Raw genomic sequence first — 57,671 nt, 5'->3', positions numbered from 1 at the left:
AACAAAGCCCGCAGTCAGCGGGCTTTGTTGTTGGAGAGAGAAGGCTTTTCGCTCAGCGAAAGCTCGACTGTCGCACCACCTGCAAATCGCCTTCCACACCACCCAGGTAGTTGGACAAGGCCTTCAGCTCGGCGTTGGTGAACTGCTTGGCCACGCCCGCCATGATGGCGTTGCTGCGACCGAGGTTGTTGTTCTTTTCGACCTTGTACGACTTGAGCGCAACAAACAGGTAGTCCGCGTGCTGGCCAGCAATCTTGGGGTACGACGGGTCGATGGGCTTGGCGAAGTTGTCGCCATGGCAGGACACACAAGCGCCCTTCTTCAGCAACTCGGCCACTTGCACGCTGGGTTCGCGTTTGGGCTTGGCGGGCAGCTCGGCGCCGGTCTTGCCGTGTTGTTCGTAGTAGGCCGACACATCGGCGATGTCTTGCTCAGACAACGAGGCGGCAATGCCGCGCATGGTGGGGTGCTTGCGCTCGCCCTTTTGGTAGGCGACCAGCGCTGCGGCAATGTACTTGCCGCTTTGGCCCGAGATCATGGGGACCTTGTGCACCTCAGGAAAGCTGGCCTGGTAGCCAACAATGCCATGGCAACCAATGCACATGGCAATCTTTTGCTTGCCGGCTTCCACGTCGCCTTTGGCTTCCTGGGCGTGGGACAAGGCGGTCACGGAAGCGACAGCCAGGGCAAATAGCGTGGTCAACGTTTTGTTCATTTTGCGCGCACAATCTCGTGGAAGTTCAGCTCTGGGCTCTGATCAACCGCCGATTATAGCCAGCGCCTGTCAAGCTCATTCATCAACGATCCGGTGATTCGCCCCCATGAAATTCCAAGGCTCCCAGAACTACGTCGCTACCCAAGACCTGATGCTCGCCGTGAACGCGGCCATTACCCTGCAACGCCCGCTGCTCATCAAAGGCGAGCCAGGCACCGGCAAGACGATGCTGGCCGAGGAAGTGGCCCAGGCGCTGGACATGCCCCTGCTGCAGTGGCACATCAAGTCCACCACCAAGGCCCAACAGGGCCTGTATGAATATGACGCAGTCAGTCGCTTGCGGGACAGTCAGCTTGAAGGCGGCAGCGAAAAGGTCAAGGACATCCGCAACTACATCATCCAGGGTGTGCTGTGGCAGGCCTTCACGGCCGATCGGCCTGTGGCGCTGCTGATTGACGAGATCGACAAGGCCGACATCGAGTTTCCAAACGACCTGCTGCGCGAGATCGACCGCATGGAGTTCTACTGCTACGAAACGCGCGAACTCATCAAGGCCAAACACCGCCCGCTGGTGTTCATCACCTCCAACAACGAAAAAGAGCTGCCCGACGCGTTCTTGCGCCGCTGCTTCTTCCACTACATCAAGTTCCCCGAAGCCGACACCATGCGCCAGATCGTGGCCGTGCACTTCCCCACGCTCAAGGCCGACCTGCTGGGCGTGGCGATGAAGACGTTTTACGACGTGCGCAACCTGCCGGGCCTGAAGAAAAAGCCATCGACCAGCGAACTGCTCGACTGGCTCAAGCTGCTGGTGGCCGAAGACATCCCACTGTCAGCCTTGCAAAGTGCCGACAACAAGGTGGCCGTGCCGCCCCTGGTGGGCGCCCTGCTGAAAAACGAACAGGACGTGAGCCTGTTCGAAAAGCTGGTGTTCATGAACCAAAGAAACCGGTAAGAGGCCCGCCGCCTCTACGCCCCTTTCCGACAGCCCCACCGGAGCGCGCCGTGCCTTTTGTTGAGCCCATTACCCTGACAGACCGAGGCGTGCGCCTGGAACCCTTGGCGCTTTCGCACGAAGCGGGCCTGCGCACCGCTGCAGCCGACGGACAGCTGTGGACCTTGCGCGTGACCTCGGTGCCCGAGCCCGAAAACACGCGCAAGTACATCGAAGACGCACTGCGGATGCGCGACGACGGCAACCGTTTTGCGTTTGCGGTGGTCGACGACGCCACCGGCGAGGTGCTGGGCACCACCAGCTACCACGACATCCTGTCCACCGTAAAACGCGTGGAGATTGGCTACACCTGGTACCGCAAAAGCGTGCAGCGCAGCCATGTCAACACCACCTGCAAGCTACTGATGATGGGCCATGCCTTTGACACCCTGGGCTGCCACGTTGTGGGCTGGCGCACCGACAACTTCAACTTTGCCTCACAACAAGCCATCGAGCGCCTGGGCGCCAAGAAGGACGGCGTGATCCGCGGCCACGCGCTGCGCCGCGACGGCACCATCCGCGACACGGTGATGTACAGCATGCGGGCGGGCGAATGGCCGGAGGCCAAAGCGCAATTGCTATATCTTTTAGAGCGCCGAACGCTTACTGAATAAGCGCTGGAGGCCAATTTCATGCTCATCGACTTCTTCTACACCCTGCGCTCGGCCAAGTTGCCGGTATCGGTCAAGGAATACCTCACCCTGCTCGAAGCCCTGCAGGCGGGTGTGGTGGGCCCCAAGTCGGATGACGGCTGGGCACTGGACGACTTCTACAACCTCTCGCGCCTGACCCTGGTCAAGGACGAGAAGCACTACGACAAGTTCGACCGGGCCTTCGGCGCCTACTTCAAGGGCGTGGAGATGGTGGCCGACTTCACCAAGGAGATCCCGGCCGACTGGCTGCGCAAGATCCTGGAGAACGAACTCACGCCCGAGCAGAAGGCCGCCATCGAGAAGATGGGCTGGGACGAGTTGATGGAGACGTTGAAAAAGCGCCTCGAAGAACAGAAAGAGCGCCACGAGGGCGGCAGCAAGTGGATCGGCACCGGCGGCACCAGCCCCTTTGGCCACGGCGGCTACAACCCGCAGGGCGTGCGCATTGGCGGCGCGGGCAAGAACAAGAGCGCCGTGAAGGTGTGGGAGCAGCGCGCCTACAAGGACTACGACGACCAGCAGGAGCTGGGCACGCGCAACATCAAGGTGGCGCTGCGCCGCCTGCGCAAATTTGCGCGCGAAGGGCATGAACTGGAGCTGGACCTGCCCGACACCATCCGCAGCACGGCGGCCAACGCCGGATATCTGGACATCAAGATGGTGCCCGAGCGGCACAACAACGTGAAGGTGCTGCTGCTGATGGACGTGGGCGGCACCATGGACGAACACATCCAGCGCGTGGAAGAACTTTTCAGCGCGGTCAAGACCGAGTTCAAGCACCTGGAGTTTTATTACTTCCACAACTGCGTGTACGACTTCATGTGGAAGAACAACCGCCGCCGCTTTGCCGAGAAGTTCCCCACCTGGGACATCATCCGCAAGTACAACAAGGACTACAAACTGATCTTTGTGGGCGACGCCACCATGAGCCCGTACGAGATCCTCCAGCCCGGCGGCAGTGTCGAATACAACAACGAAGAGCCGGGCGCCGAATGGATCCAGCGCCTGACGCATGCCTTCCCCAAGCATGCGTGGATCAACCCCGAGCCCCAGGGTGTCTGGCAGTACCGCCAGAGCATCAGCATCATCCAGCAGCTAGTGGGCAACCGCATGCACCCGCTGTCGCTCAAGGGGCTGGAAGAGACGATGCGGTTGTTGTCTAAGTAATGGGTGGAGGCGGCAGCAACGCTTCTTTCTGCTAGAAAAGAGGACCACGAAGTGCGCAGACTAGGCAGTGCTTACGGGTAGATGTTGCTTACTGATTTAAAGGACACTCCATTTCGAGTCCAAGCCCTCCCGCACAAGTGACCAAGCGGTGTCATTGGGTACCGCAGGCCTACCTTCGCGCCTTTGCGGCCGACACGCAGCGTCGCAAGATCTGGCGATTCAGCAAAGACGCAGGGGAGCCCGAGCTCAAGCCGATTGATAAGGTCGCCGTCAGCTTCTATCTCTATGTGCCCCGCGATCCGAACACAGGGGTCCGAGACGACAGCTTTGAGAAAAAGCTCAGCGATCTGGAGCAGTGGTTCGCAGATCCGGTGTGGCGCGCCCTCCAGGCGGAAATGCTCGATCTCAGCTGGGAACCACTTCGTCAGATGGTGAGCTTGCTGGCGGCCACGATGATGCTGCGAAACCCTAGGCATTTTGAGATGTACAAGCAGTTGCATCGACGGATTTGCGACGAAATCGAACGCCTTGGTGAAGTTCCGCATTCGTTCCTGCACAAGGATCGGACCTTTCGTGTCGACACAGCGAGCTGGCCAGCCTATCGAGATGCCACGGAGGACGATCTCAAGCGCAACTGGATCCAGGACATGCACGGCGCGGCGGAATACTCGAGCCAGTTCATGCGCATGCGCTGGTCGATGCTCTGTACAGAGGAGCCCGTGTTCATCACCAGTGATGCGCCAGTGACTTTCGTCCATCCGTCGCTGCGCTTCCGTGGCATCGCCAATCCGCAGACCTCAATCCTTTTCCCCATCAGTCCCACGCGCTTGCTTTGCATGGACCATCTCATGCAAGAGCCCCACAATCAGTACTACCCTCTGCAGGGAAGTGGTGCCGCTCAGAACCTGCTGCTATGGCGAAATTCGCTTGAGCACATGTTCAGCCACCGGCATACCGATGAGGTCTGCATGGCCATGGTCGCCGAAGAAGACGCCCTCAGGGCCGCCGGTGAACGTGCGTGATCAGTCAGCACACTGGCACGGCGTGAGCAAACATTTCGAACAAGCGGCGGACTGACCTCCCATGGACAACACCGCATGGATCATCGACGCCCTCACCCACCCCTTGGCCTGGGCCACCGTGCGCGCCCAGGCCCTGGACGCATGGGACTGGCTGGTGCTAGCAGCCATCCTCGTCTTCCAGCGCCTGTGCGTGCACATCGGCATGTGGTCTTACTGCCTGGCGGTGCTGCCGGGCACGGTGCTGCACGAGGCCATGCACTGGACAGTTGCTGCGCTGCTGGGCGCACGGCCCACTATGCCCAACCTGGTGCCTGTGCGCACGCCCATGGGCTGGCGGCTGGGGTCGGTCCGGTTCCAGGCGGGGTACTTGCGCTCGCTGCCCATTGCGCTGGCACCGGTTGCCCTGGCGCCCTTGAGCTTTTGGTGGGCCACCACCTTCATGCCCGGGGCCGGGTCTGGGGTCATCTACTGGCTGCACGCCTGGCTGGCCGCATCGGCCTTCGGGGCGAGTGTGCCGTCCACTCAGGACTGGTCGGTGGCCGCACCGGCCCTGCTGGTGGGCGCGGTGGTGGCCGCGACCTTGTGGGTGGTGTTCTGATCGAGCTGCCTGCCTGCCTGCCAATCATTGATCGCTTTCGCCAAAGGCTGCGGGTACCATGCCCGCCATGTCGAGCCAACCAGTCTCCCTCAAAGTCAACTCACTCGGTGCGGGTGTCTTCACCATCGATGGTTTCCTGTCGCCCCAGGAGTGCGCCCAGTACATCGCCGACAGCGAGGGCCTGGGGTACGAAGAGGCAGCGATACGCACGGACGATGGCGAGCTGCTGTACAAGGATGCGCGCAACAACGACCGCGTGATCTTCGAACGGCATGAACTCGCGACGAAGCTGTTCGAGCGCGCACGCCCGCTGCTGCCTGCAGAGCTGAAGGGCTTGCTGCTCAGCGGGCTCAACGAGCGGTTTCGCTACTACCGGTATGAGAAGGAGCAGAAGTTCACCTGGCACCAGGACGGCACGGTGCGCGTTGGGCCGGACCAGGAGAGCCTGCTCACCTTCATGGTCTACCTGAACGCCGACTTCGAGGGCGGCAGCACGGACTTCGGCTGGGAGCGCGTGCAGCCCGCGCAGGGCACGGCGCTGGTGTTTCCGCACCGACTGCGGCACCAGGGCTCGGTGGTGACGAGTGGGGTGAAATATGTACTGCGCACGGACGTGATGTACCGCAACCACCAGAGCTGAGCGGTGTGCCCCCGGGGCGCCTGCACACAGCAGCCCGGCCCCGACGCACCCGGATACGCTGCGGGACTCTGTCTTACAAGGAACCTCACTTTTTGCGGCGATAGTGTGGCATCGCTGGCAGGCCCTCTGGCACTGCACTCGCCCCCCTGGTGCCGCTGCGCCTGCCGTGTCTGCGCCGTGCCGTACCATGCCCCCGTCCATCCCAACCGAAGCACCCGCCGTGTCCCGCAGCCTCCTCTCGCACACTGCACTTTTTTCAACGCCGACCCCATGGTCGGCGTTGCTGCTTTTTGGCGCCTTGTGCCTGCCCGGTTGCAGTCTGCTGCCCAGCAAAGACAAAGCCGAGGGTGCAGACGCCGCGTCGGCCCCTGTGATCGCCGAATCGGACACTCCCTCGTTTGCCGTGGAGGTGCGCGCGCCCGACGCCGTGCGCGAGACGCTGGAGCGCCACCTGGAGCTGCAGCGCTTTCGCAACCTGCCCGATCTGCATGCCAATGAACTGCAGCGTCTGCTGGGCGCGGCAGACGCCAATGCCCGCGAGTTGCTGGGCACGCTGGGCTACTTTGCGCCCACCATCACGGTGGAGCTGACCGAAACCCGCGACAGCAAGAGCACCCCGCGCACCGTGGTCGTCACCGTGCAGCCCGGTCCGCAGACGCGCATTGCCAGCGCCGACATTGACTTTGCCAACACCGCAGGCAATAACACCGAAGGCCGCGCCCGCCAGCAGCAGCGCGTGCAGCGCGACTGGTCGCTGCCTCCAGGCCAACCCTTTACCCAGTCTGCGTGGGATTCGGCCAAAACCGGCGGCCTGCGCCAGCTGCAGGTGCGCCGTTACCCCACCGCGCGCATTGCCAACAGCCGCGCCGAGGTGGATGCCGACACGCACGAGGCCAAGCTCAGCGTCACCTACGACCCGGGCCCGACCTACCGATTTGGCCCGCTGCGCGTGCAGGGCAGCGAGCGCTACGACCCCGATGCCGCGCGGCGCCTGGCACGCCTGCCCACGGGGGCGGTGTATGACGAGGCCGAGATGCTGGACGCGCAACTGCGCCTGGCCAGCAGCGGCTATTACGACGCGGTGTTTTTGACGCTGGACACCGAGGGCACCGACCCCGAGGCTGCGCCCGTGGTGGCCCAGGTGCGCGAAGCCCCGCTGCAAAAGCTGGTGTTTGGTCCCGGGTTTTCGACCGACAGCGGCGCCCGCCTGTCGCTGGAGCACATCCATAACCAGCTGCCCGTGATTGGCTGGCGCGCGGTGAGCAAGCTGTCGCTGGACCGTGAAACCAAACACGCCAGCAGCGAATGGACCGACCTGCCCAACAACAACGGCTGGCGCTGGTTTGCAGGCGCGCAACTGCAGCGCGAGGCCACAGGCGACTACGACGTCAACAGCGGGCGTGTGCGATCCGGCCGCAGCAAAAGCACCAAACACATCGACCGCAACTACTTTTTGCAGTACGACTACGCCAACAGCCAGGGGTTGACCGCCAATGCGCTGTCGCCTGCCGAATCCAGCACCGCCCTCAGCATCAACTACGGCTGGACGGGCCGTTACTTCAACAGCACGACGGCGCCCACCCGCGGCCACGGCATTGCGGTGGAACTGGGCCTGGGCACCACGCTGCGGCCCGAGCGCGACCCGTTTGTGCGCACCCTGGTGCGCTGGCAGTCGTTCATACCGGCCGGGCATGTCACCGACGACGCGGGCCTGGGGCGCAATGCCCGCGTGGCCCTGCGCGCCGAAGCGGGTGCGGTGCTGGCCAGCGACAGCGCCCAGGTGCCTGTGACCCAGCTCTTTTTGACGGGGGGCGACACCACCGTGCGCGGTTACGGCTACCGCAGCATCGGGGCGCGCACCGACAACGGCCAGCTCTATGGCGGCCGCTACATGGCGGCGGGCAGTGTCGAATGGCAGCGCCCCATCGTCTACAACGGCAGCATGACGGACTGGGAAAGCACGCTTTTCATTGACGCGGGCGCCGTGGCCGACCGCTCGGGCGACCTGGACCCGCGCGTCGGCGTAGGTGCGGGCGTGCGCTGGCGCAGCCCGGTGGGGCCGCTGCAGGCTGACCTGGCTTATGGCGTCAAAACCAAAGAGGTGCGGCTGCACCTGCGCCTGGGGTTCAGCTTTTGATGGCGACCAGCAACCAGACACCCCACACGCCGCGCACCCGCGCATCCGATTTCAGCGCCGGGTCGTCATCGGCCAAACGCCCGCCACCGCGGCGCGCGCCGCGTGCCATGCGAGCGCTGGGCTGGTTGCTGCTAACCCTGGTGGCGCTGGTGCTTGCGGTGGCTGCTGGCGTGTGGCTGTGGGCGGGCAGCAGCACATCGCTGGCCGCTGCGCTGGCGCGTGCGGCGCAGTATTTGCCTGCCGAGCAAAAGCTGGAAAGCCGCGAAGTCTCTGGCGCGCTGCGCAGCGGTGGGCGCATTGGCTGGCTGCGCTGGAGCAGCCCCACCCTCACCGTCGAGGTGACCGACATCCGCCTGGGCTGGCAACTGGCCCCCTTGCTGCAGCGCCGCCTGGAACTGGGCGAGGTGCATGCGGCCCGCGTGCTGATCACGCCCCAGACGCCCCCGGTTCCGGCGCCCGACACCCCCCTTACCCCGATGACAGAGCTGGTGCTGCCGCTGCAGATCGGCGTGCCGTTTCGGGTGGATGAAATCCAGTGGGCTGGGTCGCCCGCTGTGCAGGCGCTGGGGCTGCAAGGCGACTACCGGTTTGACGGCAGCCAGCACCGGCTGAACATTGATCAGGTGGAACTGGCGCAAGGCCGCTACAGCGCGCGCGTCACCCTGCAGGCCCAGGCGCCCATGGAGCTAAATCTCACGGTGGACGGCAATGTGCAAACCACCGTGCCGGGCAGCACGTCCACCATACCCATCCAGCTGGGCGCCCACGCCACGCTGCAGGGCACGCTGGCCACCGCGGCGGCGCGGCTGGAACTGCAGGCACGGGTCAGCCCTGTGGCGGATAGGGCGACGACGGGCACCACACCTTTGCAGCCATCTCAGCCTGCATCAACGACCACGTCCACCACATCCCCCGAAAAGTCTGGCCCCAAAACCACAACAAAACCCACTGCCAAAGCGACCGCACCAGTCCCTGCGGAGCCCATGCAAGCCGATGTGCGAGCCACGCTGGCGCCGTGGGCGCTACAACCTCTGCTGGCAGCCACCGCCACCCTGCGCGCTGTGAACCTGGCCGCGCTGTGGCCCCAGGCCCCTGTCACCCAACTGCACGGCACGCTGCAAGCCGGGCCGACAACAACGGACGCGGCGCCCGGTGGCACCGCACCAACGTCCAGCGGCTGGTCCATCAAAACGCAGCTGCGCAACGACCTGCCCGGCCCGTGGGACAAGGCCCGCCTTCCCCTCACCGCCCTGCAAGCCAGCGCCACCTATGACGGCACCCGGTGGGATGTACCCAGCGCTACGCTCAGCGCAGGCACTGGCAACGCCACCGTGCAAGGCCACTACACCCCCGCCACCGGCGCGCTGGAAGGTCAGGCCGATTTGCGCGCCCTGCGGCCCGACGCCTTGCACACCGCGCTGGCCGCCGCGCCCTTGTCAGGCCGCATCCGCGCCGAAACGCAAGGCACCGCCGTGCGCTTCAACGCCGACATCCGCGCCACGCCGGGCCCGGCGGCGCGCAGCACATCAACGGCACGCGCTACACGCACCACCGGCCCCGCCCCGCTGCGCATCAACACCCTCACCGCGCAAGGCAGCTGGCAGCCGTCCACCACCGCACAAGGCGCAGACACCGGCGGCACCCTTCAGATCGACCGCCTGGTGCTCGATGCCCTGCAGGCCCGCGCAGAGGCCACCAACCTGCGCATCGCGCTGGGCGCGCAATCTGCCCAAGGACAACTGTCGCTGACAGTGCCCGGCGCTATCGCTCGCGCCAACGGGCAGATCGCCCCGCAAACCGGCGCGGGCGATCTGCAAGTGCAGTGGGTCGACGCCGACCGCACCGTGCAATGGCTGACCACCCTGCCCTTTGTAGGCGCCGATCTGCAGCAGGCACTGCAGGGCGCCACCGCCAAAGGCGCCGCACAAATCACAGCGCGGTGGAAGGGTGGCTGGCAAACCGCCGCCCAACAACTGCAAGCCGCCAGCACCGGCAAGGCACTGCCCACCGGCAAAGAGCCATTCGAGCTGCAAGCCACCCTCAATGCACCCCAGCTAGACCTGACGCTACCAGCCGCCGCAACCGGCGCAGAACCCGGAGCCGCTGCCCTGCAACCCATTCAGCTGCGCGCGCTGACGGCCACGTTGTCGGGCAGCCTGGCGCAGGCCTCGCTGGTGCTCAACGGCGAGGCGCGCACCACGGCCCCGCAGTCCCTGCGTGCCACCCTGCAAACACGCCTGACGGGTGGGCTCACCGCTGCCGGGCAATGGCAGGCACAGATCAGCGAGCTGCGCCTGCAAGCGCAAGACGCGCAGCGCCCCGGCCCCTGGGCATTGCAACTGGCAGAACCGCTCTCTATCAATGGCACCCGCACGGCCTCTGCACTCACTCTGCAAACCTCGGCAGGGCAGGCCCGCCTGACCGGCCCTGCGCCCGGCACCGTCACCCTGCGCTGGCAGCCCGTGCGCGTGGTGACCAGCGCAAGCGCGGGCACACCCGCCACGCTACAAACCCAGGGCACGCTGCAAGGCTTGCCCACGGCGTGGGTGGATGCGCTGGGTCTGGGCGACAAACCGGGCAGCGCGGGCGCGCCGGGCGTCGCCGCCCAGCCGCTCTTGGCGCGCATGGGCCTTTCCTCCAGTCTGGTGCTGGATGGGCAATGGAACGTGGACACCGCCAGCACCCTGCGCGCCAGCGCCAGTCTGCGCCGGGCGAGTGGCGACCTGCGCATCCTGGCGGGCGATGCCACCGCCGTCACCGCCGTGCAAAGCAGCGGCCAGGGTACCGGCGCCGGCGCGGTCACCGCCATTGCCACAGAAGCGTCCGCCAGCGCAGCAACCGCCACCCCTACTACGGGCACCCCGGCAGGCGTGCGCCAGGCAGAAATTTCCATCGAAGCCGAAGGCGACGCCCTGCGCGCCCGCCTGTTGTGGGCCAGCGACCGCGCAGGCGAGGTCGACGCCACCTTCAACACCCGCCTGGCCCCTGCCACCGCAGACAGCCCCATCAACTGGGCCGCCGACGCCCCGCTTGCCGGCACCCTGCGCGCCCGCCTGCCCGACGTGGGCGTGTGGTCGGCCCTGGCCCCACCCGGCTGGCGCGTGCGCGGGACGCTCGATGCCAGCGCCACCTTGTCGGGCACCCGCAATGCGCCACGCTGGGCGGGCACGCTGGGGGCCGACGACATGGCCGTGCGCTCGGTGGTCGACGGCGTGGACCTGCAAGGCGGCCGCCTGCGCGCCACGCTGCAGGGCAACCAGCTCAACATCACCGAGTTCCGCCTACAGGGCGGGCGCGGCAGCAGCGCACGCATTGCGGGCTTCAGCGGCAACCGCACCGCGGCGTCGCAAGACGGCGGCACGCTGACCGCCACCGGCCGCGTCACCTGGGGCGACAGCGCCACCGCAGCCACCGGCCTGTCAGGCATTGCCATGTCGCTGCAGGCCGAGGCCAAGGCGCTGCAGGTGCTGGTGCGGGCCGACCGGCAGGTCAGCGTGTCGGGCACCTTGCAGGCGCAGTTGCAGCAAGGCCAGATCAGCCTGCGCGGCAAGCTCACCACCGACCGCGCCACCATCATCCTGCCCGACGAATCCGCGCCCACCCTGGGCTCGGACGTGGTCGTGCGGTCTGCCGCCAAAGACCGCGCCGACCAGGCCAAGGCCCAAGCCGCCGCCAAGGCCAACCAGGTAGCGGCCCAGGCCGAAACCGCCAAGCCGCCCGACATTGCCATCACCCTCAACCTGGGCCGCGACTTTGCACTGAGCGGCCACGGCATCACCACGCGCCTGACGGGCGAGGTAGACATCCGCAGCAGCGCGGTGCCCGGCGCCCCCCCCCGCGTGACCGGCGAAGTGCGCACCGACGAAGGCCGCTACCGCGCCTGGGGCCAGTCGCTGAACGTGGAAACGGGCTTGATCCGCTTCAACGGCCCCTACGACAACCCCTCGCTCGACATCCTGGCGCTGCGCCCCAACATCAGCGTGCGGGCGGGCGTGCAGGTCACCGGCAGCGCCAAGGCGCCGCGCGTCAAGCTGTATTCCGACCCCGAACTGCCCGACGCCGAAAAACTCTCGTGGGTGGTACTGGGCCGCGACGCCGCCGCGGGCGGCGCCGAAGCCGCCGTGCTGCAGCAAGCCGCCCTGGCCCTGCTGGGCCGCGGTAACAACCCCGGCGGCGGCATCGCCAGCCGCCTGGGCCTCGATGAAATCGGCGTCAAAGGCCCCGGCTCCGGCGAAGACGCCAGCGCCGCCGCCCTCACCTTCGGCAAGCGCCTGTCCCAGGATTTGTACGTGACGTACGAGCGCAGCCTGTCGGGCACGCTGGGCACGCTGTACATCTTTTACGACCTCACCCGCAGCCTCACCCTGCGCGGGCAAACGGGCGAGAAGAGCGCGGTGGACATCATCTACACGGTGAAGTACGACTGAGGCTGCGCACCCCAGAGGGCGTGCGTGCGCCCACTACAATGCGCGGCTGTCTTGCTCCTCGTAGTTCAATGGATAGAACGAGTGCCTCCTAAGCGCTAGATACAGGTTCGATTCCTGTCGAGGGGACCAGATTTATGGTCAAAACGGCCTCTAGCGCTTATTGGATAAGCGCTAGCAGCTATCAAAATAGTAGTATTTGAAGAAGCAACCCCGTGGCAGGGTCTTCGCAGTGTGTGCGGCGGGCCTGCCCGCTTGACGGCCCTTACCGGCAACACACCGCAGCCACATGCTCCAAGACATCCAGAAAACCCTGTGGGCCACCGCCGACAAGCTGCGCGCCAACATGGACGCCGCCGAATACAAGCACCTGGTGCTCGGCCTCATCTTCGTCAAATACATCTCTGACACCTTTGCCGCCCACCACGCCACGCTGGTGCTGCGCCTGGCCGACCCCGACGACGAATACTTCTACGGCGACGCCGACCCCGCCGACATTGCGGCCGAGCTGGAAGACCGCGACTATTACAAGGAAGCCAACGTCTTCTGGGTGCCCGAAGCCGCCCGGTGGGAGGCATTGCGCAGCAGCGCCAAGCAGCCCGACATTGGCAAACGCATCGACGACGCCCTCACGCTGATCGAGGCCGAGAACCCCACGCTCAAAGGCATCCTGGACAAACGTTATGCCCGTGCGCAGTTGCCCGACGGCAAACTGGGCGAGTTGGTCGATTTGGTGTCCACCATCGGCTTTGGCGACACCCCCGACGTGGCGCGCGATACCCTGGGCCAGGTGTACGAATACTTTCTGGGCATGTTCGCCAGCGCCGAAGGCAAACGCGGCGGGCAGTTCTACACCCCCGCCAGCATCGTCAAAACCCTGGTGGCCGTGCTCAACCCGCACACCGGCAAGGTGTACGACCCGTGCTGCGGCAGCGGCGGCATGTTTGTGCAGAGTGAAAAGTTCATCGAAGCCCACGGCGGCAAAAAGGGCGATGTGTCCATCTACGGGCAAGAAAGCAACCCCACCACCTGGCGCCTGGCCGCCATGAACCTGGCCATTCGCGGCATCGACTTCAACCTGGGCCGCGAACCCGCCGACACCTTTGTGCGCAACCAGCACCCCGACCTGCGCGCCGACTTCATCCTGGCCAACCCGCCCTTCAACATCAGCGACTGGTGGCACCCCAGTTTGGAGGGCGACGCCCGCTGGGTATACGGCGACCCACCCCACGGCAACGCCAACACCGCCTGGCTGCAGCACATGCTGCACCACCTCAAAGCCACGGGTCGCGCAGGCATCGTGCTTGCTAACGGCAGCATGAGCAGCAGCCAGAACAACGAAGGCCAGATCCGCGCCGCCATGGTCGACGCCGACGTGGTGGAAGTGATGATCGCCCTGCCCGGCCAGCTGTTCTTCAACACGCAAATCCCGGCGTGCCTGTGGTTTTTGGCCAAGAGCAAAAAGCGCAAGGGCGAAGTGCTGTTCATCGACGCCCGCAAACTCGCCACCATGATCAGCCGCGTGCAGGGCGAGCTGACCGACGAGGTCATCGACCGCATCGCCGCCACCGTGGCCGCCTGGCGCGGCGAGCCCGCGCCAACTGCTATTGCGCCCTCGCCCACCCCCACCCCCGTTCGGGCTGAGCCTGTCGAAGCCAGCACCCCAAAAACCGTTCAGGCTGAGCGTGTCGAAGCCAGAGCGCCACCTCAATCCGTTCAGGCTGAGCCCGTCGAAGCCCACCCCCACTACCCCATCACCCCCTACCAAGACATCCCCGGCTTCTGCCGCAGCGTGCCCCTGGCCGAGATCGCCCAGCACGGCCACGTGCTCACCCCCGGCCGCTACGTGGGCGCCGAGGCGGTGGAGGACGACGACGATGCCTTTGCAGACAAGATGGTCAAGCTGACGGAGAAGCTGGGCGAGCAGATGGCTAAGGGCGCGGAGTTGGATTTGGTGATTCGGCAGAAGCTGGGGGGGTTGGGGTATGAGTTCTGAGTGGCCTCTCGTCCCGCTTGAAGCGCTCGCGGATGAGGTGACTGTCGGATTCGTTGGCACGATGGCGGATCAGTACGTCGATGCTGGAATTCCATTTCTTCGCTCACTCAACATTGAGCCATTCGCTGTAAAAAAGACAGATTTAAAGTTCATCTCACCAGAGTTCCACGCAAAGTTGAAGAAATCCGCTTTGCGGTCTGGCGACGTTGCCATCGTGCGGACAGGCAAGCCAGGCACATGCGCCGTCATCCCTGAATCGCTGGGGGAGGCAAACTGTTCAGACTTGGTTCTTGTTAGATGTGGGCCTCGGTTGCGCCCGGAATTTTTTTCCTATTGGGTAAACGCTGCTGCTGTAAATCACATTGCGGCCAATTTGGTAGGCGCTGTTCAACAGCACTTCAACGTAAGCGCTGCAAAGAGGATGTTGGTCGCTTGCCCGACCTTGGCAGAGCAAGACAACCTAGTCGAACTCATCGGCGGCATGAATGACCGCATCAACCTTCTGCGCGAAACCAACGCCACGCTCGAAGCCATCGCCCAGGCGCTGTTCAAGTCGTGGTTTGTCGATTTCGACCCCGTGCGCGCCAAGATGGAAGGCCGCGCCCCCGAAGGCATGGACGAAGCCACCGCCGCGCTGTTTCCGGATGCGCTGGAGGAAGCGGAGTTGGGGTGGGTGCCGAAGGGTTGGCGGGTGTTGCCGATTGGTGATGCCGTTGAAGCAACCGGTGGCGCAACACCAGACACCAAAAATGCGGCGTATTGGACCCCTGCAATTCACTGCTGGACCACGCCCAAAGATCTTTCTGGCATTGCTGCGCCAGTGCTGCTGGACACCGAACGCAAGCTCAGTGACCAAGGTTTGGCCAAGATCGGTTCAGGCTTGCTGCCGGTAGGCACATTGCTTTTGTCATCTCGGGCACCCATTGGCTACTTGGCTATTGCTCATGTTCCCTTGGCTATCAACCAAGGCTACATCGCCATCCCACCGGGAGGTTTGCTCCCACCGCTGTACATGCTGTACTGGTGCCGCCAAAACATGGACTTCATCAAGGCAAGGGCCAACGGATCGACCTTCATGGAAATCAGCAAGAAAGCGTTTCGACCCATTCCTGCGCTGATTCCACCAGCTCAGATCGTGAATTCATTTGCAGAGGCTGCAGGCGCTTTGTTTGACAGGCTGGTCGAAAACGAAAAGCAAGCCCAAACCCTCTCCACCCTCCGCGACACCCTGCTCCCCCGCCTGATCTCCGGCCAGTTGCGGCTGACGGGAGCTATGGCAGAAATCGAGAAGGCCGCAGCATGATCACCTTGGAAGCACTGGGCCGCTGGCTTGCGTCGGCCCCAGAAAGTGAGCACCTGGAGTTCAAAGAGGCCAGGCAACACTACGACATTGTGAAATTGCTGCGCTATTGCGTGGCCCTGGCCAACGAAGGTGGTGGACACCTTGTGCTGGGTGTGGATGACAAGCGACCACGCCGGGTGGTGGGCACGCAGGCGTTCTTGAACACAGGCGAGGTGACTGCCCAAATTTTGCGGGCGCTGCGCATGCGGGTGGAGGTGCAAGAGCTGGCGCACCCGGATGGGCGTGTTTTGGTGTTTACCGTGCCACCGCGCCCCGTGGGAACGCCTTTGCACCACGAGGGCGCCTACCTGATGCGCGCAGGGGAAGAGCTGGTGCCCATGACGGTCGATCAGCTCAAACGCATCGTGGCGGAGGGGAGCCCCGGTTGGTTTGAGCAGCCAGCCCGCGATGCAGCCCGCCCCGACGAGGTGGTGGCGCTGCTGGACACCCAGTCGTTCTTCGAGTTGTTGGGCCTGCCATACCCCACCACCCGCGAGGGCGTGCTGGCCCGCTTGGCGCAAGAGCGGCTGATACAGGAAGAGTCTGAGGGCTGGCGCATCACCAATCTGGCCGCCATCTTGTTGGCCAAGCGGCTGGATGCGTTTTCGCCTGAGCTGGCACGCAAGGCGGCCAGGGTCGTGATTTATGAAGGTGTGAACAAGCTGGTCACCCGTGATGACAAGCCCGGCGGGCGAGGGTATGCCGTGGGTTTTGAAAGCCTGGTGGATTTCGTGCATTCGTCGGCGCCTCTCAACCACTTTGTGGAACAAGTGGTGCGCGAAGAGGTCAAGATGTTCCCCCGCCAAGCCATTCGTGAACTGGTGGCCAACGCGCTGGTGCACCAGGACTTTGAGGCCACGGGGCAATCGGTGATGGTCGAGATGTATGCCGACCGACTGGAAGTCTCCAACCCCGGACTGCCCCCTATCAAGGTCGAGCGTTTCATTGACGAGTTCCGCTCGCGCAACGAGCGACTGGCCGAGTTGATGCGCCGCCTGGGTGTGTGCGAAGAAAAAGGCAGCGGAATCGACAAGGTCGTGCATTTGGCCGAAGTCTTCCAGTTGCCCGCACCGGACTTTCGCATCAGCGAAACGCGCACCACGGCGGTTCTGTTTGCACACCAGGACTTTGCCGACATGAGCAAAGCAGACCGCATACGAGCCTGCTACCAACATTGCTGCCTGAAATACGTCAGCAATGAGCGGATGTCCAACCAAAGCCTGCGGGAGCGGTTCAAACTCCCAGAAGCCAAGGCGGTGACGGCGTCGCAGGTGATTGGGGCCGCGAAGGATGCAGGATTGATCAAGGCGGACGAGTCCGAAACCACTTCGACCCGGTATGCCCGGTACCTGCCTTTCTGGGCGTAAATAGTGCTTAAACGCAAATCCATTTAGCGTCGGAATTTTCAAAAAATTCCAATTAAATCAATGATTTAAGTGGTTAATTGCAATTCCATTCGATCTTCTTACCAGCGCGAGTCTGGCCCTGACACCATGGCCGAGGACCAACTCAACCAACAAACCCACTGGGCGCCGCAACAGTGCATGTGACCTTGTTCTATGAAAGAGGTCTTTCATAGCAGCAGAGCACATTAAAGGATGCTTTAACAGAGCAGTCAGACATGTCTAAAAACTCGTTTTTCTATGCATGTCGCACCGCACATGGTTAAAAAATGGTGTTTTCTATACAGATGCTGGCTAACATGTATAGAAATTCAGTTTTTCTATACACGTTGAAGTCCGCCGCAGGCCCGTCATGCCCATGCTCCACCCACTCGAACAATTGGACGCCGCCCGCTTCGACACGCCTGCCATCCTCAAAAAGCTGGCCAGCAGCAGCCGCAGGCTGGCCGAACTCAAGGGCATTGCGGCGTCGATTCCTAACCAAGGCATCCTGATCAACACCCTGGGCCTGCAAGAGGCCAAGGACAGCTCCGAGATTGAGAACATCGTCACCACGCACGACGAGTTGTTCAAGGACGACGTGCTGCCCGAGGCGTTTGCCAACCCCGCCGCCAAAGAGGTGCTGCGCTACCGCCAGGCGCTACGGGTCGGGTTTGAGCAGGTGCGCGCCAGCGGGCTGCTCACGGCCAACCACATCATCCAGACTCAGAGCGAGTTGGAGCGCAACAACGCAGGTTTTCGCAAACTGCCGGGCACGGCACTGAAAGACGGTGCAGGGCGCACGGTGTACACGCCACCGCAAGATCCGGCCGAAATTGTGTCGTTGATGGGGGATTTGGAGCGGTTTCTGAACGACCCCGATGTGTTCGCGGTAGACCCCCTTATCAAGATGGCGCTGGCGCACCACCAGTTTGAAAGCATTCACCCGTTTTACGACGGCAATGGCCGCACTGGGCGCATCGTGAATGTGCTTTATCTGGTGAAAGAGGGGCTGCTGGACATTCCGGTGCTGTACCTGAGCAAGCACATCGTGCGAACCAAGGCCGACTATTACCGCTTGCTGCAAACCGTGCGCGACGACGACAACTGGGAGGACTGGGTGCTCTACATGCTGGGCGCCGTGGAGCAGACAGCCGCACAGACACTGGCCACCATCCATGCCATCAAGACGGCGCTGTTTGACTACAAGCACCGCATCCGGGCGCAGCACAAGTTTTACAGCCAGGATTTGATCAACAACCTGTTCACGCACCCGTATACCAAGATTGATTTTTTGCAACGCGATTTACAGGTGTCGCGGCTGACGGCCACCAAGTACCTCGATGCCCTGGCGGCCAGCGGCTTTGTGCAAAAGCAGAAGGTAGGGCGCAGCAACTACTACGTGAACCAGGCGCTGAACCAGATTTTGCTGGACAAGCATGAGAGCGCTGCACCATGACCGAAGACCAGCTCGAACGCGAAACCCTGGCCTGGCTGCAAGACGTGGGCTACACCCCCATTTCAGGCCCCGACATCGCCCCCGACGGCCCCGCGCCCGAGCGCAGCGACTACCGCCAGGTGCTGCTGGCGGGGCGGCTGCGGGCGGCGCTGATGCGGCTGAACCCTGGCGTGCCCGTGGTGGCCATCGATGACGCACTGGCGCAGGTGCAGGACCTGGGTGTGCCGGCGCTGCTGGCGGCCAACCGGCGGTTTCACCGGCTGCTGGTGGCGGGCGTGCCGGTGCAGTACCAGCGCGGCAACGAACCGGTGGGCGACTTTGTGCGCCTGGTGGACTGGGCCGCGCCCGAGCGCAACGACTGGCTGGCGGTCAACCAGTTCAGCGTGCGCGGGCCGCGCCACACGCGTCGGCCCGACGTGGTGTTGTTTGTGAACGGCCTGCCGCTGGCGCTGCTGGAGCTGAAGAACCCTGCCGACCAGGCCGCCAGCGTGTGGAAGGCTTACGACCAGATCCAGACGTACAAAGAGCAGATCCCGGACCTGTTTCACACCAACGAGGTGCTGGTGATTTCGGACGGCACCGAGGCGCTGCTGGGGTCGCTGAGCGCAAGCGCCGAGCGCTTCATGGCGTGGCGCACGATAGACGGCGCCACGCTGGACCCGCTGGGCCAGTTCAACGAACTGCAGACCCTGGTGCGCGGCGTGCTGGCACCGCAGTACCTGCTCGATTACCTGCGCTACTTTGTGCTGTTTGAGGACGATGGCCAGCTGGTGAAAAAGATCGCGGGCTACCACCAGTTTCATGCGGTGCGCGCCGCCATTGCGCAGGTGGTGGCTGCTGCCATGCCGGGTGGTGGCGTAGACCCAGGAAACCCGGCCATCAAAGGAAAAGGCGGCGTGGTGTGGCACACGCAGGGCAGCGGCAAGAGCATCACCATGACCTGCTTTGCCGCCCGCGTGATGCAGGAGCCCGCGCTGCAAAACCCGACCATCGTCGTCATCACCGACCGCAACGACCTGGACGGCCAGCTGCTGGGCGTGTTTGGCCTGGCGCAAGACCTGCTGCGCGAGCAGCCCGTGCAGGCCCGCACCCGGCAAGAGCTGCGCACACTGCTGGCCAACCGGCCCTCGGGCGGCATTGTGTTTGCCACCATCCAGAAGTTCATGCCCGGCGAGGACGAGGACAGCTACCCGATGCTGTCTGACCGCCACAACATCGTGGTGATTGCCGACGAAGCGCACCGCACGCAGTACGGGTTTGAGGCGCGGCTGAAGGTGCGCAAGGCCGATGGAAAGGAAAAATTCAAGCCAAATCAGGCTCTAGCGCTTGATACACAAGCGCTACCAGCTACTAATAGAGTAGCAAACCCCATCACCACAGGCAGCGGCACCGCACCCGCACACCGCGCCGAGTTTGCGCCGCCCACCTACCGAGCAGGCACCGAAGCGAACACGGTAGAACGCCCTCGGGAGCACTACCAGGTGGGTTACGCCCAGCACCTGCGCGATGCCCTGCCCAACGCCACCTTTGTCGCGTTTACCGGCACGCCAGTAAGCGGCACCGACCGCGACACGCGCGCGGTGTTTGGCGACTACATCCACGTGTACGACATGCAGCAGGCCAAGGAAGACGGCGCCACCGTGGCCATCTACTACGAAAGCCGCATGGTCAAGCTGGGCCTGAAGGCCGACGAACTGCCCAGCATCGACGCCGAGGTGGACGAGCTGGCCGAGGACGAGGAAGAAAGCGTGCAGTCGCGCCTGAAAAGCCGCTGGGCCGCGCTGGAACAAGTGGTGGGCGCCGAGCCCCGGGTGGCCCGCGTGGCGCAAGACCTGGTGGCGCATTTTGAAGAGCGCAACACCGCCCAGCGCGGCAAGGCCATGGTGGTGGCCATGAGCCGCGACATCTGCGCGCACCTGTACAACGAGATCGTGCGCCTGCGCCCCGAGTGGCACCACGCCGACCCGGAGCTGGGCGCCATCAAGATCGTGATGACCGGGAGTGCCAGCGACAAAGCCCTGCTGCGCCCCCATATTTACAGCGCGCAGGTCAAAAAGCGGCTGGCAAAGCGCTTCAAAGACCCGGCCGACCCGCTGCGCATCGTGATCGTGCGCGACATGTGGCTGACCGGCTTTGACGCGCCCTGCGTGCACACGCTGTATGTGGACAAACCCATGAAGGGCCACAACCTGATGCAGGCCATTGCCCGCGTGAACCGCGTGTTCCAGAACAAGCAGGGCGGCCTGGTGGTGGACTACATCGGCATCGGCAATGAGCTCAAAGCCGCCATGAAGGAATACACCGCCGCCCACGGCCGGGGCCGCCCCACGGTGGACGCGCACGAGGCGTTCAGCGTGGTGCTGGAAAAGCTGGATGTGCTGCGCACGCTGCTGCACGGGTTTGACTACAGCGGCTTTTTGACGGGAGGCCACCGCGTGCTGGCGGGTGCTGCCAACCACGTGCTGGGGCTGCCACGCCAGGCTGGGCAAGACGGCAAAAAACGGTTTGCCGACACGGCCTTGGCAATGAGCCACGCCTTCACGTTGAGCTGCACGCTGGACGAGGCCAAGGCGGTGCGCGAGGAAGTGGCTTTTATGCAGGCGGTGAAGGTGATCTTGACCAAGCGCGACATCACCGCCAAACAACGCACCGACGAACAGCGCGAGCTGGCCGTGCGCCAGATCATCAGCCAGGCGGTGGTGTCTGAAAGCGTGGTGGACATTTTTGACGCCGTGGGGCTGGAGAAGCCGAACATTGGCCTGCTGGACGAAGGCTTTCTGGCCCAGGTGCGCGCGCTGCCCGAACGCAACCTGGCGGTGGAGCTGCTGGAGCGCCTGCTGGAGGGCGAAATCAAAAGCCGCTTTGCCAGCAATGTGGTGCAGAGCAAAAAGTTCTCGGACCTGCTGGGTGGGGTGATCGTGCGCTACCAGAACCGCAGCATTGAAACCGCCCAGGTGATGGAAGAGCTGCTGGACATGGCCCGCCAATTCCGCGAGGCGCATGGCCTGGCCGACAAGCTGGGGCTGACCGAAGACGAGGTGCGGTTTTACTCCGCGCTGGCCGACAACGAATCTGCCGTGCGCGAGCTGAGCGACGACACACTGAAAAAAATCGCCCACGAACTGACCGGCAACCTGCGCAAGAACCTGACGGTGGACTGGACCGAGCGCGAGAGCGTGCAAGCCAAGCTGCGCCTGATGGTCAAACGCATCCTGCGCAAATACAAATACCCGCCCGACCTGGAAGCCGCCGCCGTGGAGCTGGTGCTGCAGCAGGCACAGGCGCTGGGGGATGCGTGGAGCGAGCTGGCCGCAACGGCGTGAAAGGGACGCAGCGCGAAAGCTAGCGCGATGTTGCTTCCCGTCACACCGCCTGTGGCCGCTGTTCCCCCGCCACCGCAGCAGGCCGCCCCGCCGTCACGGCCGTCCCCATCGACGCCGATACGATCAAGCCAATCGCCAACCACTGAATGGCGCTCAGGTGCTCGCCCAGCAGCATCAAGGCCAGCACGGCCGCCACCGCGGGCTCCATGCTGATCATGATGCCGAAGGCTTCCTTGGGCAGGCGCTTCAGGGCCATCATCTCCAGCGAGATCGGAATGGCGCTGGAGACCGCCGCCACCGCCACGCCGATGAGCAGCACGGTGGGCGACAGTAGCGCAGCGCCCGCATGCACCACGCCCACCGGCACCACCACCAGCGCCGCCACCAGCAGACCCAGCGACACCGTATGCCCTGCATGCAGGTGCCCGGCGCGTTTGCCGAACACGATGTACAGCGCCCACGCCACGGCTGCTCCCAGCGCATACATCACACCCACCGGGTCCAGCGCGCTGCTGTTCAGCCCCAGGGGCAGCAGCAGGGCCAGCCCGGCCATGGCCAGGGCCACCCACACAAAATCCACCGCCCGCCGCGACGACCAGATGGCCACCGCCAGCGGCCCCGAGAACTCAATCGCCACGGCCAGGCCAAACGGCAGGGTGCGCAGTGACATATAGAACATGAGGTTCATCGCGCCCAGCGCGGCGCCATACAAAATCACCGCACGCGCGTCGGTGCGCGAAAGGTGCCAGCGCCAGGGCCGCCACAGCAGCAGCACCAGCAAAGCCGAAAACCCCACCCGCACTGCCGTGGTGCCCTGCGCCCCCACCATAGGGAACAGCCAGTGTTTGGCCCACGACGTGCCAATGCCCAAGGCCGTGACAGAGCCCAGAACGGCGAGAAAAGGAACAAAACGTTGAAGGGGTGAAGCACTCATGCCTGAAAATGTAGTGCGACCTGGGCGTGCTTTTTGCTCGAATTTCAGGGTCTGCATGCAACTTTCGCTCACCCCACCGGAGCATTCCATGGCCGCCCCCGCTGCGTTTGATCGTTTTGACCTCGCCATCCTGGAGATTCTGCAAACCGACAACACCACGCCCCAGCGCGTGATTGCCCAAGCGGTGAACCTGTCGGCCCCCGCTGTGCAGCGCCGCATACAGCGGCTGAAAGACAGCGGCGTGATCCGCGCCAACGTGGCGGTGCTCGACCCTGCCAAGGTCGGCATGCCGCTGACCATCGTGCTGGAAGTGCACCTGGAAAACGAACGCCCCGACCGCACCGCCCCGCTGCGCGCCCGCATCGCCGCCGAAGACGCCGTGCAGCAGTGCTACGGCGTGACGGGCGAGGCGGACTATCTGCTGGTGGTGAATGTCGCGTCGATGGCCGACTATGAAGCGCTGACGCGGCGACTGTTCGAGGGGGACGACAACATCAAGCGGTTCAGAACCTCGGTCGCGCTGGCGAGCCTGAAGACTGGGCTGCGCGTGCCGCTGGACGTAGCGCTTGCAACCAGTAGCACGTAGGTCGGGTTAGCCCGCAGGGCGTAACCCGACGGTCACGCCAAGGGAGGCAGCAAGCGTCGGGCTACGCTGCGCTAACCCGACCTACGCAAACGAGGCGACACCTCCCAAGAAGCAAGACACTCGCCCATCAAACCCCATGCAATACCGACGCGCCTTCACCCCCGGGGCCACCTTGTTTTTTACGGTGGTTACGCATGAACGGCGCCCCATCCTCCAATCAGAAGAAGCCCTGGAGACCTTGCGCGCAGCCTTCCGGACAGTTCGCCAGTCGCGCCCGTTTCACATCGACGCCATGGTGGTTCTGCCGGACCACTTGCACTGCATCTGGACGCTGCCGCCCGAAGACGCCGACTTTGCAACCCGCTGGCGATTGATCAAAACCTGGTTCACCAAACACAGCCCCGCTGCTCTGCGCGCTCCGCCAGACGCTGCCAGAGCCGCCAAGCATGAACAGGCCGTCTGGCAACACCGGTATTGGGAGCACATGGTGCGCGATGAACAGGATTTCGCGCGCCACGTGGACTACATCCACGACAACCCTGTGAAGCATGGGCTGGTGACCGCAGCGGTGGACTGGCCCTATTCCAGCTTTCACCGCTACGTTGCTGCGGGCGTTTACCCTGCGGACTGGGGCCATGCTCCACAGCCTTTCGAAGGCATCGGTGGTGAGTGACAAGCGTCGGGTTACGCTGCGCTAACCCGACCTACGAGATGGCCGCGGAGCAGGCTCTTGGTAGCTAGGTAGATGGGTAGGTCGGGCTAGCCCGCAGGGCGTAACCCGACAGTGCCGCATCACAGCCCCAGCGCCCTGCGCATCTGCGCACCCGTGAGGCGCTGGCGCGGCCCGCCCAGCAGCTCACACATGCGCGCATTCAGCGGTGCCCGCGCGCCATGCTGCGCCGCCAGCCGCACCACCGCGCCGCTGAGCGCATCGATTTCCGTCACGCGTCCAGCCTCCAGGTCGTCCCACATCGACGAGCGGGCCGTGGCGTCGATCTGCAGCATGCGCTTGGCCAGCCGGGTGAACAGCCAGTTGGGCAGCCGCAGCACATGGGGCATGAGGGTGGGCGACACGGCGGTGACCTGAGCGGGTGTGATGCCCGCGCGCGCCATCACGTGCAGGGCCTCGGTTTGCAAGGCGGCAAAGACGCGGCGGCAGTCGCGGTCGAGCAGCTCTTGCCGCAGGGGCAGATCGGACAGCGCGTTGACCGGGTTGTTCAGGTTGAGCAGCAGCTTGCCCCACTGCACGGCACGGATGTCCGCGGGCAGCACGGTGGCCAGGCCTGCGGCGTTGAAGACCTGCGCGATGCGCTCGGTGACGGCATCGCGCTGCAGCTGCAGGTGGCCTGCCGTAGCGCGGTGCACCTGGGCGCCGCGCAGCACGACGTTGTAGGGCACCATGCCGGCCAGCATGTTCAGGCCGGGCGCCACGGCCGTGGCGCCGGCCACCTTGTCCACGCCGGTTTTCAGGGAGATGAAGGGGGCGCAGGCAGCGGCCAACTCGCGCGCGGCGGATTCGGTGGCGCCGCTTTTGACACACAGCAGGATGATGCTGTCGGCGCTGGGCGCAGCGTCTGCCAGCGTGTGGGCCAGTTGCAGCGCAGACACGGGCACGGTGCGGTCAAAGCCGTCGAGGTCGGTCACCTTCAAGCCGTGCTGGGCGATGGGCTCCAGCGCATGCGGGCGGCCTACCAGGCACACCGGCTGGCCGTGCGCTGCCAGGCGCCCACCCACATAACAACCAATGGCGCCTGCGCCGAGAACGATGAAGTGCATGCGGGTGCTTTCTGGGTCAACGGAAGACGGGACATTAGGTGTGCAGCGCCTGCGCATTGTGCGGGGCTGCGCTGGCGGGGAGTGGCGCAGAGGCGACGATGGGGCCGCTCGTCATCCAGATCAAAAAAATTGAGTCTTTTTGGCCTCTAGCGCTTATCTATCAAGCGCTAATAGCTATCGAAAATATAGCATCACAGACTGACTACACCGCCTCCGACGCATTGCGCCCCCACGCATCAGCCCCACCGCACCGTGACCCGCAGACCCCCCAGGCGCGGCGAGGCGTCGAGCGCTATGGTGGCGCCATGGGCCTGCGCAATGGCCTGCACGATGGCCAGGCCCAGGCCGCTGCCGGGGGCGCCTTCGGACGTTTCGCGCACAAAACGCTGCATCACGCGCCCGCGGTGTTCGGGGGCAATGCCGGGGCCGCTGTCTTCCACCGTGAGCACGGCGTGGCCACCGTCGCTGCGCACCTGCAGGTCCACCTGGCCGCCCGGTGGGGTGTATTTGGTGGCGTTGTCGAGCAGATTGCGCGCCAGCATGCGCAGGGCCTCGGCACTACCACGCACGATCACGGGCACGGTGGCAGTGTCGGATTCGAGCAAGCCGGTATCGATGTTGCGCGCCTGGGCAGCGGGGGCCACGTCGGCCAGGGCGAGTTGCGCTGCAGAGCGCAGGTCCACCGGGTCGGTGGTGGCGGTGCTGGCCTCTTGCCGGGCCAGCGTCAGCAACTGTTCGACCAAGCGCGTGGCGCGGTCAATGCCAGCCGAAAGGCGTTCGATGGCGGCAGCACGCGCCGCGTCGTCGCCCGCGCGCTGCAGGCCCTGCAATTGCAGGCGCAGCGCGGCCAAGGGCGAGCGCAGTTCGTGGGCGGCGTCGGCCACGAAATGTTCCTGCGCGTCGAAGGCGCGCTGCACGCGCTCAAACAGCAGGTTGAGTTCACTGACCAGCGGCTGCACTTCGTCGGGCAGCTCTGCATCGCTCACGGGCGACAGGTCGTCGGCCTGGCGCTGGGCCAGTTGGCGGCGCACGCGTTCCACCGGGGCGAGCGACCGGCTCACGCCCCACCACACCGCCAGAATCAGCAGCGGCGCCATGAAAGCCAAAGGTGCCAAGGTGCGCAGCGCCAGCGTGCGCGCCATCTCGCGGCGCTTGGCCATGTTCTGTGCCACCTGGATCACCTGCGCACGCGTTTGCAGCGAAAACACGCGGTAGGTGCCACCGCGGGCCTGCACGTTGGCAAACCCGAGCACTGCCAACTGCGGCAAGGCCACGTCCAGCGCCGACTCAAAAATGCGCAAGCCTTCGTTGGTCCAGACCTGCACGATGAACTCCTGGTTCTCGTCGCCAGGGTCAAGGCCCAGGGCGTTGTCCTGCGCATCCACCGGCAGGCCGGAACGCAGGGCCAGCGCGGTTTGCTGCATGTGGTAGTCGAACAGCGCATCGGCCTCGGCCAGCGCGCCGCGGTAGGCCAGCGCGCCCTGCACTGCGCCCGCCAGCACGATGGCTGCGAGCAGGAACACCAACAGCCGCATGCGCAGTGATCGGGGCAGCAACCCACGCAGGCCTTGGGCGAGCTTGTCGGTCATGCTTTCGGTACCAAGTAGCCGACGCCGCGCACGTTGAGCAGCACCTCGGCCCCCAGCTTCTTGCGCAGGCCGTGGATGTAGACCTCCACCGCGTTGCTGCTCACCTCGTCGCCCCAGCCGTAGAGCTTGTCTTCGAGCTGCTGGCGCGACAGCACCATGCCGGGCCGGGCGAGCAGCGGCTCCAGCACCGCCCATTCGCGCGCCGACAGCACCACAGGCACGCCCTGCACCGTGGCCTCGCGCGTGGCGGGGTTGATGCACACGCCCTTGTGTTCGTACACCGGCTCGGCTCGCCCGGCGGCGCGGCGCAGGAGCGCGCGGATGCGGGCCAGCAGCTCGTCCAGGTCGTAGGGTTTGAGCACGTAGTCGTCGGCCCCGGCGTCGAGCCCTTCAATGCGCTGGGCCACGGCGTCGCGGGCCGTGGCGACCAAAACCGGGGTGCGGTTCTTGCGGGTGCGCAAGTCGCGCAGCACGGTGATGCCGTCGCGCTTGGGCAGGCCCAGGTCCAGCAGCACGAGGTCGTAGGGCTGGGTGCGCAATGCCGTGTCGGCGGCGTCGCCGTCACGCGCCCAGTCCACAGCGTAGTGTTCGGCGCGCAGCAGGTCTTGCACGGCTTCGCCGATCATGGGGTCGTCTTCAACTAGCAAGAGGCGCATGGTGGGCAAGCATAGCCAATGGCGGTGGGGTGGTGCTCCGGCTTCGACGGGCTCAGCCCGAACGGGTGGGGGGATGGGCAAAGACTGCGGAACCGCCTTCCGTGCCACCCCAACCGTTCACACTGAGCCTGTCGAAGTGCTGGCACGGCTGCGACAGACTCAGGACCGCTTATCGAAGTGCCGAGCCAGGCTTCGACAAGCTCAGCCCGAACGGATCGTTCAAGTTCAAAGATGCCGACTCAAAGATAGGCACGGCCGCCTCCCGCAGGTACTACTTCACCCCAAACGCACGGGCACAAAGATCTTGTTGCCATCGCGCTCGATCAGCAACGCCACCGACTTGCCGTTGCCTGCCTTGGCCATGGCCGCGCGCACCTGCTCGATGCTCTTGGCAGGTGCGCCGTTGATGGCCAGCAGCACATCGCCCGGCTGCACGCCGGCAGCTGCCGCGGGGCCGCGCGCCTGTTCGATCACGAGGCCCTCGCTCACTCCCACCTCGCGGCGCTCTTCGGGGTCCAGCGGGCGCAGCGACAGGCCCAGCTGGCCCTTGCCCACGGCATCGTCGTTGCGCGCCTGCTTGCTCGTCTTGTCGCTGGCGTCGCCCAGCGTCGCGGTCAGCTCCACGGGCTTGCCCTGGCGCCACACCGACAGCTTGGCCTGCTGGCCGGGCTGCGCCTGGCCCACCCAGGCGGGCAAGTCGCCCGAGGCCACGATGGGCTGGCCGTCCACCTGGCGGATCACGTCACCGGCTTGCAGGCCCGCCTTGTCGGCCGGGCTGCCTTTGCTGACGCTGGCGACCAACGCGCCCTCGGGCTTGTCCAGCTGGAAGGATTCGGCAAACGCCTGGTTCACCTCCTGCACGGCCACGCCCAGCTGCGCGTGGCGCACCTTGCCGGTGGCCACAATCTGGTCCTTGATCTTGGCGGCCAGCTCGATGGGGATGGAGAACGACACGCCCTGGTAGCCGCCCGAGCGGCTGTAGATCTGCGAGTTGATGCCCACCACCTCGCCGCGCGCATTGAACAGCGGCCCGCCAGAGTTGCCGGGGTTCACGGCCACGTCGGTCTGGATGAAGGGCACCAGGCTGTCGTCGGGCAGCGAGCGACCCTTGGCACTGACCACACCCGCCGTCACACTGTTTTCAAAACCGAAGGGCGAGCCGATGGCCAGCACCCATTCGCCCACCTGCAGGTCGCGCGTGCTGCCCAGGCGCACGGTGGGCAAATCCTTGGCGTCGATCTTGAGCACGGCCACGTCGGTCTTGGGGTCGGCGCCCAGCACTTTGGCGCGGAACTCGCGCCGGTCGGTGAGTTTGACGACCACCTCGCTCGCGCCCTTGACCACATGGGCATTGGTCAGCACCAGCCCGTCGGGGCTGACGATGAAACCCGAGCCCTGGCCGTGCGTGGGCACGTTGGGACGGCTCTGCGCGCCGCCACCGGGAAAACCGAACTGGCGGAAGAATTCATAGAAAGGATCGTTCGGGTCGATCTGCGGGCCACGGCCCTGGCGGGCAGCGGGTTGCTCGTCATCGTCGTCATCGTTGGCCATCGCCGTCTTGGTGCTGCCCGTCACGCTGATGTTGACCACAGCCGGGCCGTTCTGCGCGGTGATCTGCGCAAAGCTGGGCAGCGCACCGCCGGGGGCCAACGCGGCCTGCGCCACGATGGGCGTGGTGGGCGCAGACGCGCGCGCCTGGTGCCCCGAGATGAGGCCAGCGCCCGTGGCTCCCACGGCCCCGGCGGCCACCAGGGCCAGGATGAGGCGGCGGGGGGTGGAGGTGAGGGTGTTGTTCATGGGGTTCTGCCTTTCCAGTCGGGTGGTGATGGAAGGCAGTGTGGGCACCGACACTTAGACGAAACTTAGGCGGCGTGATGTGCCCATGGGTATCTGGACAGCATTCCTGTTTCGTCCCGAGAGCCGTCGACATCGGCACTGCCCCAGACCAGTGCCACCGTGCAAGGGCCGCCCCGCCGCACGGGTGGCGTCCCCCTGCCCGCATCGCGCAGCGATGCGAGAGCGGGGGGAAGGCGCGAAGCGACTCAGGGGGGTGTTCTCTTGTTCACAGGAACATGCCGCCCGACGCCTCAATGCGCTGGGCGTTCACCCAGCGTGTGGCCGGTTGCAGCAGCGATGCGACCAGCGGGCCGATGTCGTCCGGCACACCCACACGGCCCAGAGCCGTCTGCGCAGCCACAAACGCATTGAGCTGGGCGTTGTCGCGTACGGCACCGCCGCCAAAGTCGGTCTCGATAGCGCCGGGGGCCACCACGTTCACGGTGATGCCGCGCGGGCCCAGTTCTTTGGCCAGGTAGCGGCTTAGCACCTCGATGGCGCCCTTCATGGCGGCGTAGGCGGCGTAGCCCGGCAGGGCGAAGCGCGCCAGGCCCGACGACAGGTTCAGGATGCGGCCGCCGTCGTTCATCAGCGGCAACAAGCGCTGCGTGAGGAAGAACACGCCCTTCAGGTGCACGTTGACCAGCGCATCAAACTGCGCTTCGGTGGTCTCGGTGATGGGCGCATGCACGCCCATACCGGCGTTGTTGACCAGAAAGTCAAAACGCTCGCGCTGCCAATGGCTGCGCAGGGTTTGCTGCAGATGTGCGGCGAAGGCTTCGAAGCTGGCTACGTCGCCCACATCCAGCGGCAAGGCCACAGCGCGGCGACCCAGGGTTTCGATTTCTGCCGCTACCGCCTGGGCTTCGGCGGCCTGCTGGCGGTAGGTCAGCACCACGTCGATGCCGCTGCGCGCGGCAGCCAGCGCCGTGTTGCGGCCCAGGCCCCGGCTGCCGCCGGTGATGAGCACGATGGGGGTGGAGGAAGGGGTCGATGAAGTGGTTGTCATGGCAATGTCCTTTGCAGTGTCTGGGCCCTGGTCACACCGTGTGAGCGGGCTGAGATGAACTGTATTGGGGCCTGCAGTACAGATAAACCGTGCAAAATCAGATTCATTGTCCATTGGAGAAAAACAATGAGCCCCATCGACCGGATGCAGATCTTTGCGCGCGTGGCCGAACTCAGCAGCTTCACCCAGGCGGCCCAGGTGCTGGGCCTGCCCAAGGCCAGCGCCTCGCTGGCAGTGCAGCAACTGGAGGCGCAACTGGGCACACGCCTGCTGCACCGCACCACCCGGCGCGTGCAGCTCACGCAGGACGGGCAGGCTTACTACGAGCGCTGCAAGGACTTGCTGGACGATGTGGACGAGCTGCAGGCCATGTTCCAGCAGCCCGACGGCACGGCCCTGCGCGGGCGGGTGCGCATCGACATGTCCACCGGCATTGCGCGCCAGCTGGTGCTGCCCGCCCTGCCCGATCTGCTGGCCCGCCACCCGCTGCTGGAGGTGGAACTGAGCAGCACCGACCGCCGCGTGGACCTGGTGCGCGAAGGCTTTGACTGCGTGATCCGCGTGGGCCCGGTGGCAGAGCCCGGGCTGGTGGCGCGCCCACTGGGCCTGGTGCGCGTGGCCACCTGCGCCAGCCCCGGCTACCTGGCGCGCAAGGGCACACCCCACACGCTGGCCGACCTGGCGCAGCACGACCTGGTGCACTACGTGAGCACGCTGGGCACAAAGTCCGCCGGGTTTGAAACGATGGAGGACGACGGCAGCCCGCAGTTTCACCCCATGGCTGGGCGCGTGACCGTCAACAGCGCCGAGGCCTACCTGGGCGCCTGCGCAGCGGGGCTGGGGTTGATCCAGGCGCCCCTGCTGGGCGTGCGGGAGCTCATCGACCGGGGGCTGCTGGTGGAGGTGCTGTCCCACCACCCTGCACCGCCCATGCCGGTCACGCTGCTGTACCCACACCGCCGCCACCTGCCCCAGCGCGTGCGTGTCGTGATGGACTGGCTGGCGGCGGTGGTGCAGGCGCATCTGCAAAGCGATGCCAATGGGGCGGCTGCCGCAGCTTGAACCGGGCGGCGCCGTGTGAGGAGGGAGCCCTTCGGCAGGCTCAGGACAGGCTTGCCAGAGACTCGCGCGGCGCTTCGACAACGCTCAGCCCCAACGGCTCCCAGTGGATGAATGCTGAGCCAATAGCTACTAAATTGATAGCTATTAGCGTTTATGGAATAAGCGCTAGAGGCCAAAAACACTTAAAAAATACAAAAACAGGGTCGTCGCACGCCTCAGCCCGTGAAACGGTACACGATGGCCCCTTGCACCACGTCGCCCGGCGCCAGCCAACGCACCGGAAACCCCGGCTGGTTGGGCGCATCGGGATACTCCATAGGTTCCAGGCAGATGCCGTCGCCCGGCTGCCACAGCCAGCCGCCCGGCTCTGCGCCGCGCCCCAGGTCGCGCACCGGATCGGCCTTGAGGCCGTGGCCCGCATACACCTGCACACCGGGTGCGGTACTCCATACCTCCATGGTGCGACCGGAGAGAGGCTCGCTCACCAGCGCTGCAAGGCGCAGGCCCTGCTGCGGCGTGATGGGTGACGCAGGTGGCGTGAGCGCCGCGCCTCCTTCATCCCACACGTGGTCATCCAGCACCAGGTAGTGGTCCAGCCCACCCGCCAGCGCCAGCTGCTCGCTGGGCTCCGCCACGGCGGCACCTACGCTGCACGCTTGGCGAAGGTCAAACGGCGTGGCATCCACAGGCTGTACCAACCCGCTGGGACACACATCGGCTGCCAGCGGTATGTAGCGGCTGGCGGGCACGTGCAGGGTGTGGCCGTGGGTGCTGCCCGCACCCGTCAGGTTGAAGAACGCATGCCCGGTGATGTTGAGCAGCGTGGGGGCGTCCAGCGCCTCGCCCGTCCACGCCATGTGCAGCGCGTTGTCGGCCGTGATGTGCAGGCGCAGTTGCAGGCGGAGCGTGCCGGGCACGCCGTCGTCCTCGGTGCGAAAGGTGTGGCTCAGGGTGAGCGCATCGGCTTGCACGTCGTCCACCGCAAACACCTGAAAGCGGCTGCCCTTGGGCCCGCCATGGTGGTGGTGCGGGCCGCTGTTGATGGGCAGCTGCCGCTGTGCGCCATCGGGCAGAGTCAACAAACCACTGCGCAACCGCCCAGCCCAGCGGCCTATGAGGGCGCCCATGGAGAGTTGCCCGTCCAGGTAGCCCTGCAGGCTGTCATAGCCCAGCGCCACATCGACGAGCCCGCCCTGCCCGTCGGGCACCGCCACCTGCACCAGCCGTGCGCCGTAGTTGCTGACGGCTACCTGCAGGCCACCGGCACCGCGCAGGGTGAAGAGGTCGGCGGGCCGACCGTTCAATTCTTGTTGAAACGCTTTGCGTGAAAGGGAGTAAGCCATGGCTGAGAGTCTATTTGGTGGCAGATGCGGCGGGCGCATCGCGCGTGACCAGCCAGATGCCCACACACACCAGCACCAGGGCCAGCAGGTTCTTCCACTCCAGCAGCGCCTCGCCCAGGAAGATCGCCGACAGCGCCGCGCCAAACACCGGCACCGTGAAGTTGAACACCGTGACCTGGCTCACGCGGTTGTGTTTGAGCAAAATGCTCCACAGCGAAAACGCGGCCGATGACAGCAACGCCAGGTACACCAACAACACGCTCGAGCCCCAGGTAAAACCTGTGAGCGAGCCGCCCAGGCCCCAGCCAATGGCCAGCAACGCGGCCCCGCCCAGCCCCAGTTGCCAACCCGTCATCACCACAGAATCCATGCGCTGCGACACCTGCTTGCCGTAGATGCTGGCTGCGGCCAGCACGAAGGCGGCGATCACCACAAAACCTTCGCCCAGCAGCGTGAAGTCCATGTCCAGCGTGCCGCGCCCCAGGTTCACCACCATCACCCCCGCAAACCCCACCACGCAGCCCCACAGCTTGGCGTGGCTCAGGCGGTCGTTGTGATAGACCCAGTGCGCCAGCAGCACGCTGAAGAAGGTGCCGGTGGCGTTCATGATGGAGGCCTTGACGCCCGTGGTGTGCGCGACCCCCACGTAGAAGAATACGTATTGCAGTGTGGTCTGCGCCAAGCCCAGCACCACCAGTTGCCGCCCGGCCACAAAGCCCAGGCCCCAGATGGCCTTGCGCGTGGCCACGGCCCAGGCCAGCAGGATCAGCCCCGCGCCCAGAAAGCGCCAGCCTGCGAACACCAGTTGGGTGGGGATGTCATCGCGGGCGATGCTGAACCAGGCGTAGCCGGTTTTGATGGCGGGGTAGGAGCTGCCCCAGAGCAGGCAACACAGCAGCGCCAGCGCCACCAGGATCTTGGGATCGGAAAATCGGGTGTGACCCATGTGCAATCGTCTCTCTGTAGTGACACAGCCCGTGCAAGGACGGGCTGTGGGGATGCAGTTTCAGCAGACCTCGTCTTGCCAATTTGCGTTCAAAAAAAGCAAACCCGTTCACGCTGAGCTTGTCGAAGCGCCGCGCAAGGCTTCGACAAGCTCAGCCCGAACGGGTATTTGGTTGGTCTGATGGATAGGCGCAAGTCCCTACCAAAGTCCCATCAAGTCACCGGAGCGGGATTGAACAACACCAAGGCGTTGTGCAGCTTCCACTGCTCGGCCCAGGTCTTCTTGCGACCACTTGCCACGTCGAGCAGCAGGTGGAACATCTCCCAGCCCAGGTCTTCAATGGTCGCTTCGCCGTCGGCAATCTTGCCTGCGTTGATGTCCATCAGATCATGCCAGCGGCGCGCCAGGTCGGTGCGCGTGGCCACCTTGACCACGGGACATTCGGCCAAGCCGTAGGGCGTGCCCCGGCCGGTGGTGAACACATGCAGGTTCATGCCGGCGGCCAGCTGCAGCGTGCCGCAGATGAAGTCGCTGGCGGGCGTGGCGGCATAGACCAGACCACGCTGGTCGCGGCGCAGCTTCTCGCCCGGGGCCAGCACGTGCGCAATGGGCGCGGTGCCGCTCTTGATGATGGAACCCATGGCCTTTTCGGCGATGTTGGACAGACCACCCGCCTTGTTGCCCGGCGTGGTGTTGGCGGCGCGGTCCACGCGGCCTCGGTCGAGGTACTGGTCGTACCAGCCCAGTTCGCGCACGATGGCCTGGGCCACTTCGGGCGTGGCGGCGCGGCTGGTGAGCTGCTCGACCGCATCGCGCACCTCGGTGTTCTCGCTGAACATCACCGTGGCGCCCGCACGCACCAGCAGGTCGGCACAAAAGCCCACGGCCGGGTTGGCGGTGACGCCCGAGAACGCATCGCTGCCGCCGCACTGCACGCCCAGCACCAGTTCGCTGGCGGGCAGGGTTTCGCGGCGGCGGGCGTTCAGCCGCTCCAGGTGGGGCTTCGCACTTTGCACGATGTGGTCGAGCATGGACATGAAACCCACATGCTCGTCGGCCTGCAGGCACACGGTCTCGGGGCCCAGGGCCGCATCGCGTTCGTCGGTGATGGGAAAGCTGCCCGGGGGCAGCAGGCGGTCGGGCTGCAGCTTCTCGCAGCCCAGGCTGACCACCATGACCTCACCGCCAAAGTTGGGGTTGAGGCTGATGTTGCGCAGGGTGCGGATGGGGATGATGGCGTCGGGCGCATCAATGGCTACGCCGCAGCCGTAGGTGTGCTCCAGGCCAATGACGTCGTCGACCTGCGGGTACAACGGCAGCAGCTCGTTCTTGATGCGGCGCACCGCCAGGGCCACCACGCCCGCCACGCATTGCACGGTGGTGGTGATGGCCAGGATGTTGCGCGTGCCCACCGAGCCATCGGCGTTGCGGTAGCCCTCAAACGTGTAGCCCGTCAAAGGCTCCAGCACGGGCGGCGTGACGGTGGCCATGGGCAGGCCTTCCAGCGCGCGGGCCGAGGGCATCTGCAGCAGGCGCTCGTGCACCCAGCTGCCCGCCGGAATGGCTTTGAGCGCATAGCCGATGGGCACGTTGTAGCGGCGCACCACGTCGCCTTCGGCCATGTCCGACAGCGCCACCTTGTGGCCCTGGGGCACCTTGTCGCGCAGAGTGACACCCGCGCCGGGTACGCCTTGCGGCAACACGGTGCCAGCAGGCAAGCCACCGTCGTTGGCGACGATGGCGACGTTGTCGTCCGCATGCATGCGGATGGTGAGGGGTTCTCGCATGGGGTCAGTTCACTTCACTTTTTTTACACATCTCAAACCACCGTGGCGCAGAGACGCGGCACCGCTTTCGTTGTCATGCAGCGGGTAAGCCACGAGGGGCCCGGTGTTGCCACCGGGCCCTGCGCTTCACCCACCACTCTTCAGAACCAGATCGGGGAGCCACATCGAGAACTGCGGTACGTAGGTCACCAGCATCAGCGCCACGATGAGCGCGCTGTAAAACGGCCAGATGGTTCTCATCACCTCACCCACTGAGATGCCTCCGATGGTGCAGCCAATGAACTGTGTGGTGCCCACGGGTGGCGTGTTCAGGCCCAGCGCGCAGTTGATCAGGATCACGATGCCGAACTGCTCCGTGCTCATGCCGAACTGCTGGCAGATGGGCAAAAAGATGGGCGTGCAGATGAGGATGGTGGCCGCCATGTCGAGGAACGTGCCCAGGATGAACAAGATGATGTTCACGCACAGGAAGATGACCCAGGGCGACGTGGTCATGGACTTGAGGGTATCGCCCGTGAGTTCCGCCACGCCGTACAGGCCGATCAGGTAGCCGAACATCGACGAGATGCCGATCAGCAGCAGCACGGTGCCCGTGGTCTTGACGGCCTTGGCGGCGGCTTTCAGGAACTGCTCGCGCGTGAGCTTCTTGTAGACGAAGACAGAGAGCAACAACGCCCATATCACGGCCACCGAGGCGGACTCTGTCGCCGTGAACGCCCCCGACAAGATACCCACAATGATGATGACCACCACCGCCAGGCCCGGGACCGACGCCCTGAACGAGATCCACACAATCTCCCAGCCGGGGAAAGTGCCCGCAGGGTAGCCGCGCTTGACGGCCACCAGATAGGCAGCCAACAGGTTGCAGATGGTCAGCAGCAGCGCGGGCACGATACCGGCCAGGATCAGCGCCGCAATGCTCACCTTGCCGCCAGCGGCCAGCGTGAAGATGATCAGGTTGTGCGACGTGGGCATGAGCGCGCCCACCAGCGAGGCGTGCGTGGTCACGTTCACCGCGTAGTCGGCGTGGTAGCCCTCTTTCTTCATCTGCGGGATGAGCACGGCGCCCATCGCAGACACGTCGGCCACGGGCGAACCCGAGACGCCGCCGAACAGCGTGCAGGCGAGCACGTTGCTCATACCCAGCCCGCCGCGCACGTGGCCCGCCACGCTCTTGGCGAACACCACGATGCGGTCGGCAATGCCGCCGTACATCATGATTTCGCCCGCAAAGATAAAGAACGGAATCGCCAGGAACGAGAACGGGTTCATGCCCGAAATCATCTGCTGGAAGCCCACCGCCAGCGGCAGACCTTCGTACAGGATGGTGGCCAGCGACGAAAGGCCGATGGAAAAGGCCACGGGCACGCCCAGCAGCAGCAGAAGCGTGAAGGTCACGCACAGAATGGTCAACGCCATGATGGTGGAATCTTTACAGGAACGTTAGGGTGCTGGGCGATATGCAGGGAATGCTTCGATCGTCCACGGGGCGCTGCGCATGAGGCGGGCGCGGCCCAGGGCAGCCGAGCCAGGGCCGCCCCGCCGCGAGGGCTGCGTCCCCCTGCCCGCATGGCGCAGCCGTGCGAGAGCGGGGGCTGAGGGCCGCGGCTCCAAGCCTGCATGTGCAGGCTTGGACGGCCTGAAGAGCTGCCGCCTCTGGCGGCCAGCACCGGGCGCCGCAAGGCGTGTGGGGGGTGTTCTTCATCTCAATTCCAGGCGGGCTCGACCTCTGTGCCGCGCACCAGGGCGATGATGTGCTCCAGGGAGAACATCGCCACCAGAACGCCAGCGAGCGCGGGGGGAACGTACTTGAACGCTTCGGAAATGCCGAGCGTGGGAATCTTGTAGGGCGCCACGGACTCGGCCAGCACGCCGCAGTTCCAGGCCATGACCAGGCCGAACAGCAGCACCAGCGCGTGAATCAGCAGTTCGAGCCTGTGGCGCAGCCAGTCGGGCGCGAGCACCAGAAACGATTCGAGGCCAATGTGGCCCGCGTCGCGCACGCCGACCGCCATGCCCAGCATGGTGACGTAGAGCACCAGCAGCACCGCGCCGCTCTCGGCCCAGGTGGGGGTGTTATTGAACACATAGCGGCCGATGACCTGGTAGAGCACCGCGCATACCAGCAGCACCAGCCCTGCCACCCCGAGCTGCAGGCAAGTGCGCGCCACGAAGGCGCAAAGTCGCGTGTACATAGTGAACATTCAAAACAACCAGAAAGAAGGGCAGGCGGTGGGGCCACGCCCCTTGCCGCCCGCTGTACGGAGACTTTTGCTTAGCTCTTACTTCACCGCGTCGATGCGCTTGACCATGTCCTGGAGCTTGGGGTCCTTCAGGAACTTGTCGTACACCGGCTTCATCGCGGTTTTGAAGGCAACCTTGTCGATCTCAACGATCTGCGCACCCGCAGCCTTCACCGTGGCCAGGGACTTTTCTTCACGCTCGTCCCAGATCTTGCGCATGAAGCCCACGGATTCCTTGGCGGCAGCACGGATGGCCTTTTGCTCATCGGCGCTCAGGGTGTCCCACACGCGCTTGCTGAACAACAGGATTTCGGGCGCCATCGAGTGCTCGGTCTTGTTGAAGTACTTGGCGACTTCAAAGTGGCGCGAGCTTTCGTAGCTGGGGTAGTTGTTCTCGGCAGCGTCCACCAGGCCGGTCTTGAGCGCGGTGTAGACCTCGCCAAAAGGCATGGGGGTGGCGTTGGCGCCCATGGCTTCGAGCAGGGACACCCACAGGTCGCTCTGCTGCACGCGCACCTTCAGGCCCTTGACGTCGGCCAGGGTGGTGATGGGCTTCTTGACGGTGTAGATCGAGCGCGCGCCGCTGTCGTAGAAGGCCAGGCCCACAAAGCCCTGGGCTTCGCAGTCCTTCAGGATCTCGTCGCCAATCGCGCCGTCGAGCACCTTGCGCATGTGCTCTTTGTCGCGGAACAGGAAGGGCATGGTGGGCACCATGGTGGAGGCACAGATGTTGTTCATGGGCGCGACGTTCACGCGCGTCATGGCAATCGCACCCAGCTTGGTCTGCTCGATGGTGTCCTTCTCGATGCCGAGCGACCCCTTGGCGTAGACCTTGATGCTGTGCTTGCCGCCCGTGGCCTTGGACAGCGTCTCGCCCATGTGGCGCACGGCCAGCACGGTGGGGTAGTCCTCGGGGTGGATGTCGGACGAGCGGAATTCGGTGGCTTGCGCAGCCAGACCGCCGAACAGGACGCTGGCAGCCAATGCGACGCGGCCAAACAGATGGGGGATTTTCATGGTTGTCTCCTGGGTTGAAGTGTTGTGAATGGGGAGAGTTCCGGGGCCTGTTGTCTTCAGGCGCTCCGATAAGGTGTTTCTGGCAATCCCGCCACACCGGGCCGGGTGGCAAAGAGGGCGCCGCCCAGCGCCACGTCGTCGCCCTGCGGCTGTCCGGGGCGGATGGAGGTGATGAACAGCACATCCAGCCCCGGGCCGCCGAAGCTGCACATCGAGGGCTTGCTGGTGGGCACGGCGATGGACCGGTCCAGGCGTCCGTCGGGGGTGAAGCGGTGCACCACGCCAGCGTCATTGCCGCAGATCCAGTAGCAGCCGTCGGCATCCACCGCACCGCCGTCGGGCCGACCGGGCAAGTCGCGCATGTCCACGAACAGCGAGCGTTCGCCCAGCGACCCATCGTCGTGCAGCGGCAGCTGCCAGATCTGCTGCACGCTGGGGTGGCTGTCGCTCAGGTACATGGTTTGGCCGTCGGGGCTGAAGCCCAGGCCGTTTTGCGTGACCAGGCCCTGCACTTGCGGTGCCGACAGGCCACGTTGTGCGTCCATGCGGTACAAGTTGCCAGAGGCTTGCGCCAGCGACATGTCGCGCACCATGGTGCCCGCCCAGAAGCGGCCCTGGCGGTCACAGCGGCCGTCGTTAAAGCGCATGCCGGGCTGGGGGTGATCCACCCCGGCCAGCAACGTGGCGGCCAGGGTGCCGCCCACAGGCTGCGAGGCAGCCAGCGTACCGCTGGCCGGGGGCTGCAGGTGGAACACGCCGGTGTCCATGCCGGCGATCAGGCCGCCTGCCGCATGCAGGGCGATGCAGGCGGGGCGCTCTGCGGTGTCCCAGCTTTGCACTTGCTGGTCCGCATAGGTCCAGCGGTGCAGCTTGTGGCCTTCGATGTCCACCCAGTAGAGCGCCTGCTCGGCAGGGCTCCACACCGGACTTTCGCCCACCTGGTCGCGGTGGTCGGGCAGCAGCAATTCCATCTGAGGCTTCATCTGCGCGCTCATTCGAAAGGACCGGTGCGAACGAACGGACCGCCCTGAAAAATCACCGCAGGATCCTTCAGGTCCGGTGCGGGGTCGGCCGCCTCCACCTTGGCGCGGAAGGGCTCGGAGCTGTCTTGCGGGCGGTAGCCAATGTGGCGGGCCAGCGTGTTGTCCCACCAGGTGGTGGTGTTGTCGCCCATGCCGTAGATGGTGCTGTGGCCCACGACCGGCGCGGTCAGGCTGGCGACCACCAGGCGTTCCAGGTCGTCGTAGCTCATCCAGGTGGCGAGCATGCGGCGGTTGCGCGGTTCGGGGAACGAGGAGCCGATGCGCAGGCACACGGTCTCGATGCCGTAGCGGTCGAAATAGAAACGGGAGAGGTCTTCGCCAAACGCCTTGGACAGGCCGTACAGGCCGTCAGGCCGCGCCGGGTCCTTGAGGCCCACGACCTCGTCCTGGCGGTAGAAGCCGGTGACGTGGTTGCTGCTGGCGAACACCACACGCTTCACACCCTGCTTGCGCGCAGCTTCATACAGGTTGTATGCGCCGACGATGTTGGCCTGCAGGATGGGTTCCCAGGGTTGCTCGGTGGACACCCCCCCCAGGTGCACCACGGCATCCACGCCTTCCAGCAGGTTCAACATTGCGCCCGCATCTTCGAGGCGCGCTGGGCGCACTTCTTCGCCCGCTGCTGCTTCGCCCAGTTCCGCAATGTCAGACAGCCGCAGGGTGGTGCAATAGGCCTTCAGGCGCGTGCGCAGCTCGCGACCCAACCCACCGGCGGCTCCGGTCAGCAAAAGTCGTTCAAATCGGATCGGCGTCGGGTGACAGGGCATGGCAATCACAGAGGTTCTTGGTACAGTGGCGATACATTGGGTTGCACGTCATCAGTTGTCGTACAACGACGACGCAATGTACCCCTTCTGCCCCGGCCGCCCCATAGGGATAACACCAAGAAATGAACACCGAAACCGTGCTTCGCCGCAAGCCCCGCACCCTGGCCCTGGAGCTGGTCGAATCCCTGGGCGACCGCATCCGCGACGGCCGCCTGGCCCTTGGGGACAAACTGCCCACCGAGGCCGCCATCATGGGCGAGTTCAGCGTCAGCCGCACGGTGGTGCGCGAGGCCATTTCCAAGCTGCAAGCCTCTGGGCTGGTGGAGACGCGGCACGGCATCGGCACCTTTGTGCTGGGCCTGGGCCAGGCGCCGGGCTTCAAGATTTCTGCAGACCAGGTCAGCACGCTGCGCGACGTGATTGCGGTGCTGGAACTGCGCATTGGTGTCGAAACCGAAGCCGCCGCCCTGGCCGCCCAGCGCCGCACAGAGGCCAACGTCCACGCCATGCGCGAGGCGCTGAACGCCGTGGCCTCTGCCGTGGACGCAGGCCGCGATGCCGTGGCGGCCGATTTTCAGTTTCATCTGGAGATTGCGCGCGCCACGCAGAACAGCCACTTTGCCGAACTCATGGGCACGCTGGGCACGATGATCATTCCCCGCGCCCGGCTGGATGCCACGGACGCCCTGAACGACGAACGCCGCCAGTATTTGCGGCGCGTGAACGGCGAGCACGAGAGCATCTATGACGCCATCGTGGGGCAGGACCCGGACGCCGCCCGCGCCGCCATGCGCACCCACTTGGCCAACAGCCGCGAACGCCGCCGCCGCGCGCAGGCCGAAGCAGGCTGAACAGGCCCCAGCGCGCCAGACCGGACAGACGAGGGGCGCCGGGACGATGCGAGCCACCAGCCCCGTCGCAACAGCAAAGCCACTTGTCCTATCAGTAGATACCCGCAAGCGCTGTTTTGTGTTTATGTTGTACGATGACATACAACAATGCGCCGCCCTCTCGCTGACCGCTTTCCGGCGCACTGCACCGGTGGCGCCCCCGAGCACTGACCATGTCGCCTCGCCCTTTTGACCGCGTTTGCCGTCGGCCTTGCGGGGTTTCACTCAATGCCCGCGCTTCCTTTCAACCACTCCACTGAACGAGCCCTCCTATGCATGCAAACCTGATTGGCGGAACCTGGACCGAAGGCGTCCGCGAATACCGCAACACCAACCCTTCGGACACGCGCGACGTGATCGGCGACTACGCCGTGGCCAGCCGCGAACAGGCGCTGGAGGCCGTGTCGGCCGCCCACGCAGCCTTCCCGGCCTGGAGCCTGTCCACACCGCAGCAGCGTTTTGACATCCTCGATGCCGTGGGCAACGAAATCATCGCGCGCAAGGCCGAGCTGGGCGACCTGCTGGCCCGCGAAGAGGGCAAGACCCTGCCCGAGGCCATTGGCGAAGTCGGCCGTGCGGCCGCCATCTTCAAGTTCTTTGCGGGCGAGGCCCTGCGCCCCGGCGGCGAGCTGGTCCCGTCCGTGCGCCCCGGCGTGGGCATCGAGATCACGCGCGAGCCGCTGGGCACCATCGGCATCATCACGCCGTGGAACTTCCCCATCGCCATCCCGGCCTGGAAGATCGCCCCGGCGCTGGCGTACGGCAACTGCGTGGTATTCAAGCCCGCCGAAGTGGTGCCCGGCTCCGCCTGGGCGCTGGCCGACATCCTGCACCGTGCGGGCCTGCCAGCCGGTGTGTTCAACCTGGTGATGGGCCGTGGCTCTGAAGTGGGCCAGGTGCTGCTGGAAGACGAGCGCATCGCAGGCGTGAGCTTTACCGGCTCGGTCGGCACCGGCCAGCGCGTGGCCGCAGCCTGCGTGCCGCGCGGCGCCAAGGTGCAGCTGGAGATGGGCGGCAAGAACCCGTTTGTGGTGCTGGACGACGCCGACCTGAGCGTGGCCGTGGGCGCTGCCGTCAACAGTGGCTTTTTCTCGACCGGCCAGCGCTGCACTGCCAGCAGCCGCCTGATCGTGACCGAAGGCATCCACGACCGCTTCGTGGCCGCCATGATCGAAAAGATGAAGACCCTGAAGGTAGACGACGCCCGCAAGGCTGGCACCGACATCGGCCCCGTGGTGGACGACCGCCAGCTGGCGCAAGACCTGGAATATGTCGGCATCGGCCAGCAGGAAGGCGCCACCCTGGCCTACGGCGGCGAGGCCCTGGCCACCAACGCCGATGGTGCCCCCGGCTACTACATGCGCCCCGCGCTGTTCACCGACACCACGGCGCAGATGCGCATCAACCGCGAAGAAATCTTTGGCCCCGTGGTCAGCGTGCTGCGCGTGAAGAACTATGACGAAGCGCTGGCCCTGGCCAACGACACGCAGTTTGGCCTGGCCAGTGGCATCGCCACCACCAGCCTCAAGCACGCCACACACTTCAAGCGCCACGCGCAAGCGGGCATGGTGATGGTGAACCTGCCCACGGCGGGCGTGGACTACCACGTGCCGTTTGGCGGCCGCAAGAGCAGCAGCTACGGTTCGCGTGAGCAGGGGCGTTATGCGGCGGAGTTCTACACCACGGTGAAGACGGCGTACACGCAGGCCTGAACCCAGGCGTTCCGAGCCACAGCAGGCTCTGCATCAAAAATTAAGTCAAATTGGCTGCTAGCGCTTATGGAATAAGCGATAGCAGCTATATTTTTAATAGCAATTGGTACCACAGCACTCTGATGCTGCCCACGGCCAGACCCGCTCCAACCTTGGGCAACACGCCGCCCGAGGACATCCCTCAAGCTATCATCGCGCCCCATGTCTGCCACCCGAACCTTCTCTGCGCTGCGCCTTTGGGTGCTCGCTTGGTTCATGGCGTCGATGGGTGTCGCCATCGCATCCCCGCTGGTCAACCCGCAGTCCATCGAAGTGATCTGCTCAGGTGCCGGCACCATCAAGCTGCTGGTACAAACGGACGATGGCACGGTAGAAATGAGCGCGACGGGCATGGACTGCCCTTTGTGCGCCACCCCCGGTGCACCGCCCCCGGCACCTGAGGCATCCCTCCTGCCGCGCCACCCACTGGCACATGCGGTGCAGCCCGTCGAGGCCGCGCGCATTGCGGCGGCCACCGCAGCCCCACTGCCCGCGCGCGGGCCTCCCACACGCTCTTGAACTGACACGCCACGCAGCGCCCAAATCGCCCTGAATCCTGGTGGGCGGATGCTGCATTTCCCATGTCTGTGTGAAAGACAGCGCGCCACGCTGCGGGCGCCGCCGTCTGTTCGAGAGCTTTTCATGTCCCGTACTTCCCTGCGCCGCGCTGCGGCACCGCCTGCTTGCGCGCCTGCTTTGCGCCCAGCGTTTCCACTTTCCTCACTTTCCCCCCTTTGCGCCAGCGTGCTGGCCACACTGGCACTGGTGCCGCTTGCGGGCCACACCCAGACACCGGCGGCCCCCACGCTGCAAACCGTGGACGTGGTGGAGCCCGCACCATCGGCCAACGGCAAGCTCCACCTTGATACCCCCGTAGAAACCGGCAGCCGCCTGGGCCTGACCGCGCGCGAGACACCCGCGTCCGTCACAGTGGTGGACCGCGCCACCATCGATGCGCGCGGCGCGCAGGACACGCAGGAGATCCTGCGCGCCATCCCGGGCGTGTCGGCGCACAATGCGCCGGGCTCCATGGCGGCCAGCTACCGGGGCTTTACCGGCAACTCGGTCACCCAGCTCTACAACGGCATCACCGTGCACTACGGCAGCGCCACGCGCGCGGTGGACAGCTGGATCTACGACCGCGTGGAGGCCATCGGTGGGGCATCCAGTTTTCTGTACGGCTCGGGCGGCGTGGGGGGCTCGCTGAACTACATCACCAAGACCGCCGAGCGCAGCGACTTCTCGGAAGCGCAACTGCGCCTGGGCTCCTACGACCTCAAGGAAGCCTCGGTGGGCCTGAACCGGCGCATCGCTGGCACTGCAGGCGCGCCAGGCCCATCCCACTTTGTGCGGCTGGACCTGAACCACCGCAACGCAGGCAGTTGGACCGAAGGCACGCGCGCCCAGTCGACCCAGCTCGCCACCTCGCTGCTGTCGGACCTGGGCGGCGGTTTCTCGCACACGCTGGCTTACGAATACCAAAAGGACCATGTGGACCGCCCCTACTGGGGCACGCCGGTGCTCAACCCCGCGGGCGGCGCCCAGCGCATCGACGAGGCAACCCGGTTCAAAAACTACAACAGCGCCGACGGCATGTACGCGCACCGTGTGCACTGGTTGCGCTCGGTAGCGCAGTGGCGCGTGTCCGACGCGCTGCAGTGGCGCAACACGTTGTATGTGTACGACGCGCTGCGCGACTACCGCAATGTGGAGACCTACCGCTTCAACGCCAACAACACGGCCGTAGCACGCACCGGTGTCTTGCTGCAACGCCACGACCAGCAGGTGATGGGCGACCGGATGGAAGGCACCTACCAGGGCACGCTGGCGGGCCGCAAAAGCGACTGGGCGTTTGGTCTGGATGTGAGCGTGAACCGGCAAACGCGCTTCCCAAACAGCCTGGGCGTGACGGTGAGCACGGTCAACCCTTACCAGTTCAGCACCGAGAATTTCTTTGACATCCCCGGCATGGCACCCGGGTTCCGCCCCGACCGGGACAACAAAACCACCACCACGGCGCTGTACCTGGAGAACCGCACCAGCGTAGCTACCGGTGTGAACCTGATCACCGCGCTGCGCCACGAACGCCTGGAGCTGGACCTGGTCAACCGCCGCGAAGTGACGGCGGCCAACCCCGCCAGTTTCAGCCGCAGCTACCACCCCACCACGGGCCGCATCGGTGTGGTGTGGGACTTTGCGCCAGACGCCAACCTGTACGCCCAGGCGGCCACGGCGGCCGACCCACCGTCGGGCTCCCTGTCCACCGCCACCTTTGGCGATGTGCGCACCAACAGCGAGCTGACCACGGGCCGCCAGGTCGAAGTGGGCAGCAAGATGGACTTCTGGGAGGGCAAAGGCACGGCCACCGCTGCGGCGTTTCAGATCACTCGGCGCAACATTTCCTCGCAAGACCCCAACAACCCCGGCGTCACCCTTTTGGTGGGCGAGCAATCGTCGCGTGGCGTGGAGCTGGCCGTGGGCCTGCGCCCAGACGCGCGCTGGCAGGTGCAGGGCAACCTCATGCGCACCCGCGCACGGTATGAAAACTTCATGCAGGGCGGTGTCTCGCTGGCGGGCAAAGTGCCCACCTTCACGCCGCAGACCGTGGCCAACCTGTGGGTGTCGTATGCGGTCACCCCCACGGTCACGGCCAGCGCCGGGCTGCGCCATGTGGGCAAGACCTATGCCGACGCTGCCAACACGCAGCACTGGCCGTCGTACACCCTGCTGGACCTGGGCCTGGCCTGGAAGGTCACACCGGGCGCCACGTTGACCGGCCGCATCCGCAACGCCACCGACCGCATCTACGGCGCTGAAGCGCGCACCAGCCAGGTCTACCTGGGCGCGCCGCGCACGCTGGATGTCACGCTGCACGTGGCGTTCTGACCACGACCGGGAGCATTGCCATGCAACACGCCAAACGCTGGCTGTACCTCGTCCACCGCTGGCTGGGCGTGCTGCTGTGCGCATTCTTCGCCATGTGGTTCATCTCGGGCGTGGTGATGATGTACGTGGGCTACCCCAAGCTCACGCAGGCCGAGCGCCTGGAGCGCCTTCCCCCACTGCGTATCTCCACACAGGGCTCAGACCGGGTGCTGGAGCCCGCGGAGGCCCTGCGCCGCGCGGGTCTCGCAGGCCCGCTGCAGGACCTGCGCCTGGCCATGGCCAGTGGTGGGCGCGTGGTGTACCTGGCCGTACCCGCAGCAGCATCGGGTGACACCGCCCCGCGACCGCGCAGGGCACCCGCGCCCGCCGTGATCGACGCGATCACAGGCGACCGACTGGAGCGTATAAATGCCGCGCATGCCATGGCTTCGGCCCGCGCTTTTGCAAAGGAACCCGACCTGCAGATCGAGCACCAGGGCACGATCGACGAGGACGCCTTCACCCATTCACGCGCGCTGGACGTGCACCGCCCGCTGCACCGCCTGCACCTGGGCGACAGCGCTGGCACCGTGGTCTACGTATCGGGCACCACGGGCGAGGTGGTGCGCGACGCGCCGCTGCAGGAGCGCGCCTGGAACTACGCGGGCGCATGGATCCACTGGCTGTACCCATTGCGTGGCAACGTGTTCAACCCCTACTGGACGGACATCGTCAACTGGCTGTCCATCGCGGGCATCGTGCTCACGGTGACCGGCGCCGTGGTGGGTGTGATGCGCTGGCGTTTTGCGGGCCGCTACAAAACCGGGTCACGCACGCCGTACCGGGGCTTCATGATGCGCTGGCACCATGTGTTCGGGCTGGTGTTTGCCGTCATCACCTTCACCTGGATCTTCAGCGGCCTCATGTCCATGAACCCCTGGAAGATTTTTGACAGCGGCGCCGCGCCGTTGCGCCTGCAGGCCATGAACGGCGGCCCCCTGGTGCTGCCAGCGCAGGCCGCCACGGTGCAGGCCCTGCTATCAGCCGCATCGCCCAACACGCGCGAGCTGCGCTGGGTGCGCGCCGCAGGCCACACGCTGGTTTTGGCACAGGCACCAGCAGGCGCTCCAGCGCTGCTTGACGCCACCACCGCCGCCCCCCACGCCTGGCAACCCGGAGCGGTGTCCGAGGCCGCCACACACCTTCTGCACCACGCGGTAGTGCGCACCGAGACATTGACCGCCTACGACTTGCATTACTACGACCGCGCAGCCCACACCATGACCGGCGGCAGCGAAAAGCCCCTGCCTGCGCTGCGCGTGGTGTTCGACGACCGGCAGGCCACCTGGGTCCACATCGACCCGCACACAGGCGCCGTGCTGGGCCGCACCGACAGCCACCGCCGCACCAGCCGCTGGCTGTTTGGCATGCTGCACAGTTGGGACTGGCTGCCCCTGCTGGAGCGCAGGCCGCTGTGGGACATCGTGCTCATCGTGCTGAGCCTGGGGGGCGCAGTGATGAGCGTGACCGGGGTGGTGATTGGATGGCGCAGGTTGGGGGTGAAGCTGCAGGTGAAGACATGACAGGGCACAAACAAGCACTGAACGCTGAGCGATGGATTGGCCTTTTTCCGCGAGAAACTTTGCGGAGGATTTCTAACGTACGCTCCCAGCAAGACCGGCAAACCCCGCCAGTCGCTGAACCACAGCCCGCCTTTCTGGAGACACCGAGTGACAAGCCCCTGGTACACCGTGCTGGCTGCCGCAGCTGTATTTCACACTGCAGCGCACTCGGCGGATCGCACACCGCCCGCTCCCACCAGCCTCGCTCAACTGGTCGTCACCCACCCCGACTTGGGGGTGGCCTTGCAAGACCTGAAGACCAGCTTGTACCGGCCTCGCACGCCGCTGGCATTCGACAACGGTGCGTCTGCCAACAACTGCGCAGAGTATGCAAGCCTGGTGCTCACCAGTGCGCCGCAAGAGTCCGTGAACAACGCGAGCATCCAGTCCGAATATCTCGTGTGCGATGCGGTCCGCTATATCGCGAGTGAACCGTTCACCGTGGACCCGACCCTGCCGCGCACGCGCGTGGCCCACCGGGCTCAGGCGCTGTTCGAGCGCCTGGATCTACGCACTTTTCCGTCGTCGCTGCAAAACCGCACGGACGATCGAGCCCACACGCTGAAGACCTTGCTGATCTCTGGCAAGGTGACGTTGACCGGTGATACGGTGGAGGTCGACACCAGCGATCAGTTCTTTGCGCTTCAAGTGATCGCAGAGGTGCGACGGCCAGTGGTGGAGGGAGCGGAAAAACTTCGCCCCATCACATGGATAGTCTGGGTGACGGATGAAAGTAAGGTCGGCAACTACCGGTCGTACAGCACACTGATCGTGCGCCCGCCGAGCCAGTCGTCCACAGGGGCCTACACCGGGACCGTCTATCTGCCGCACTAGGCAGGAAGGCCTGCGCAGCCTGTCACCAATCGCTGCAACACAGCGCAGACCGGACGCACATACCCGGCGCGCTTTCCGGCGCGTCAGCCCCTGCTGCGCAGCGTCCTGCTCAGCAAAATCACCGGCACCAGCCCCACCGCCACCAGCGCCAATGACGGCAGGGCCGCCTCGCCCAGGCGTTCGTCGCGCGCCAGCTGGTAGGCCACTACGGCCAGGGTGTCGCTGTTGAAAGGGCGCAGCACCATGGTGGCGGGCAGCTCCTTCATCACGTCCACGAACACCAGCAACGCCGCAGCGGCGGTCGAGCGTTTGAGCAGCGGCCAGTGCACGCGCGCCATCAGGCCGGGGCTTTTGATGCCGAGCATGCGGGCGGAATCATCCAGGCTGAGCGGTATCCGCGCGTAGCCGCTCTGCAGGGACTGCAGGGCCACTGCGCAGAACCGCACCAGGTACGCCCACACAATGCCAAACGCGGTGGCGGTGACCAGCGCACCGACGCCCCACTGCGGCATGGCCGCCTGCAGCCAGCCCACTGGCAGCAGCAAGCCCACCACAATGACGGCACCCGGCACGGCGTAGCCCACGCTCGCCAGTTGCACCACGCCGCGCGTGATGGCGTCGGGCTGGCGGCGCACCGCAAACGCCAGGGCCAGCGCAATCACCACGGCCAGCGCGGCGGTGATGCCACCCAGGCGCACGCTGTGCCAGGCCCATTCCATAAATCGCTCCCAGGGCAACACCGACCAGTCGGCGGCCAGCGGGCGCAGCATGAACAGCACGGGCGCCACAAATCCCATGAGGACGGGCACTGTGCACACCGCCCAGGCCGCCCAGCGGCGCGCGCCGCGCAGCGCGAGCGGCTGGGCTTCGGCCGAACCGGCACGCCCGCCGCCCGTGGCAAAACGCATGCGTTTTTGCGCGCGGTGTTCGAGGTGCAGCAATGCCATGACCACCACCAGCAGCATGGTGGCCAGTTGCGCGGCGGCCAGGCGGTTGTCCATGGAAAGCCAGGCTTTGTAGATGCCCGTGGTGAAGGTCTGAATGCCGAAGTAGCTGGCCACGCCAAAGTCGGCCAGCGTTTCCATCAGCACCAGCGCCACACCGGCGGCCACCGCAGGGCGCGCCAGCGGCAAGGCCACGGCGCGGATGCGGCGCGGCAGCGGTGCGCCCAGCAGGCGCGCGGCCTCCATGAGGTGGGCCGCGCGTTCACCCAGTGCGGTGCGCGCCAACAGGTACACATAGGGGTAGAGCGAAAAGATGAACACCCATACCGCGCCGCCCAGGCTGCGCACCTCGGGCAGCAGGCGGCCTTCGAGGCCGAAGGTGTTGCGCAGGCCCACTTGCAGCGGGCCGCTGAACTGCAAAAAGTCGGTGTACGCATACGCCGTGACATAGGCCGGCATGGCCAGCGGCAGCAGCAGCAGCCATTCAAACGTGCGGCGACCCGGAAAGTCAAACAGCGTCACCGCCGCCGCCGCGCCCGTGCCCACAATGGCCGCACCCAGGGCCACCAGCACGCTCAGCCACAAGGTGGTCCACACATAACCGGGCAACACGGTGGCCGCCATCTCGCGCAGGATGGCGCCCGCCTGCGCGTCGCCCTGACCTATCGGCAGCCATGACGCCAGCACCGCCAGCACGGGCAGTGCCAGAAAACCTGCGAACAGGATCAGGGGGATGGTGCGGAGGGCAGAAAAAGGCGTGCGGCGCAAGGCGAGGGGCTCGGCAAAAGGAGGAAGCGCACACCCGTGGCCGGGCTCAGGCCGGGCGACGTTCTGGAATGCAAATGCGAATTTTAAGCATTCGCTCCTGCCCACCTAGAATCACGGCATGTTTCTAGAGGTCTCCCAACTCGAAGTGCGCTACGCAGGCCGCCCCCACGCGGCGGTGGAAGGCGTCACGCTGGGCCTGCACGCAGGCGATATCGGTGTGCTGATCGGCCCTTCGGGCTGCGGCAAGACGACTTTGTTGCGCGCCGTGGCGGGGCTGGAGCCGGTGACGGGCGGCGAGATCCGCCTGACCAAGAGTGTGGTCAGCAGTGCCACGCTGAGCGTGCCGCCTGAGCTGCGGCGCATTGGCATGGTGTTCCAGGACTACGCGCTGTTCCCGCACCTGTCGGTGGGCCGCAATGTGGCCTTTGGCATCCACCAACTGCCCCGGACCGAACAAGCCGCGCGTGTGGCCGAAGTGCTGCAGCTGGTGGGGCTGGAAGGCAGCGAAAACCGTTTTCCGCACGAACTCTCTGGCGGCCAGCAGCAGCGCGTGGCGCTGGCGCGTGCCCTGGCGCCGCGCCCCCAGCTCATGCTGCTGGACGAGCCTTTCTCCAACCTGGATGTGGACCTGCGTGAGCGCCTGGCGCACGAGGTGCGTGGCATTCTGAAAGCCGCAGGTGCCACGGCCCTGTTTGTGACACACGACCAGTTCGAGGCCTTTGCCATTGGCGACGTGATTGGCGTGATGAACGAAGGCCACCTGCACCAGTGGGACGACGCGTACACGCTGTACCACCGCCCCGCCACCCGGTTTGTGGCCGACTTCATTGGCCACGGCGTGTTCGCCCCTGCCACGCTGGTGCAGCGCGGCAACAACGTGGTAGCGCAGACGCCGCTGGGCGACCTGACCGACCTGGAGGAATGCCCGCTGCCCAGCAGCTTCCCCGGTGGCGAATGTGATGTGCTGCTGCGTGCGGACGACATCGTGCACGACGATCACGCGCCGGTGCAGGCGCAGATCGTGCGCAAGTCGTTTCGGGGCTCGGAGTTTTTGTACACGCTGCGCCTGGCCAGCGGCCACACGGTGCTGGCCCATGTGCCCAGCCACCACGACCACGCGCTGGGCGAGTGGATTGGCATCCGCGCACAGGTCGACCACGTGGTGACCTTCCCCAGGGGTTAAGACACAGAAATATGATTCAAATTGGCCTCTAGCGCTTATCCATAAAGCGCTAGCAGCTATGAATTTTGATTTTTATCACACTGCAGAGTAGCTAGTCACAGCCCCGTCACGCGGGCGAACAAGAATCGGTTGCATCTCGTAACAACCGGTTCTTGCATGTCCCACATCGACAGGCTCTACGACACCCTCGCTGCCAGTGCAGCCGATCTGCACATCGCGCACAGCCCGCTCGCCACCCGGGCCGAGCACCTTTCATCCCCCACCGAAGCGGTATCGCCCGAGCACACCAACGAAGACGTGCGCGATTTGTTCGCGCGCCATGAGTCACTGGAGACCATGGCGGTGGTCGAGCAGGGCCGACCCATCGGGCTGATCAACCGCAACGCATTCATGGAGCAGTACGCGCGCCCGTTCTCGCGCGAGGTGTTTGGCCGCAAGAGCTGCATTGCGTTTATGGACAAGTCTCCGGTGGTGGTCGATATGGCCACGCCCATCGAGCTGCTGGTCAAAACCGCGGTGGACGCTGGCGGCCGTGTGCTCAAAGACGGGTTCATCACCACCGCGCACGGCCAGTACCTGGGTCTGGGCACCGGCTTTGGCCTGATGAAGGCGATGTCGGACATCGAGGCCGAAAAGACGCGCCAGCTGCTGTCCAGCATCAGCTACGCCAGCCTGATCCAGCGCTCGCACCTGGCCGAATCCGACCGCGTGCTGCAACAGCACCTGCCCGACCATGGTCTGCTGTGGGAGCCACGCGATGTGGTGGGTGGCGATGCGTACTTCTTTCGCCACACGCCCGACGGCCTGCTGGGCTGCCTGTTTGACTGCACGGGCCACGGCGTGCCGGGCGCATTCATGACGCTGATTGCGCTGTCGTTTCTGGAACAGGCCATCGACCCCGCGCGCAGCGGTACCGACCCGGGCGCCACGCTGACCGGCATGAACCGCTACATCAAGCGCGTGCTGCAGCAACGCGCACGAGGGAACGAAGGCGACGAAGACAACACCGTGCGGTCTGAAAAGGAGTCCAGCGACGGGCTAGACGCCGCGATCTTTCTGCTGGCGCCCGACGGCCGCAGCTTGCGCTTTGCATCCGCCCGCCTGTCGCTGCTGGTGGCGCGTGAGGGCGAAGACACCATTGCCCAGATCGACGGCGACAAGGCCGGTATTGGCTACGCCGAAACCGCCGACGACCAGATGTGGACCACACAGGACGTACCGCTGGGCGAGCGCAGCCTGGTGGTGGTGCCCACCGATGGCGTGATCGACCAGATCGGCGGGCCCAAGCAGATTGCCCACGGGCGGCGCAGGCTCATGCAGTTCATGGCGGACCACCGTGGCGCCCGGGCGCACAGCCTGTGCGCGGCGTTCACGGCCAGCTTTGGCGAATGGCAGGGCACCCAGCGCCGCCGCGACGACGTATCGCTGCTGGCCTTCAGCACACAGGCGGCGACGGCATGAACAGCCCGGACTTCGAACGCTTTCAGGCCAGCGCGCAGGACTGCGGCGTGCTGTTTTACTACGCGGGCGAGTTCACCCCGGCGGTGATTGCCGCAGCGGCCGATTCGCTCAAAGCGCGCCTGGCCACCGAAGACGCCTCGGGCCCCGCCAAGCGCAAGCTGTTTTCCACGTTTGTGGAGATGGCGCAGAACATCCTCCACTATGCGGCCGCTACACCCGCCACCGACGGCACGCTGCCCACGCCCCGCGGCGCCATTGGCGTAGGTCGCGAGGACATGGCAGACACCCCCGAGGCGGTGCACGGCCACTACTGGATCGTCTGCAGCAACCCGGTGGACGTGGACTTCGTGCCCCGCCTGACCGAGAAGTTGAACGCAGTGCGGGCCATGAGCCTGGAAGAAATCAAGCAAAGCTACCGCGAGCAGCTGCGCAACCCCACGCACAGCGCAGACGACCCCATCAGCAAAGGCGCGGGCCTGGGCCTGCTGACCATTGCCCGCGATTCCAGCGCGCCGCTGGAATACAGCTTTGCATCCACCACCGCCCCCACAGACCCAGCCCACCCGGCCCACCCCGGCGTGCGCACCGCGCTTTTTCACGTCAAGGCGCGCATCTGACTTCGCTTTGTTCACCCACTTTCTGGACACCCTCATGCAAGCCATCAAAACCGAACGCACCACTGTCACACCAGAAATCCTCTTTCTGCCCGCCGAGCACCGCCTGGTGGTGCAAGGCGAGTGCTACCCCGAGAACCCGCTGCCCTTCTTCAGCCCCATCCTTGAAGCACTGAAGGCGTATTTCGAGACCCAGAAGCCCAGCCAGTTCAAGGCCGAGATGCGGCTGCAATACATCAACAGCGCGTCCACCATGGGGCTGCGCTCGCTGTTTGCACTGTTCAACGAAGCCGGACAGCGCGGCACCGACGTGCGCGTGGTGTGGGCTTACGACGCCGAGGACGATGCCATCGAAGAGCTAGGCACAGACTTGGTGGAAGACTTTCACAACGTGCTGCTGGAGCACCAGCCGTTCAACAACGCCTGATACCGGTCCGCAATAAAAAATGTCCGTTCACGCTGAGCCCTTCGACAGGCTCAGGACAGGCTTGTCAAAGCGCCGCGCGAGGCTTCGACAAGCTCAGCCCGAACGGTTCTGATGGATCGAACATGAATCCATATGACGCACCAGCGCGGGCGCATTGTCCGAGCCCAACCCCGCCACCAGGTCAATCCAGAAAACGCGCCGCCACCTCGGGCGACGGCACCATGCAGGTGTCTGACCGCCCCCAGATGCGGTAGCGGTTGCGCGCACCCGAGCGGTACAGCGCATCGCGCAGCGGTGCGGGCACCAGCCAGCCCACCCATGCCAGTCGCCACGGCCAACCCAGCGCATGCAGCACGCGCAAGATGGCTGCCGTGTGCTGCCAGCTGCGGTCGCCATCGATGACGAGCAGGGTTTGCAAACCATCGATTTCGAGACCCGCCTGCGCCAGCAGCCGTTGCCCCGCCGCGCCTTGGATAGACGCAAAGCGGATGCTTTTTTTGATGTCATGCCGCAGCAGAAATTGCACCCAGCCATTGCACAGCAGGCACTGGCCATCAAACACCACAATCATGGCTGCGTACCCCCTGCGGCTGCCGCTGCATCTGGGGCCTCCAGCGGAACCACCAGGTGCCCTTGGTAGCTGACCACACGGCCAACCCAGGGCACGGTGGCCTGCACCTTGAAATGCAGGGCCTCGCCAATCCCGGTCTCCTGCGCCACCACCTGGGGGCGCAGCCACGCAGGGCATGCAATGCCGCAAAAATGCAGCTGCTGCAATTGCATCACCAGCCGCCCTTCAGCTTCATGCAGTGCAAACGTCAGCCGCGCGGCGCCCAGGTGTTCCACCACCTGTCCTGTTACTTGGCCCGCCACCTGTCCAGCGGCCTCTCGCAAGGTGGATTGCATGGTCTGCGTGGGGAAACGGCGAGTCCACCGCTCGGCAGCAGGGCGCGCATCCAGCTCGAAGGTGATCGCGCCCTGCGCAGCGCGCTGAGGCGCACCCAGCGCGAGCGCCAGCAAGCGGGCAGCCCAGGTGGCCGGTGCCTCCACCTGTACGTGCCCCTGCAGACGGTGCGCGCCAGAGAGGCTGTGAAAACGCGCCAATGCAGGCGCCAGCCGCTCAAAAGCGGGGCCCATGGCACGTTGGTACAAAGGCAAAGAGTGCATGAAGACGGAAAGAATGGTCAGCCGGCGAAACGCGTGCCGATACAAAGCAGTCTATCGCCTGCAACTGCGGTCATCGGGCCCCACCCCAGAACGAAAAAAGGCCGACATCTGTCGGCCTTTGAGGAAGCGAATGCAGAGCTTGGAAGGGGTTCAGGACTTGCCCTTGCGCGCCAGGCCTTCCAGGCCGCTCAGGTCTACCTGCGAGATGAAACCGCGCAGCTCCTTGATACCCATGTTGTCGCCCTCGATGCTCACCACCAGTCCGTTTTTCAGGACCGTCTTGAACTCCGCATGGCTGCCGTCCTTGGCATAGCGCTGGTGCAGCGTGCGACCGCCCTCTTGCCAGGTCTTTTCGGCGCTGGTCTGGTCTTCCTTCTCGCCCTGGCCCAAACCCATGGCCATCACGGCCATCTGGCTGAGGCCTCCCATGTCCAGAATCTCCACGCGCACCTGCTTGTCGTCGCTGCCGTACTGGGCGCTGGCCTGGCTGGTGGGCAAGCCCAGGGCGGCGCCGTCCTGCACTTCAAACGCCGTGCGGGGCAGGCCCGATAGCGCCTCTGGCAAGGCGGCCTTGAGCGACTGCGCAGCAATGGCCTGACCACCCCCCAGTGCGCCCGCCGCAGCCGTGGCCGCAGCACCTGCGGCGGCTGCCATGGCGGCGGGGTCCTGGCTCTTCTGCGCCTGCTCCATCTGGCGAGCGGCTTCTTCCATTTTCTTGCCCGCGGCCTCCAGCCCGGCGGTGTTGATGGACACCTGCCCTCCCGGCGTGTTCATGGTGATGGCGGGGGCATCTGCACCGCCCAACATGTCTGCGCCGCGCGGCATGAAAACGGAACTGACCGCACCGATGATCACGCCCATGACGATGGCTGCAATGATGACCACTACCGTGTAGGCAATGGATTTTTCGGGCGCACTTCTCATCAGCACCGGCAGCCCGGTGTACAGCAAGTAGATGGAATACAGCGCGGCCAGCAAACCCAGCATGGACAGCGCAGGCAGCAGGCTGAACACACCGCCAACCATGGCGGCGGTGCTGGCGTACACCGCCACCTTGAGCGCCTGGATCGCACTCTTTTGGCCGCCGAAGGTGGGGGCCAGCGCGTTGATGATGAGCCCCAGCACAAACACACCCACCAGACTCAGCACATACGACACCACCATGTTCACCAGGCCCGACACCAAGGGCATGCGCACGGACACGCCAAACGCGCTGAACCCGATGAGTGACAAACCGATGAACCCACACACGGCCGGAATGGCCGCCAGGATCATGGCGTATTGGGTGTACAGGGTCGCCACGTCGGTGGTTTCCGAGTCGATGACGACCCAGGTCTCCTTGGGTTGCAAAAGGATGCTCTTGACGCGCTCTATCAGGTTCATGGTGCCCTCCCGGCAATGTGATGGGCCTGTGCGCAATGGCATGCAGACCAAAAGATGCGGACGATAAGGGAAACAGTGCGTACTGGAGCACCGTTATTGCAGCCTACAGAGCTGCAAACGTGGAATATGCACGGTTTCGACCACGCAAGTCACACCGGCTGTCAGAGGGGTAGAAACAGCAAAGCCCTGCACAGCGCGTTTTCTGTGCGGGGCTTTGTGCTGCGGTGTGCATCTTGTGGCTTCTGGCGGCACTTGCCGGGCAGCGCGTTTGTGAGGGCCCAATGGGCTCCTCAGCGTCTTCGTTGATCGCGGTCGTTTCTTCGTGACGACCGCATCCCATCACCTCAGGTGGCGACTTTCCGCAAAGCAATGGTGGCTCAGCCCTGCGTAGGCGGGAGGGGCGCGGGTGGGGGAGGTGTCTCTGACGGGGATTGGGCTGGCGGGGGCTCAGGCGTTTGGGCGGGCGTCTGACTGGGTGAGGGACTGGGCGTCTGGGCCGGTGTGGGAACCGTGTTTGCAGCCGGTGCCGAAGACGGCGGCATGGCAGGCCGAAGGCCGGGCACCACGGCGGGCGTGTTCACACCCTGCGCGGTGGCCGCCATGGCGCTCAACACCAACACACCCCACACACTCAATTGCTGAATGAATCGCATATCTGTCTCCATCAATGGACTAGCCAGTGTGGCGCTCGCACCATGGCGAAAACGTCAGACAAGGCCTCAAGGGTTCGGCAGAAGAACTCCCTGTACTTACGGATAGCCAATCACGGGCTACCGGAGCGCCAGGGCTGTGCACCGCCGGTAAATTCCCCTGATTGGAGACGGGGTTGGGGCGACCCCGTATGCACTCAGCTGCGGCGCAGGTGATCCACCACGGTCTGGAGGTGCTGTGTGAACACGCGCCGGTCGCGCCCGGCGGGTAGCTCAGGGTCGCCATAGTGCACCACGGCCTCTATGGCCGGTGCGCTGAGCGTGCGCCAGATCGAGCCCACCAGGGTCTCGTCACCGATGTAGCTCGGTGCGAAGCTGGTGATGCCCGTGGCGCGGTCCACAAAACGCAGGCCCACGGGTTGCACCGGGGCATTGGCTGCGACTGCGGCCTGGATCAGGTTGGCGTGGAACGGCAGCATCTCGCGGCCGTCACCGGTGGTGCCTTCCGGGAACACCGCCAGCACTTCACCACGCTCCAGCGCCTCCTGCATGGACCGCACCATGCGCAGCGCGTCGCGGCGCGAACTGCGCTCGATGTACAGCGTGCCGGCCGCCGTGGCCAGCGTGCCGATCAGCGGCCAGCCCTGTACGTCCGACTTGGAGACG

47 protein-coding genes and 1 tRNA gene (1 of these 48 only partly in view) are annotated in these 57,671 nt (G+C 65.2%); 28 read left to right on the top strand and 20 right to left on the bottom strand.

Annotated features, from left to right (window positions below; all coding sequences use genetic code 11):
• Nucleotides 1–52: 52 nt before the first annotated feature.
• Complete coding sequence (locus tag ACK41V_RS02205) at nucleotides 53–715, bottom strand: c-type cytochrome (RefSeq protein ID WP_409777186.1); 663 nt, start codon at nucleotides 713–715, stop codon at nucleotides 53–55.
• A gap of 106 nt (nucleotides 716–821) precedes the next feature.
• On the opposite strand from ACK41V_RS02205, the gene ACK41V_RS02200 reads away from it, so the two are divergent.
• The 14 genes from ACK41V_RS02200 (at nucleotide 822) to ACK41V_RS02135 (ending at nucleotide 21,852) form a co-directional block, all read left to right on the top strand.
• On the top strand, nucleotides 822–1,670 hold the full coding sequence (locus ACK41V_RS02200) for an AAA family ATPase (protein WP_409777184.1): 849 nt from the start codon (nucleotides 822–824) through the stop codon (nucleotides 1,668–1,670).
• 50 nt (nucleotides 1,671–1,720) lie between these two features.
• Nucleotides 1,721–2,323, top strand: a complete 603-nt coding sequence (locus ACK41V_RS02195) for a GNAT family N-acetyltransferase (protein WP_409777181.1) — start codon at nucleotides 1,721–1,723, stop codon at nucleotides 2,321–2,323.
• 18 nt (nucleotides 2,324–2,341) lie between these two features.
• Complete coding sequence (locus ACK41V_RS02190; RefSeq protein ID WP_409777178.1) at nucleotides 2,342–3,529, top strand: vWA domain-containing protein; 1,188 nt, start codon at nucleotides 2,342–2,344, stop codon at nucleotides 3,527–3,529.
• A 137-nt stretch (nucleotides 3,530–3,666) separates the two neighbouring features.
• Entirely contained in the window at nucleotides 3,667–4,551 is an 885-nt protein-coding gene (locus tag ACK41V_RS02185; protein WP_409777175.1) for a DUF4238 domain-containing protein, read from the top strand.
• Nucleotides 4,552–4,612: 61 nt separating this feature from the next.
• Complete coding sequence (locus ACK41V_RS02180) at nucleotides 4,613–5,149, top strand: hypothetical protein (RefSeq protein WP_409777172.1); 537 nt, start codon at nucleotides 4,613–4,615, stop codon at nucleotides 5,147–5,149.
• 67 nt (nucleotides 5,150–5,216) lie between these two features.
• Nucleotides 5,217–5,789 carry a 2OG-Fe(II) oxygenase gene (locus tag ACK41V_RS02175; RefSeq protein WP_409777169.1) on the top strand — a complete coding sequence of 191 codons (573 nt, stop codon included), beginning with the start codon at nucleotides 5,217–5,219 and terminating at the stop codon, nucleotides 5,787–5,789.
• A gap of 187 nt (nucleotides 5,790–5,976) precedes the next feature.
• The gene (locus ACK41V_RS02170; RefSeq protein WP_409777166.1) at nucleotides 5,977–7,926 is read left to right on the top strand and encodes an autotransporter assembly complex protein TamA; all 1,950 of its coding nucleotides are present in this window, start codon (nucleotides 5,977–5,979) and stop codon (nucleotides 7,924–7,926) included.
• Entirely contained in the window at nucleotides 7,926–12,353 is a 4,428-nt protein-coding gene (locus ACK41V_RS02165; protein WP_409777163.1) for a translocation/assembly module TamB domain-containing protein, read from the top strand. Before ACK41V_RS02170 ends, ACK41V_RS02165 begins: the two co-directional genes overlap by 1 nt.
• Before the next feature lie 54 nt (nucleotides 12,354–12,407).
• A tRNA-Arg gene (locus ACK41V_RS02160) sits at nucleotides 12,408–12,482 on the top strand.
• A gap of 157 nt (nucleotides 12,483–12,639) precedes the next feature.
• Nucleotides 12,640–14,346, top strand: a complete 1,707-nt coding sequence (locus tag ACK41V_RS02155) for an N-6 DNA methylase (protein ID WP_409777161.1) — start codon at nucleotides 12,640–12,642, stop codon at nucleotides 14,344–14,346.
• Complete coding sequence (locus ACK41V_RS02150) at nucleotides 14,336–15,649, top strand: restriction endonuclease subunit S (RefSeq protein WP_409777158.1); 1,314 nt, start codon at nucleotides 14,336–14,338, stop codon at nucleotides 15,647–15,649. The genes ACK41V_RS02155 and ACK41V_RS02150 overlap by 11 nt, the downstream gene beginning before the upstream one ends.
• Entirely contained in the window at nucleotides 15,646–17,055 is a 1,410-nt protein-coding gene (locus ACK41V_RS02145) for an ATP-binding protein (RefSeq protein WP_409777155.1), read from the top strand. Before ACK41V_RS02150 ends, ACK41V_RS02145 begins: the two co-directional genes overlap by 4 nt.
• A 394-nt stretch (nucleotides 17,056–17,449) precedes the next feature.
• Nucleotides 17,450–18,529, top strand: coding sequence for a Fic family protein (locus ACK41V_RS02140; RefSeq protein WP_409777154.1), 1,080 nt, complete (start codon nucleotides 17,450–17,452; stop codon nucleotides 18,527–18,529).
• Nucleotides 18,526–21,852: a type I restriction endonuclease subunit R gene (locus ACK41V_RS02135; RefSeq protein ID WP_409777151.1), complete on the top strand. Its 3,327-nt coding sequence runs from the start codon at nucleotides 18,526–18,528 to the stop codon at nucleotides 21,850–21,852. Before ACK41V_RS02140 ends, ACK41V_RS02135 begins: the two co-directional genes overlap by 4 nt.
• 40 nt (nucleotides 21,853–21,892) lie before the next feature.
• Here ACK41V_RS02135 and ACK41V_RS02130 read toward each other — a convergent pair whose 3' ends face one another.
• Complete coding sequence (locus ACK41V_RS02130; RefSeq protein ID WP_409777148.1) at nucleotides 21,893–22,786, bottom strand: EamA family transporter; 894 nt, start codon at nucleotides 22,784–22,786, stop codon at nucleotides 21,893–21,895.
• Between the two features lie 88 nt (nucleotides 22,787–22,874).
• Here ACK41V_RS02130 and ACK41V_RS02125 point away from each other — a divergent pair, with 88 nt between their 5' ends.
• Together ACK41V_RS02125 and ACK41V_RS02120 are read left to right on the top strand one after the other, a co-directional pair.
• Nucleotides 22,875–23,372, top strand: coding sequence for an Lrp/AsnC family transcriptional regulator (locus ACK41V_RS02125; protein ID WP_409777146.1), 498 nt, complete (start codon nucleotides 22,875–22,877; stop codon nucleotides 23,370–23,372).
• Between the two features lie 136 nt (nucleotides 23,373–23,508).
• Nucleotides 23,509–24,045: an REP-associated tyrosine transposase gene (locus ACK41V_RS02120; RefSeq protein WP_409777143.1), complete on the top strand. Its 537-nt coding sequence runs from the start codon at nucleotides 23,509–23,511 to the stop codon at nucleotides 24,043–24,045.
• Between the two features lie 119 nt (nucleotides 24,046–24,164).
• Here ACK41V_RS02120 and ACK41V_RS02115 read toward each other — a convergent pair whose 3' ends face one another.
• The 5 genes from ACK41V_RS02115 to ACK41V_RS02095 form a co-directional block, all read right to left on the bottom strand.
• Entirely contained in the window at nucleotides 24,165–25,148 is a 984-nt protein-coding gene (locus ACK41V_RS02115) for a 2-dehydropantoate 2-reductase (protein ID WP_409777140.1), read from the bottom strand.
• 236 nt (nucleotides 25,149–25,384) lie between these two features.
• Nucleotides 25,385–26,737: an ATP-binding protein gene (locus ACK41V_RS02110; RefSeq protein WP_409777137.1), complete on the bottom strand. Its 1,353-nt coding sequence runs from the start codon at nucleotides 26,735–26,737 to the stop codon at nucleotides 25,385–25,387.
• On the bottom strand, nucleotides 26,734–27,393 hold the full coding sequence (locus tag ACK41V_RS02105) for a response regulator transcription factor (protein ID WP_409777134.1): 660 nt from the start codon (nucleotides 27,391–27,393) through the stop codon (nucleotides 26,734–26,736). Before ACK41V_RS02105 ends, ACK41V_RS02110 begins: the two co-directional genes overlap by 4 nt.
• Nucleotides 27,394–27,669: 276 nt before the next feature.
• The gene (locus ACK41V_RS02100; RefSeq protein WP_409777131.1) at nucleotides 27,670–29,190 is read right to left on the bottom strand and encodes a DegQ family serine endoprotease; all 1,521 of its coding nucleotides are present in this window, start codon (nucleotides 29,188–29,190) and stop codon (nucleotides 27,670–27,672) included.
• A gap of 265 nt (nucleotides 29,191–29,455) precedes the next feature.
• Complete coding sequence (locus ACK41V_RS02095; protein WP_409777128.1) at nucleotides 29,456–30,238, bottom strand: SDR family NAD(P)-dependent oxidoreductase; 783 nt, start codon at nucleotides 30,236–30,238, stop codon at nucleotides 29,456–29,458.
• Nucleotides 30,239–30,364: 126 nt separating this feature from the next.
• Here ACK41V_RS02095 and ACK41V_RS02090 point away from each other — a divergent pair, with 126 nt between their 5' ends.
• On the top strand, nucleotides 30,365–31,300 hold the full coding sequence (locus ACK41V_RS02090; RefSeq protein WP_409777125.1) for a LysR family transcriptional regulator: 936 nt from the start codon (nucleotides 30,365–30,367) through the stop codon (nucleotides 31,298–31,300).
• 215 nt (nucleotides 31,301–31,515) lie between these two features.
• On the opposite strand, the gene ACK41V_RS02085 is transcribed toward ACK41V_RS02090, so the two are convergent.
• The 8 genes from ACK41V_RS02085 to ACK41V_RS02050 all read right to left on the bottom strand — a co-directional run bounded on the left by ACK41V_RS02085 (nucleotide 31,516) and on the right by ACK41V_RS02050 (nucleotide 40,446).
• Complete coding sequence (locus tag ACK41V_RS02085) at nucleotides 31,516–32,643, bottom strand: aldose epimerase family protein (RefSeq protein WP_409777122.1); 1,128 nt, start codon at nucleotides 32,641–32,643, stop codon at nucleotides 31,516–31,518.
• A gap of 10 nt (nucleotides 32,644–32,653) precedes the next feature.
• The gene (locus ACK41V_RS02080) at nucleotides 32,654–33,589 is read right to left on the bottom strand and encodes a DMT family transporter (RefSeq protein ID WP_409777119.1); all 936 of its coding nucleotides are present in this window, start codon (nucleotides 33,587–33,589) and stop codon (nucleotides 32,654–32,656) included.
• Nucleotides 33,590–33,801: 212 nt separating this feature from the next.
• Nucleotides 33,802–35,376, bottom strand: coding sequence for a galactarate dehydratase (gene garD / locus ACK41V_RS02075; RefSeq protein WP_409777116.1), 1,575 nt, complete (start codon nucleotides 35,374–35,376; stop codon nucleotides 33,802–33,804).
• Nucleotides 35,377–35,502: 126 nt separating this feature from the next.
• Nucleotides 35,503–36,795 (bottom strand): TRAP transporter large permease, encoded by a 1,293-nt coding sequence (locus ACK41V_RS02070; protein ID WP_409777113.1) that lies wholly within the window; start codon nucleotides 36,793–36,795, stop codon nucleotides 35,503–35,505.
• 287 nt (nucleotides 36,796–37,082) lie between these two features.
• Nucleotides 37,083–37,571: a TRAP transporter small permease gene (locus tag ACK41V_RS02065; protein ID WP_409777110.1), complete on the bottom strand. Its 489-nt coding sequence runs from the start codon at nucleotides 37,569–37,571 to the stop codon at nucleotides 37,083–37,085.
• 87 nt (nucleotides 37,572–37,658) lie between these two features.
• A complete protein-coding gene (locus ACK41V_RS02060) occupies nucleotides 37,659–38,636 on the bottom strand; it encodes a TRAP transporter substrate-binding protein (RefSeq protein WP_409777107.1) in 978 nt (325 codons plus the stop codon).
• Between the two features lie 56 nt (nucleotides 38,637–38,692).
• Nucleotides 38,693–39,619 (bottom strand): SMP-30/gluconolactonase/LRE family protein, encoded by a 927-nt coding sequence (locus tag ACK41V_RS02055; RefSeq protein ID WP_409777104.1) that lies wholly within the window; start codon nucleotides 39,617–39,619, stop codon nucleotides 38,693–38,695.
• An 8-nt stretch (nucleotides 39,620–39,627) separates the two neighbouring features.
• Nucleotides 39,628–40,446 (bottom strand): NAD-dependent epimerase/dehydratase family protein, encoded by an 819-nt coding sequence (locus ACK41V_RS02050; RefSeq protein WP_409777101.1) that lies wholly within the window; start codon nucleotides 40,444–40,446, stop codon nucleotides 39,628–39,630.
• Nucleotides 40,447–40,568: 122 nt separating this feature from the next.
• Between ACK41V_RS02050 and ACK41V_RS02045 the strand changes: the two genes are divergently transcribed.
• The 6 genes from ACK41V_RS02045 (at nucleotide 40,569) to ACK41V_RS02020 (ending at nucleotide 48,408) form a co-directional block, all read left to right on the top strand.
• The gene (locus ACK41V_RS02045; RefSeq protein ID WP_409777098.1) at nucleotides 40,569–41,297 is read left to right on the top strand and encodes a FadR/GntR family transcriptional regulator; all 729 of its coding nucleotides are present in this window, start codon (nucleotides 40,569–40,571) and stop codon (nucleotides 41,295–41,297) included.
• 311 nt (nucleotides 41,298–41,608) lie between these two features.
• Entirely contained in the window at nucleotides 41,609–43,048 is a 1,440-nt protein-coding gene (locus ACK41V_RS02040) for an aldehyde dehydrogenase family protein (protein WP_409777095.1), read from the top strand.
• Nucleotides 43,049–43,249: 201 nt separating this feature from the next.
• On the top strand, nucleotides 43,250–43,606 hold the full coding sequence (locus tag ACK41V_RS02035) for a DUF2946 family protein (RefSeq protein ID WP_409777092.1): 357 nt from the start codon (nucleotides 43,250–43,252) through the stop codon (nucleotides 43,604–43,606).
• Nucleotides 43,607–43,729: 123 nt separating this feature from the next.
• Nucleotides 43,730–45,973, top strand: a complete 2,244-nt coding sequence (locus tag ACK41V_RS02030; protein ID WP_409777090.1) for a TonB-dependent receptor — start codon at nucleotides 43,730–43,732, stop codon at nucleotides 45,971–45,973.
• Nucleotides 45,974–45,993: 20 nt separating this feature from the next.
• Entirely contained in the window at nucleotides 45,994–47,535 is a 1,542-nt protein-coding gene (locus ACK41V_RS02025) for a PepSY domain-containing protein (protein ID WP_409777087.1), read from the top strand.
• A gap of 147 nt (nucleotides 47,536–47,682) precedes the next feature.
• The gene (locus tag ACK41V_RS02020) at nucleotides 47,683–48,408 is read left to right on the top strand and encodes a hypothetical protein (RefSeq protein ID WP_409777084.1); all 726 of its coding nucleotides are present in this window, start codon (nucleotides 47,683–47,685) and stop codon (nucleotides 48,406–48,408) included.
• Between the two features lie 83 nt (nucleotides 48,409–48,491).
• Here ACK41V_RS02020 and ACK41V_RS02015 read toward each other — a convergent pair whose 3' ends face one another.
• Nucleotides 48,492–50,120, bottom strand: a complete 1,629-nt coding sequence (locus ACK41V_RS02015) for an ABC transporter permease (protein ID WP_409777081.1) — start codon at nucleotides 50,118–50,120, stop codon at nucleotides 48,492–48,494.
• A gap of 118 nt (nucleotides 50,121–50,238) precedes the next feature.
• Here ACK41V_RS02015 and ACK41V_RS02010 point away from each other — a divergent pair, with 118 nt between their 5' ends.
• The 4 genes from ACK41V_RS02010 to ACK41V_RS01995 all read left to right on the top strand — a co-directional run bounded on the left by ACK41V_RS02010 (nucleotide 50,239) and on the right by ACK41V_RS01995 (nucleotide 53,805).
• Nucleotides 50,239–51,303, top strand: coding sequence for an ABC transporter ATP-binding protein (locus ACK41V_RS02010; RefSeq protein ID WP_409777078.1), 1,065 nt, complete (start codon nucleotides 50,239–50,241; stop codon nucleotides 51,301–51,303).
• A gap of 156 nt (nucleotides 51,304–51,459) precedes the next feature.
• Nucleotides 51,460–52,764, top strand: coding sequence for a SpoIIE family protein phosphatase (locus ACK41V_RS02005; protein WP_409777075.1), 1,305 nt, complete (start codon nucleotides 51,460–51,462; stop codon nucleotides 52,762–52,764).
• Nucleotides 52,761–53,381: a SiaB family protein kinase gene (locus tag ACK41V_RS02000; protein WP_409777072.1), complete on the top strand. Its 621-nt coding sequence runs from the start codon at nucleotides 52,761–52,763 to the stop codon at nucleotides 53,379–53,381. The genes ACK41V_RS02005 and ACK41V_RS02000 overlap by 4 nt, the downstream gene beginning before the upstream one ends.
• A gap of 34 nt (nucleotides 53,382–53,415) precedes the next feature.
• Nucleotides 53,416–53,805 (top strand): DUF1987 domain-containing protein, encoded by a 390-nt coding sequence (locus ACK41V_RS01995; protein ID WP_409777069.1) that lies wholly within the window; start codon nucleotides 53,416–53,418, stop codon nucleotides 53,803–53,805.
• A 181-nt stretch (nucleotides 53,806–53,986) separates the two neighbouring features.
• Here ACK41V_RS01995 and ACK41V_RS01990 read toward each other — a convergent pair whose 3' ends face one another.
• The 3 genes from ACK41V_RS01990 to ACK41V_RS01980 form a co-directional block, all read right to left on the bottom strand.
• On the bottom strand, nucleotides 53,987–54,376 hold the full coding sequence (locus ACK41V_RS01990; RefSeq protein ID WP_409777067.1) for a thiol-disulfide oxidoreductase DCC family protein: 390 nt from the start codon (nucleotides 54,374–54,376) through the stop codon (nucleotides 53,987–53,989).
• Nucleotides 54,373–54,972, bottom strand: a complete 600-nt coding sequence (locus tag ACK41V_RS01985; protein ID WP_409777064.1) for a DUF4166 domain-containing protein — start codon at nucleotides 54,970–54,972, stop codon at nucleotides 54,373–54,375. The genes ACK41V_RS01990 and ACK41V_RS01985 overlap by 4 nt, the downstream gene beginning before the upstream one ends.
• Nucleotides 54,973–55,122: 150 nt before the next feature.
• Nucleotides 55,123–56,355 (bottom strand): Yip1 family protein, encoded by a 1,233-nt coding sequence (locus tag ACK41V_RS01980; RefSeq protein ID WP_409777061.1) that lies wholly within the window; start codon nucleotides 56,353–56,355, stop codon nucleotides 55,123–55,125.
• Nucleotides 56,356–56,865: 510 nt separating this feature from the next.
• Here ACK41V_RS01980 and ACK41V_RS01975 point away from each other — a divergent pair.
• On the top strand, nucleotides 56,866–56,997 hold the full coding sequence (locus ACK41V_RS01975) for a hypothetical protein (RefSeq protein ID WP_409777058.1): 132 nt from the start codon (nucleotides 56,866–56,868) through the stop codon (nucleotides 56,995–56,997).
• 205 nt (nucleotides 56,998–57,202) lie between these two features.
• On the opposite strand, the gene ACK41V_RS01970 is transcribed toward ACK41V_RS01975, so the two are convergent.
• Nucleotides 57,203–57,671, bottom strand: partial view of a lysophospholipid acyltransferase family protein gene (locus ACK41V_RS01970; RefSeq protein WP_409777055.1) — the 3' portion only. Its footprint extends 269 nt past the window's final position; only the last 469 of its 738 coding nucleotides appear in the window; its start codon lies beyond the right edge, outside the window; the stop codon is at nucleotides 57,203–57,205.

The organism is Acidovorax sp., assembly GCF_046291265.1.
Lineage (GTDB): Bacteria > Pseudomonadota > Gammaproteobacteria > Burkholderiales > Burkholderiaceae_C > Acidovorax.
The sequence above is the reverse complement of the archived record's forward strand: the minus strand, read 5'-3'. Positions and strand labels throughout refer to the sequence as shown.

Coding starts and splice junctions, on each gene's coding strand:
- ACK41V_RS02205 (WP_409777186.1), bottom strand. CDS start 715: ATGAACAAAACGTTGACCACGCTATTTGCCCTGGCTGTCGCTTCCGTG.
- ACK41V_RS02200 (WP_409777184.1), top strand. CDS start 822: ATGAAATTCCAAGGCTCCCAGAACTACGTCGCTACCCAAGACCTGATG.
- ACK41V_RS02190 (WP_409777178.1), top strand. CDS start 2,342: ATGCTCATCGACTTCTTCTACACCCTGCGCTCGGCCAAGTTGCCGGTA.
- ACK41V_RS02180 (WP_409777172.1), top strand. CDS start 4,613: ATGGACAACACCGCATGGATCATCGACGCCCTCACCCACCCCTTGGCC.
- ACK41V_RS02175 (WP_409777169.1), top strand. CDS start 5,217: ATGTCGAGCCAACCAGTCTCCCTCAAAGTCAACTCACTCGGTGCGGGT.
- ACK41V_RS02170 (WP_409777166.1), top strand. CDS start 5,977: ATGCCCCCGTCCATCCCAACCGAAGCACCCGCCGTGTCCCGCAGCCTC.
- ACK41V_RS02165 (WP_409777163.1), top strand. CDS start 7,926: ATGGCGACCAGCAACCAGACACCCCACACGCCGCGCACCCGCGCATCC.
- ACK41V_RS02155 (WP_409777161.1), top strand. CDS start 12,640: ATGCTCCAAGACATCCAGAAAACCCTGTGGGCCACCGCCGACAAGCTG.
- ACK41V_RS02150 (WP_409777158.1), top strand. CDS start 14,336: ATGAGTTCTGAGTGGCCTCTCGTCCCGCTTGAAGCGCTCGCGGATGAG.
- ACK41V_RS02145 (WP_409777155.1), top strand. CDS start 15,646: ATGATCACCTTGGAAGCACTGGGCCGCTGGCTTGCGTCGGCCCCAGAA.
- ACK41V_RS02140 (WP_409777154.1), top strand. CDS start 17,450: ATGCTCCACCCACTCGAACAATTGGACGCCGCCCGCTTCGACACGCCT.
- ACK41V_RS02135 (WP_409777151.1), top strand. CDS start 18,526: ATGACCGAAGACCAGCTCGAACGCGAAACCCTGGCCTGGCTGCAAGAC.
- ACK41V_RS02130 (WP_409777148.1), bottom strand. CDS start 22,786: ATGAGTGCTTCACCCCTTCAACGTTTTGTTCCTTTTCTCGCCGTTCTG.
- ACK41V_RS02125 (WP_409777146.1), top strand. CDS start 22,875: ATGGCCGCCCCCGCTGCGTTTGATCGTTTTGACCTCGCCATCCTGGAG.
- ACK41V_RS02120 (WP_409777143.1), top strand. CDS start 23,509: ATGCAATACCGACGCGCCTTCACCCCCGGGGCCACCTTGTTTTTTACG.
- ACK41V_RS02115 (WP_409777140.1), bottom strand. CDS start 25,148: ATGCACTTCATCGTTCTCGGCGCAGGCGCCATTGGTTGTTATGTGGGT.
- ACK41V_RS02110 (WP_409777137.1), bottom strand. CDS start 26,737: ATGACCGACAAGCTCGCCCAAGGCCTGCGTGGGTTGCTGCCCCGATCA.
- ACK41V_RS02105 (WP_409777134.1), bottom strand. CDS start 27,393: ATGCGCCTCTTGCTAGTTGAAGACGACCCCATGATCGGCGAAGCCGTG.
- ACK41V_RS02100 (WP_409777131.1), bottom strand. CDS start 29,190: ATGAACAACACCCTCACCTCCACCCCCCGCCGCCTCATCCTGGCCCTG.
- ACK41V_RS02095 (WP_409777128.1), bottom strand. CDS start 30,238: ATGACAACCACTTCATCGACCCCTTCCTCCACCCCCATCGTGCTCATC.
- ACK41V_RS02090 (WP_409777125.1), top strand. CDS start 30,365: ATGAGCCCCATCGACCGGATGCAGATCTTTGCGCGCGTGGCCGAACTC.
- ACK41V_RS02085 (WP_409777122.1), bottom strand. CDS start 32,643: ATGGCTTACTCCCTTTCACGCAAAGCGTTTCAACAAGAATTGAACGGT.
- ACK41V_RS02080 (WP_409777119.1), bottom strand. CDS start 33,589: ATGGGTCACACCCGATTTTCCGATCCCAAGATCCTGGTGGCGCTGGCG.
- garD (WP_409777116.1), bottom strand. CDS start 35,376: ATGCGAGAACCCCTCACCATCCGCATGCATGCGGACGACAACGTCGCC.
- ACK41V_RS02070 (WP_409777113.1), bottom strand. CDS start 36,795: ATGGCGTTGACCATTCTGTGCGTGACCTTCACGCTTCTGCTGCTGCTG.
- ACK41V_RS02065 (WP_409777110.1), bottom strand. CDS start 37,571: ATGTACACGCGACTTTGCGCCTTCGTGGCGCGCACTTGCCTGCAGCTC.
- ACK41V_RS02060 (WP_409777107.1), bottom strand. CDS start 38,636: ATGAAAATCCCCCATCTGTTTGGCCGCGTCGCATTGGCTGCCAGCGTC.
- ACK41V_RS02055 (WP_409777104.1), bottom strand. CDS start 39,619: ATGAAGCCTCAGATGGAATTGCTGCTGCCCGACCACCGCGACCAGGTG.
- ACK41V_RS02050 (WP_409777101.1), bottom strand. CDS start 40,446: ATGCCCTGTCACCCGACGCCGATCCGATTTGAACGACTTTTGCTGACC.
- ACK41V_RS02045 (WP_409777098.1), top strand. CDS start 40,569: ATGAACACCGAAACCGTGCTTCGCCGCAAGCCCCGCACCCTGGCCCTG.
- ACK41V_RS02040 (WP_409777095.1), top strand. CDS start 41,609: ATGCATGCAAACCTGATTGGCGGAACCTGGACCGAAGGCGTCCGCGAA.
- ACK41V_RS02035 (WP_409777092.1), top strand. CDS start 43,250: ATGTCTGCCACCCGAACCTTCTCTGCGCTGCGCCTTTGGGTGCTCGCT.
- ACK41V_RS02030 (WP_409777090.1), top strand. CDS start 43,730: ATGTCCCGTACTTCCCTGCGCCGCGCTGCGGCACCGCCTGCTTGCGCG.
- ACK41V_RS02025 (WP_409777087.1), top strand. CDS start 45,994: ATGCAACACGCCAAACGCTGGCTGTACCTCGTCCACCGCTGGCTGGGC.
- ACK41V_RS02010 (WP_409777078.1), top strand. CDS start 50,239: ATGTTTCTAGAGGTCTCCCAACTCGAAGTGCGCTACGCAGGCCGCCCC.
- ACK41V_RS02005 (WP_409777075.1), top strand. CDS start 51,460: ATGTCCCACATCGACAGGCTCTACGACACCCTCGCTGCCAGTGCAGCC.
- ACK41V_RS02000 (WP_409777072.1), top strand. CDS start 52,761: ATGAACAGCCCGGACTTCGAACGCTTTCAGGCCAGCGCGCAGGACTGC.
- ACK41V_RS01995 (WP_409777069.1), top strand. CDS start 53,416: ATGCAAGCCATCAAAACCGAACGCACCACTGTCACACCAGAAATCCTC.
- ACK41V_RS01990 (WP_409777067.1), bottom strand. CDS start 54,376: ATGATTGTGGTGTTTGATGGCCAGTGCCTGCTGTGCAATGGCTGGGTG.
- ACK41V_RS01985 (WP_409777064.1), bottom strand. CDS start 54,972: ATGCACTCTTTGCCTTTGTACCAACGTGCCATGGGCCCCGCTTTTGAG.
- ACK41V_RS01980 (WP_409777061.1), bottom strand. CDS start 56,355: ATGAACCTGATAGAGCGCGTCAAGAGCATCCTTTTGCAACCCAAGGAG.